The 51,460-nt window shown below is 69.7% G+C and carries 49 protein-coding genes and 1 pseudogene (1 of these 50 only partly in view); 20 read left to right on the top strand and 30 right to left on the bottom strand.

Annotated features, from left to right (window positions below):
• Positions 1-249: 249 nt before the first annotated feature.
• From deoC to ACWD4G_RS26165, 3 genes are read left to right on the top strand one after another with little or no spacing between them, the layout of a single operon-like run.
• The gene (deoC, locus tag ACWD4G_RS26175; protein WP_451297422.1) at positions 250-1,203 is read left to right on the top strand and encodes a deoxyribose-phosphate aldolase; all 954 of its coding nucleotides are present in this window, start codon (positions 250-252) and stop codon (positions 1,201-1,203) included.
• Between the two features lie 3 nt (positions 1,204-1,206).
• Complete coding sequence (locus ACWD4G_RS26170; protein WP_451297394.1) at positions 1,207-2,637, top strand: aldehyde dehydrogenase family protein; 1,431 nt, start codon at positions 1,207-1,209, stop codon at positions 2,635-2,637.
• Positions 2,630-3,541, top strand: coding sequence for an aldehyde dehydrogenase family protein (locus ACWD4G_RS26165; RefSeq protein ID WP_451297392.1), 912 nt, complete (start codon positions 2,630-2,632; stop codon positions 3,539-3,541). The genes ACWD4G_RS26170 and ACWD4G_RS26165 overlap by 8 nt, the downstream gene beginning before the upstream one ends.
• 73 nt (positions 3,542-3,614) lie before the next feature.
• On the opposite strand, the gene ACWD4G_RS26160 is transcribed toward ACWD4G_RS26165, so the two are convergent.
• Positions 3,615-4,028: a hypothetical protein gene (locus ACWD4G_RS26160; RefSeq protein ID WP_451297390.1), complete on the bottom strand. Its 414-nt coding sequence runs from the start codon at positions 4,026-4,028 to the stop codon at positions 3,615-3,617.
• A 165-nt stretch (positions 4,029-4,193) separates the two neighbouring features.
• Here ACWD4G_RS26160 and ACWD4G_RS26155 point away from each other — a divergent pair, with 165 nt between their 5' ends.
• Positions 4,194-4,844, top strand: a complete 651-nt coding sequence (locus tag ACWD4G_RS26155; RefSeq protein WP_451297388.1) for a uridine kinase family protein — start codon at positions 4,194-4,196, stop codon at positions 4,842-4,844.
• A 254-nt stretch (positions 4,845-5,098) separates the two neighbouring features.
• Here the strand turns inward: ACWD4G_RS26155 and ACWD4G_RS26150 are convergent, their stop codons facing one another.
• Positions 5,099-5,863, bottom strand: coding sequence for a SigE family RNA polymerase sigma factor (locus tag ACWD4G_RS26150; protein ID WP_451297386.1), 765 nt, complete (start codon positions 5,861-5,863; stop codon positions 5,099-5,101).
• Between the two features lie 276 nt (positions 5,864-6,139).
• On the opposite strand from ACWD4G_RS26150, the gene afsQ1 reads away from it, so the two are divergent.
• The 5 genes from afsQ1 to ACWD4G_RS26125 all read left to right on the top strand — a co-directional run bounded on the left by afsQ1 (position 6,140) and on the right by ACWD4G_RS26125 (position 10,722).
• Positions 6,140-6,817 carry a two-component system response regulator AfsQ1 gene (gene afsQ1 / locus ACWD4G_RS26145; RefSeq protein ID WP_009308989.1) on the top strand — a complete coding sequence of 226 codons (678 nt, stop codon included), beginning with the start codon at positions 6,140-6,142 and terminating at the stop codon, positions 6,815-6,817.
• Complete coding sequence (locus ACWD4G_RS26140) at positions 6,814-8,412, top strand: ATP-binding protein (protein ID WP_451297384.1); 1,599 nt, start codon at positions 6,814-6,816, stop codon at positions 8,410-8,412. Before afsQ1 ends, ACWD4G_RS26140 begins: the two co-directional genes overlap by 4 nt.
• 89 nt (positions 8,413-8,501) lie before the next feature.
• On the top strand, positions 8,502-9,101 hold the full coding sequence (locus ACWD4G_RS26135) for a hypothetical protein (RefSeq protein ID WP_451297420.1): 600 nt from the start codon (positions 8,502-8,504) through the stop codon (positions 9,099-9,101).
• Positions 9,102-9,833: 732 nt separating this feature from the next.
• Entirely contained in the window at positions 9,834-10,385 is a 552-nt protein-coding gene (locus tag ACWD4G_RS26130; RefSeq protein ID WP_451297382.1) for a VanZ family protein, read from the top strand.
• A gap of 136 nt (positions 10,386-10,521) precedes the next feature.
• Positions 10,522-10,722, top strand: coding sequence for a PspC domain-containing protein (locus ACWD4G_RS26125; protein WP_451297380.1), 201 nt, complete (start codon positions 10,522-10,524; stop codon positions 10,720-10,722).
• Positions 10,723-10,871: 149 nt separating this feature from the next.
• Here the strand turns inward: ACWD4G_RS26125 and ACWD4G_RS26120 are convergent, their stop codons facing one another.
• Entirely contained in the window at positions 10,872-11,270 is a 399-nt protein-coding gene (locus tag ACWD4G_RS26120; RefSeq protein ID WP_451297378.1) for an ATP-binding protein, read from the bottom strand.
• A gap of 132 nt (positions 11,271-11,402) precedes the next feature.
• Positions 11,403-12,566, bottom strand: coding sequence for an adenosine deaminase (locus ACWD4G_RS26115; RefSeq protein WP_451297376.1), 1,164 nt, complete (start codon positions 12,564-12,566; stop codon positions 11,403-11,405).
• A gap of 113 nt (positions 12,567-12,679) precedes the next feature.
• On the opposite strand from ACWD4G_RS26115, the gene ACWD4G_RS26110 reads away from it, so the two are divergent.
• Positions 12,680-13,450 (top strand): alpha/beta hydrolase, encoded by a 771-nt coding sequence (locus ACWD4G_RS26110; RefSeq protein ID WP_451297374.1) that lies wholly within the window; start codon positions 12,680-12,682, stop codon positions 13,448-13,450.
• 70 nt (positions 13,451-13,520) lie between these two features.
• Here ACWD4G_RS26110 and ACWD4G_RS26105 read toward each other — a convergent pair whose 3' ends face one another.
• Positions 13,521-14,561 carry a LysR family transcriptional regulator gene (locus tag ACWD4G_RS26105; protein ID WP_451297372.1) on the bottom strand — a complete coding sequence of 347 codons (1,041 nt, stop codon included), beginning with the start codon at positions 14,559-14,561 and terminating at the stop codon, positions 13,521-13,523.
• A 63-nt stretch (positions 14,562-14,624) separates the two neighbouring features.
• Here ACWD4G_RS26105 and ACWD4G_RS26100 point away from each other — a divergent pair, with 63 nt between their 5' ends.
• Positions 14,625-15,926, top strand: a complete 1,302-nt coding sequence (locus ACWD4G_RS26100; protein ID WP_451297370.1) for an MFS transporter — start codon at positions 14,625-14,627, stop codon at positions 15,924-15,926.
• A 33-nt stretch (positions 15,927-15,959) separates the two neighbouring features.
• Here the strand turns inward: ACWD4G_RS26100 and ACWD4G_RS26095 are convergent, their stop codons facing one another.
• The gene (locus ACWD4G_RS26095) at positions 15,960-16,517 is read right to left on the bottom strand and encodes a TetR/AcrR family transcriptional regulator (protein WP_451297368.1); all 558 of its coding nucleotides are present in this window, start codon (positions 16,515-16,517) and stop codon (positions 15,960-15,962) included.
• A gap of 122 nt (positions 16,518-16,639) precedes the next feature.
• Between ACWD4G_RS26095 and ACWD4G_RS26090 the strand changes: the two genes are divergently transcribed.
• Together ACWD4G_RS26090 and ACWD4G_RS26085 are read left to right on the top strand one after the other, a co-directional pair.
• On the top strand, positions 16,640-17,833 hold the full coding sequence (locus ACWD4G_RS26090; protein ID WP_451297366.1) for an FAD-dependent monooxygenase: 1,194 nt from the start codon (positions 16,640-16,642) through the stop codon (positions 17,831-17,833).
• Positions 17,834-17,968: 135 nt separating this feature from the next.
• Positions 17,969-18,979 carry a sigma-70 family RNA polymerase sigma factor gene (locus ACWD4G_RS26085; protein ID WP_451297364.1) on the top strand — a complete coding sequence of 337 codons (1,011 nt, stop codon included), beginning with the start codon at positions 17,969-17,971 and terminating at the stop codon, positions 18,977-18,979.
• On the opposite strand, the gene ACWD4G_RS26080 is transcribed toward ACWD4G_RS26085, so the two are convergent.
• The 18 genes and pseudogenes from ACWD4G_RS26080 to ACWD4G_RS25995 form a co-directional block, all read right to left on the bottom strand.
• Positions 18,872-19,258, bottom strand: coding sequence for an STAS domain-containing protein (locus tag ACWD4G_RS26080; protein ID WP_451297362.1), 387 nt, complete (start codon positions 19,256-19,258; stop codon positions 18,872-18,874). The genes ACWD4G_RS26085 and ACWD4G_RS26080 overlap by 108 nt on opposite strands.
• Positions 19,259-19,451: 193 nt before the next feature.
• Positions 19,452-20,735, bottom strand: a complete 1,284-nt coding sequence (locus tag ACWD4G_RS26075) for a thymidine phosphorylase (RefSeq protein ID WP_451297360.1) — start codon at positions 20,733-20,735, stop codon at positions 19,452-19,454.
• Positions 20,736-20,840: 105 nt separating this feature from the next.
• A complete protein-coding gene (locus tag ACWD4G_RS26070) occupies positions 20,841-21,239 on the bottom strand; it encodes a cytidine deaminase (protein WP_451297358.1) in 399 nt (132 codons plus the stop codon).
• Positions 21,236-22,510, bottom strand: coding sequence for an ABC transporter permease (locus ACWD4G_RS26065; protein WP_451297356.1), 1,275 nt, complete (start codon positions 22,508-22,510; stop codon positions 21,236-21,238). Before ACWD4G_RS26065 ends, ACWD4G_RS26070 begins: the two co-directional genes overlap by 4 nt.
• Complete coding sequence (locus ACWD4G_RS26060; protein ID WP_451297354.1) at positions 22,507-23,643, bottom strand: ABC transporter permease; 1,137 nt, start codon at positions 23,641-23,643, stop codon at positions 22,507-22,509. The genes ACWD4G_RS26065 and ACWD4G_RS26060 overlap by 4 nt, the downstream gene beginning before the upstream one ends.
• A complete protein-coding gene (locus ACWD4G_RS26055) occupies positions 23,643-25,247 on the bottom strand; it encodes an ABC transporter ATP-binding protein (RefSeq protein ID WP_451297352.1) in 1,605 nt (534 codons plus the stop codon). The genes ACWD4G_RS26060 and ACWD4G_RS26055 overlap by 1 nt, the downstream gene beginning before the upstream one ends.
• 328 nt (positions 25,248-25,575) lie before the next feature.
• A complete protein-coding gene (locus ACWD4G_RS26050) occupies positions 25,576-26,631 on the bottom strand; it encodes a BMP family lipoprotein (protein ID WP_451297350.1) in 1,056 nt (351 codons plus the stop codon).
• A 358-nt stretch (positions 26,632-26,989) separates the two neighbouring features.
• Positions 26,990-28,048: a BMP family lipoprotein gene (locus ACWD4G_RS26045; protein WP_451297348.1), complete on the bottom strand. Its 1,059-nt coding sequence runs from the start codon at positions 28,046-28,048 to the stop codon at positions 26,990-26,992.
• Between the two features lie 368 nt (positions 28,049-28,416).
• Entirely contained in the window at positions 28,417-29,685 is a 1,269-nt protein-coding gene (locus ACWD4G_RS26040; protein WP_451297346.1) for an amidohydrolase, read from the bottom strand.
• A 658-nt stretch (positions 29,686-30,343) separates the two neighbouring features.
• Entirely contained in the window at positions 30,344-31,057 is a 714-nt protein-coding gene (locus tag ACWD4G_RS26035) for a contact-dependent growth inhibition system immunity protein (RefSeq protein ID WP_451297344.1), read from the bottom strand.
• A gap of 111 nt (positions 31,058-31,168) precedes the next feature.
• Entirely contained in the window at positions 31,169-31,486 is a 318-nt protein-coding gene (locus ACWD4G_RS26030) for an RNase A-like domain-containing protein (RefSeq protein ID WP_451297342.1), read from the bottom strand.
• A 2-nt stretch (positions 31,487-31,488) separates the two neighbouring features.
• Positions 31,489-32,052, bottom strand: coding sequence for a Fic family protein (locus tag ACWD4G_RS26025; protein ID WP_451297340.1), 564 nt, complete (start codon positions 32,050-32,052; stop codon positions 31,489-31,491).
• An 811-nt stretch (positions 32,053-32,863) separates the two neighbouring features.
• Positions 32,864-33,073: pseudogene (locus ACWD4G_RS26020) on the bottom strand (RNase A-like domain-containing protein); the annotation flags it as partial.
• Between the two features lie 28 nt (positions 33,074-33,101).
• On the bottom strand, positions 33,102-33,704 hold the full coding sequence (locus tag ACWD4G_RS26015) for a hypothetical protein (RefSeq protein WP_451297338.1): 603 nt from the start codon (positions 33,702-33,704) through the stop codon (positions 33,102-33,104).
• Between the two features lie 27 nt (positions 33,705-33,731).
• A complete protein-coding gene (locus ACWD4G_RS26010; protein ID WP_451297336.1) occupies positions 33,732-35,489 on the bottom strand; it encodes an RNase A-like domain-containing protein in 1,758 nt (585 codons plus the stop codon).
• On the bottom strand, positions 35,489-35,803 hold the full coding sequence (locus ACWD4G_RS26005) for a WXG100 family type VII secretion target (RefSeq protein ID WP_451297334.1): 315 nt from the start codon (positions 35,801-35,803) through the stop codon (positions 35,489-35,491). The genes ACWD4G_RS26010 and ACWD4G_RS26005 overlap by 1 nt, the downstream gene beginning before the upstream one ends.
• 36 nt (positions 35,804-35,839) lie before the next feature.
• On the bottom strand, positions 35,840-36,271 hold the full coding sequence (locus ACWD4G_RS26000; RefSeq protein WP_451297332.1) for a WXG100 family type VII secretion target: 432 nt from the start codon (positions 36,269-36,271) through the stop codon (positions 35,840-35,842).
• 163 nt (positions 36,272-36,434) lie between these two features.
• A complete protein-coding gene (locus ACWD4G_RS25995; protein WP_451297330.1) occupies positions 36,435-36,857 on the bottom strand; it encodes an ATP-binding protein in 423 nt (140 codons plus the stop codon).
• Positions 36,858-37,082: 225 nt separating this feature from the next.
• On the opposite strand from ACWD4G_RS25995, the gene ACWD4G_RS25990 reads away from it, so the two are divergent.
• Both ACWD4G_RS25990 and ACWD4G_RS25985 read left to right on the top strand, forming a co-directional pair.
• Positions 37,083-37,937 carry a helix-turn-helix domain-containing protein gene (locus ACWD4G_RS25990; RefSeq protein ID WP_451297328.1) on the top strand — a complete coding sequence of 285 codons (855 nt, stop codon included), beginning with the start codon at positions 37,083-37,085 and terminating at the stop codon, positions 37,935-37,937.
• A gap of 8 nt (positions 37,938-37,945) precedes the next feature.
• Positions 37,946-38,137 carry a DUF397 domain-containing protein gene (locus ACWD4G_RS25985; protein ID WP_451297326.1) on the top strand — a complete coding sequence of 64 codons (192 nt, stop codon included), beginning with the start codon at positions 37,946-37,948 and terminating at the stop codon, positions 38,135-38,137.
• Positions 38,138-38,152: 15 nt separating this feature from the next.
• Here the strand turns inward: ACWD4G_RS25985 and ACWD4G_RS25980 are convergent, their stop codons facing one another.
• The 4 genes from ACWD4G_RS25980 to ACWD4G_RS25965 all read right to left on the bottom strand — a co-directional run bounded on the left by ACWD4G_RS25980 (position 38,153) and on the right by ACWD4G_RS25965 (position 43,298).
• Positions 38,153-39,265 (bottom strand): hypothetical protein, encoded by a 1,113-nt coding sequence (locus tag ACWD4G_RS25980; protein WP_451297324.1) that lies wholly within the window; start codon positions 39,263-39,265, stop codon positions 38,153-38,155.
• 330 nt (positions 39,266-39,595) lie between these two features.
• The gene (locus ACWD4G_RS25975) at positions 39,596-40,534 is read right to left on the bottom strand and encodes an N-acetylneuraminate synthase family protein (protein ID WP_451297322.1); all 939 of its coding nucleotides are present in this window, start codon (positions 40,532-40,534) and stop codon (positions 39,596-39,598) included.
• 14 nt (positions 40,535-40,548) lie between these two features.
• On the bottom strand, positions 40,549-41,877 hold the full coding sequence (locus tag ACWD4G_RS25970) for a cytidylyltransferase domain-containing protein (RefSeq protein ID WP_451297320.1): 1,329 nt from the start codon (positions 41,875-41,877) through the stop codon (positions 40,549-40,551).
• Positions 41,878-41,924: 47 nt separating this feature from the next.
• Entirely contained in the window at positions 41,925-43,298 is a 1,374-nt protein-coding gene (locus ACWD4G_RS25965) for a DUF6716 putative glycosyltransferase (protein WP_451297318.1), read from the bottom strand.
• A 171-nt stretch (positions 43,299-43,469) separates the two neighbouring features.
• On the opposite strand from ACWD4G_RS25965, the gene ACWD4G_RS25960 reads away from it, so the two are divergent.
• The 4 genes from ACWD4G_RS25960 to ACWD4G_RS25945 all read left to right on the top strand — a co-directional run bounded on the left by ACWD4G_RS25960 (position 43,470) and on the right by ACWD4G_RS25945 (position 48,119).
• On the top strand, positions 43,470-44,447 hold the full coding sequence (locus tag ACWD4G_RS25960; protein WP_451297418.1) for a glycosyltransferase family 2 protein: 978 nt from the start codon (positions 43,470-43,472) through the stop codon (positions 44,445-44,447).
• Complete coding sequence (locus tag ACWD4G_RS25955) at positions 44,444-45,778, top strand: alpha-2,8-polysialyltransferase family protein (RefSeq protein WP_451297316.1); 1,335 nt, start codon at positions 44,444-44,446, stop codon at positions 45,776-45,778. Before ACWD4G_RS25960 ends, ACWD4G_RS25955 begins: the two co-directional genes overlap by 4 nt.
• 64 nt (positions 45,779-45,842) lie before the next feature.
• Positions 45,843-47,015: an acyltransferase family protein gene (locus tag ACWD4G_RS25950; protein ID WP_451297416.1), complete on the top strand. Its 1,173-nt coding sequence runs from the start codon at positions 45,843-45,845 to the stop codon at positions 47,013-47,015.
• Positions 47,016-47,156: 141 nt separating this feature from the next.
• On the top strand, positions 47,157-48,119 hold the full coding sequence (locus tag ACWD4G_RS25945; protein WP_451297314.1) for a class I SAM-dependent methyltransferase: 963 nt from the start codon (positions 47,157-47,159) through the stop codon (positions 48,117-48,119).
• 329 nt (positions 48,120-48,448) lie between these two features.
• On the opposite strand, the gene ACWD4G_RS25940 is transcribed toward ACWD4G_RS25945, so the two are convergent.
• Positions 48,449-49,135 (bottom strand): TetR/AcrR family transcriptional regulator C-terminal domain-containing protein, encoded by a 687-nt coding sequence (locus ACWD4G_RS25940; RefSeq protein ID WP_451297312.1) that lies wholly within the window; start codon positions 49,133-49,135, stop codon positions 48,449-48,451.
• Between the two features lie 72 nt (positions 49,136-49,207).
• Between ACWD4G_RS25940 and ACWD4G_RS25935 the strand changes: the two genes are divergently transcribed.
• Complete coding sequence (locus tag ACWD4G_RS25935; RefSeq protein ID WP_451297310.1) at positions 49,208-51,004, top strand: FAD-dependent monooxygenase; 1,797 nt, start codon at positions 49,208-49,210, stop codon at positions 51,002-51,004.
• 52 nt (positions 51,005-51,056) lie between these two features.
• Here ACWD4G_RS25935 and ACWD4G_RS25930 read toward each other — a convergent pair whose 3' ends face one another.
• A protein-coding gene (locus tag ACWD4G_RS25930; RefSeq protein WP_451297308.1) for a Uma2 family endonuclease crosses the window boundary here: on the bottom strand, positions 51,057-51,460 show its 3' portion. It continues 172 nt past the right edge of the window; only the last 404 of its 576 coding nucleotides appear in the window; its start codon lies beyond the right edge, outside the window — the gene reads right to left on this strand; its stop codon occupies positions 51,057-51,059.

Here is a 51,460-nt window from a genome sequence, read left to right as displayed (position 1 = left end):
GTCCGTCGCGTACAGCCGGCTCAGCAAAGTTCACGCCATCCAACCCCCGAGCAGTACGTCCGCCTGCGACGGACTGACACACCGGCCCGGCCCCGCCCCACCCACGCACCCCACGCGCCCCACGCGCCCCACGCGCCCCCACCCTCATTGCGCCCCACCCCCATCGCGCCCCCACCCCCATCGCGCCCCCACAACGAACCCTCGGGGCTGTACAGCCGCTACGCGCGTAGATATGCTCGTCTGGTGACCATGTCCACAGCTGCACCCCACGCCCTAGCCGACGTCACCACGTCGGACAGCACACTCCGCCGCTTCCTCCACGGACTGCCCGGCGTAGACGCGGTCGGCCTGGAGGCGCGCGCCGCCTCCCTCGGCACCCGTTCCATCAAGACGACCGCCAAGGCGTACGCCATCGACCTGGCCATCTCCATGGTCGACCTGACGACCCTGGAAGGCGCGGACACCCCCGGCAAGGTCCGCTCCCTCGGCACCAAGGCGGTCCACCCCGACCCCACCGACCGCACCACACCCCCCACCGCCGCGGTCTGCGTCTACCCGGACATGGTGGCCGTCGCGAAGGAGGCCGTGGCCGGCTCCTCGGTCAAGGTCGCCTCGGTCGCCACCGCCTTCCCGGCCGGCCGCGCCCCCCTCGCCGTCAAGCTCACCGACGTCCGCGAGGCCGTATCCGCCGGCGCCGACGAGATCGACATGGTCATCGACCGGGGCGCGTTCCTCGCCGGGAACTACATGAAGGTGTACGACGAGATCGTCGCCGTCAAAGAGGCCTGCGGAGCAAGCGCCCGCCTCAAGGTCATCTTCGAGACCGGCGAACTCTCCACCTACGACAACATCCGCCGAGCCAGCTGGCTCGGCATGCTCGCGGGCGCGGACTTCATCAAGACGTCGACCGGCAAGGTGGCGGTCAACGCCACCCCGGCGAACACCCTCCTCATGCTGGAAGCCGTACGGGACTTCCGCGCCCAGACCGGCGTCCAGGTGGGCGTGAAGCCGGCCGGCGGCATCCGTACCTCCAAGGACGCCATCAAGTTCCTCGTGCTGGTCAATGAGACGGCGGGCGAGGACTGGCTGGACAACCACTGGTTCCGCTTCGGCGCGTCCTCGCTCCTCAACGACCTGCTGATGCAGCGCCAGAAGCTGGCCACCGGCCGCTACTCCGGCCCCGACTACGTTACGGTGGACTGACCCATGGCATTCGAGTACGCTCCCGCGCCCGAATCGCGCGCGATCGTCGACATCGCCCCGTCGTACGGCCTGTTCATCGACGGGGAGTTCGTCGAAAGCTCGGGTGGGGATCTCAACAAAACGGTCTCCCCCTCCACCGAGGAAGTGCTCTCCGAGTACACCCAGGCCACCGCGGAGGACGTCGACCGGGCGGTCAAGGCCGCGCGGAAGGCGTTCGAGAAGTGGTCGGCGCTCCCCGGCTCGGAGCGCGCGAAGTACCTCTTCCGCATCGCCCGCATCATCCAGGAGCGCAGCCGCGAACTGGCCGTCCTCGAAACCCTCGACAACGGCAAGCCGATCAAGGAGACGCGGGACGCGGACCTGCCCCTCGTGGCAGCCCACTTCTTCTACTACGCGGGCTGGGCCGACAAACTCGACCACGCCGGCTACGGCGCGAACCCCCGCCCCCTCGGCGTCGCGGGCCAGGTCATCCCCTGGAACTTCCCCCTCCTGATGCTGGCGTGGAAGATCGCCCCGGCCCTGGCGACGGGCAACACGGTGGTCCTGAAGCCCGCCGAGACCACCCCCCTCTCGGCCCTGTTCTTCGCGGACATCTGCCGTCAGGCGGGCCTCCCGAAGGGCGTCGTCAACATCGTGACCGGGGATGGCCGTACCGGCGCCGCCCTCGTGGCCCACCCGGACATCAACAAGGTGGCGTTCACAGGCTCAACAGCCGTGGGCAAGCAGATCGCCAAGACAGTGGCCGGCACCCGCAAGAAGCTCACCCTGGAACTGGGCGGCAAGGGCGCGAACATCGTCTTCGACGACGCCCCCATCGACCAGGCGGTCGAGGGCATCGTCAACGGCATCTTCTTCAACCAGGGCCAGGTCTGCTGCGCCGGCAGCCGCCTCCTCGTCCAGGAATCGATCGCGGACGAACTCCTCGCCTCCCTCAAGCGCCGCCTGTCCACCCTCCGCCTCGGTGACCCGCTGGACAAGAACACGGACATCGGCGCGATCAACTCGGAGGAGCAGCTCTCCCGTATCACCGCGCTGGTGGAGCAGGGCGAGGCGGAGGGCGCCGAGCGCTGGTCGCCGTCCTGCGAACTGCCGACCTCCGGCTACTGGTTCGCTCCGACGCTCTTCACCAACGTCACCCAGGCCCACACCGTGGCCCGCGACGAGATCTTCGGCCCTGTCCTGTCCGTCCTCACCTTCCGCACCCCGGACGAGGCGGTGGCGAAGGCCAACAACACCCCGTACGGCCTGTCGGCGGGCATCTGGACCGAGAAGGGCTCCCGCATCCTCGCCGTGGCGAACAAGCTGCGCGCGGGCGTCGTCTGGTCCAACACGTTCAACAAGTTCGACCCGACCTCGCCGTTCGGCGGCTACAAGGAGTCGGGCTTCGGCCGCGAGGGCGGCCGCCACGGCCTGGAGGCGTACCTCGATGTCTGACCGACTCAATGTGCTGAAGACCTACAAGCTGTACGTCGGCGGGAAGTTCCCGCGTTCCGAAAGCGGCCGGGTGTACGAAGTGAGCACGCAGACATCAGCCGCTGACGCGGCGGGGAAGGGCAACTGGCTGGCCAACGCCCCCCTCTCCTCCCGCAAGGACGCCCGTGACGCGGTGGTCGCCGCCCGCAAGGCGTTCGGCGGCTGGGCGGGGGCGACGGCGTACAACCGGGGCCAGATCCTGTACCGCGTGGCGGAGATGCTGGAGGGCCGCCGCGACCAGTTCGTACGCGAGGTCGCGGACGCCGAGGGCCTGTCGAAGTCGAAGGCGGCGGCGCTGGTGGACGCCACGATCGACCGCTGGGTCTGGTACGCGGGCTGGACCGACAAGATCGCCCAGGTGGTCGGCGGCGGAAACCCGGTGGCGGGCCCGTTCTTCAACCTCTCCTCCCCCGAGCCGACGGGCGTGGTGGCGGTCCTGGCCCCCCAGAAGTCGTCGTTCCTGGGCCTGGTGAGCGTCCTCGCCCCGGTGATCGCGACCGGCAATACGACCGTCGTGGTCGCCTCCGAGAGGTCCCCCCTCCCGGCCCTCTCCCTCGGCGAGGTCCTGGCCACCTCCGACGTCCCCGGCGGCGTGGTCAACATCCTCTCCGGCCGCACCTCGGAGATCGCGACACCTCTCGCCGCGCACCAGGACGTCAACGCGATCGACCTGGCCGGCGCTGACGACGTACTGGCGAAGGAACTCGAAGTCGCCGCGGCCGACAACCTCAAACGAGTCCTCCGCCCCCAGCCTGTGGACGACTGGACGGCCACCCCCGGTATCGACCGCATGACGGCGTTCCTGGAGACCAAGACGGTCTGGCACCCCACGGGTTCACTGGGCGCGTCGGGTTCGGCGTACTGAGCGACCGTCGAAGCAGGGGCCCACGTCTCATATCTGTCCGGGAGACGCGCGGCCCCCTTCTTCCGGAGCGCGCTCAGCGCAACGCGCCCACCAGCGGCCCCACCAGCGGAATGCTGCCGATCGACGGCGCCTGGGCCACCGGCCCCGTCAGGGCGGTCGACTTGACGGCCTGGAAGTCGGCCAACTGTGTGCCCACCCCGTTGTCGAGGGGGTCGACGCCGGTGCCCGCCAGGGGGTTCGGCTTGAGGTTGGCGATCGGGCCGGTGATGTACTGGACGCTGCCGGTGACGCCTTGGAGGCCGGCCTCGGGGTCCACGTTGCCGAGGGTGGTGGGGCGGGTCCGCATCACGTCGAGGACGGGGGCGGTGTCCTCGGCGGCCGCGGCCGTACCGCCGCCCGCGCCCACGCCGAGCGCGACGCCGGCGGTGGTGACGGCCAGCAACACGCGCCGGACGGTGGGGTTCTGGGGGGCCGAGTGTCGAGCCATCAACGTTGCACCTTCTGCTGCCGGAATTGTTCTACTGCCGGAATTGTCGCCATCCACTACGGAAAGCAACCATAGAGACACATACGGTAGTTGAGATGTGATGTGCGCACCAAGGACGACCCGCCGTCTCGGCGGGAGCGCCGCGATGCCCCACACTGGACTCTCGTGAGTTCGCATCCCTCGATACCGACCCGGGTCGTCCTGCTGACCGGGCCCTCCGGCTCAGGCAAGTCCCTTCTCGCCGCCCGCTCCGGCCTGCCGGTGCTGCGGCTCGACGACTTCTACAAAGAGGGCGACGACCCGACGCTGCCGCTGGTGGAGGGCAGTTCGGACATCGACTGGGACCACCCGCTGTCCTGGGACGCGGAGGTCGCCGTCACGGCGATCGAGGAGCTGTGCCGCACGGGCCGTACGACCGTGCCGACGTACGACATCTCGCTGAGCGCCCGGACAGGCTCGGAGGCGATGACCATCGGGACGGGCATCGAGCGGACTCCGGTGTTCATCGCGGAGGGCATCTTCGCGGCCGAGATCGTGGACCGCTGCCGTGAACTGGGATTGCTGGCGGACGCGCTCTGTCTGACCCGGGGGCCGGCGAAGACGTTCCGCCGGCGTTTCCTGCGCGATCTGCGGGAGGGCCGCAAGTCGGTGGCGTTCCTGCTGCGGCGCGGCTGGCGGCTGATGCGGCTGGAGCGCTCGATCGTGGCCCGTCAGGCGGAGTTGGGCGCCCACCCCTGCGACAAGGACGAGGCCCTGGGCCGGCTGGCCGCGGCCGCCGCGGGCCGGGCACAGGTGAGACCGGCCTCGCCTCTATGAATATGAACATGAATAAACGGGACTGGATGGTTTCCAAAAAGCGGGACTGGACGGGCCGCTGAAAAAGCGGGACTGGATGGACCCCCCGGCCCTCCAGTCCCGCTTCCCCCGTGTTCCCCCGTCGTGACCCCGTGTCCCCCGTGGTCGCGCCGGTTCCCCCCGTGTTCCCCCGTTGTCCCCCGGTTTCCCCAGTCCCCCTGGGTTCCCCTTATTTTCCCCCCGCTTTTCCCCTTTTCCCCGTTCCCCCCAGACCTTCAGGCGACAAGCTCCCCGAAGGACTCCTCCTCGTCACGGCCGAAGCTGAGGACCTCGTCCTCACGCAGCCGGCGCAGCGAGCGCCAGATGCTGGACTTCACCGTGCCGACACTGATGTCGAGGATCTCCGCGATCTCCGGGTCCGTGCGGCCCTCGTAGTAGCGCAGGACCAGCATGGTGCGCTGGAGTTCGGGGAGGCGGGCGAGCGCCTGCCACAGGACGGCGCGCAGTTCGGTGCCGCGCATCGCGTCCGTGTCACCGGCGGTCTCCGGCAGTTCCTCGGTCGGGTACTCGTTCAGCTTGCGGCGGCGCCACGCGCTGATGTGCAGGTTGGTCATGGTGCGGCGGAGGTAGCCCCCGACCGCGGCCTTGTCGCTGATCCGGTCCCACGCCTTGTACGTCGAGAAGAGGGCGCTCTGGAGGAGGTCCTCGGCCTCGAAGCGGTCACCGGTGAGGTGGTATGCGGTGGCGTACAGGGAGGCACGACGCTCCTGGACGTAGGCGGTGAACTCCACCTCCGACACAGAACGGCGTTCCCCCGTGTCCTCCCCGTACGCTGCCGCGACCCCCGTTCCCCCGTGGGTCACCCCCGTGGTGCTTCCCCCCACATGCGCGTCAACCACCGTCATGTACGTGGTGTGCTGACGCCCGGTGCCGCGAGCGCACCCCCGCCCGCTCACGGCACCGGACTTCTCCGCGCTCCGGATGACGTCGTGGAGACGCGTGACAACTGCGCTAGTGCTGGTGCTGTGCAGCGTGTTCATCTCGCGCCCCCCGTCGTGGAGTTCCGGTCTCCGCCCCGCCCCCTCGTGCTTGTCGGGCGGCGCTTCCTTGCCTGTGCCGAGAACTCTGCCGGGCCACCTTCACGGCCGTATCCGCCGACTGTCACAGACCTGTCACAGGGGTGGGTCATGATCAACCGACAGCTCGATCACAGAGAAGAGTCGTACGGCTACGCGTTGCCCACGATCATGTGCGCATCATGGGTGGGAGCGCTCCAACGGTCGATTCGGCGCCATGCCATGGGCCAGAATGAGCCCGTGCCTTCCCTGTTGCTGATCGAGGACGACGACGCCATCCGCACGGCCCTGGAGCTCTCACTGACGCGCCAGGGGCACCGTGTCGCCACCGCCGCGAGCGGCGAGGATGGTCTCAAGCTGCTGCGCGAACAGCGGCCGGATCTGATCGTTTTGGATGTGATGCTGCCCGGCATCGACGGCTTCGAGGTGTGTCGACGCATCCGGCGCACCGACCAGCTGCCGATCATCCTGCTGACGGCGCGTAGCGACGACATCGACGTGGTGGTCGGGCTGGAGTCCGGCGCGGACGACTACGTGGTCAAGCCGGTGCAGGGGCGGGTGCTGGACGCCCGTATCCGTGCCGTGCTGCGGCGTGGTGAGCGCGAGGCCAATGACGCGGCGACGTTCGGCAATCTGGTGATCGACCGCGCGGCGATGACCGTGACGAAGAACGGCGAGGATCTGCAACTGACGCCGACCGAGCTGCGGCTGCTGCTCGAACTGAGCCGGCGGCCCGGACAGGCGCTGTCCCGGCAGCAGTTGCTGCGGCTGGTCTGGGAGCACGACTACCTGGGCGACTCCCGGCTGGTGGACGCGTGCGTGCAGCGACTGCGCGCCAAGGTCGAGGACGTGCCGTCGTCACCGACCCTGATCCGTACGGTGCGTGGTGTGGGCTACCGGCTGGATGTTCCTCAGTGACGAAGGCCCGAGGGGGGAACCGCGGCTGGTCCGCGGCTCGAAGGAAAGTTCAGTCCCGTATTCGTTTCACCAGTCTGCGGCTGCGGCTCGTGGTCGTGTTCGGGCTGGTGGCGCTCACGGCCGCCGCGTCGGCGTCGGGGATCGCGTACTGGCTCAACCGTGAGGCCGTGCTGACGCGCGCGCAGAACGCGGCGCTGGAGGACTTCGAGCGGGAGATGCAGAGCCATGTGAGCACGCTGCGCCCGAATCCGACGCAGGACGAACTGCGGGGTGCGGCGCGGCGGATGGCCGACGACGGGCAGCGGTTCAGTGTGCTGCTCATCGCCGAGGACCCCGAGGGGCGGTCGGTGTCGGGTTCGTCGACGGCCAACGCGCTGGACGGGTTCACGCTGGACGACATACCGGCATCGCTGCGGAAGGCCGTCGACAAGCGGCAGAAGCTGACCACGGGCAACCAGCACGCGTACCACCTGTACTGGCAGCGGGTCATCGAGGGCGACAGGCCGTATCTGGTGGGTGGCGCCAGGATGATCGGCGACGGTCCGACCGGCTATATGCGCAAGTCGCTTGAGCCGGAGGCGAAGGACCTCAATTCGCTGGCCTGGTCGCTGGGGATCGCCACGGCCCTGTCGCTGATCGGTTCGGCGCTGCTCGCGCAGGCCGCGGCGACGACCGTGCTGAAGCCGGTGCAGCGCCTCGGTGTCGCCGCGCGGCGGCTCGGCGAGGGCAAGCTCGACACCCGGCTGCGGGTGTCCGGCACGGACGAACTGGCCGATCTGTCACGGACGTTCAACGACGCGGCGGAGGCGCTGGAGAAGAAGGTCGACGACATGAGCGCCCGCGAGGAGGCGTCCCGGCGGTTCGTCGCCGACATGTCGCATGAGCTGCGTACGCCGCTGACCGCGATCACCGCCGTCACGGAGGTGCTGGAGGAGGAGCTGGACGCCGACACCGGCAGCCTCGATCCGATGATCGAGCCGGCGGTACGGCTGGTCGTCAGCGAGACCCGGCGCCTCAACGACCTGGTCGAGAACCTGATGGAGGTCACCCGCTTCGACGCGGGCACCGCCCGTCTCGTCCTCGACGACGTGGACATCGCCGACCAGATCACCGCCTGCATCGACGCCCGCGCCTGGCTGGACGCGGTGGAGCTGGACGCCGAGCGCGGCATCATGGCCAACCTCGACCCGCGCCGCCTGGACGTGATCCTCGCCAACCTCATCGGCAACGCCCTCAAGCACGGCGGTTCGCCGGTACGGGTCGCCGTGCGGGTGGAGGGCGAGGATGTGCTGGTCGTGGTGCGGGACCACGGCCCCGGCATCCCCGAGGACGTCCTCCCGCATGTCTTCGACCGCTTCTACAAGGCGAGCGCCTCCCGGCCGCGCTCCGAGGGCAGCGGCCTCGGCCTGTCCATCGCGCTGGAGAACGCGCACATCCACGGCGGTGAGATCACCGCCGCCAACTCCCCCGAGGGCGGCGCGGTGTTCACCCTGCGTCTGCCCCGGGACGCCTCCCCACTGATCGAACCCCCACGGTCGGCCGACGACGAGACGGGCGACGGCGGCACGGAGGGCACCGAGGGGGACGGGCAGTGATGACGAGCGACGTGGAGGTATCGACCGCCCCGCCGCGCGAAGTACTACGGGTACGGCCCCTAGGGGTACGGCGTCCAGCGGTACGGCGGCTGCGTACGGTGGCGGCCCTCGGGGTTCTGGCCGGGGTGCTCTCCGGGTGCGGTATCCGGGCCACCCAGGTGCCGACGGACTTCGGGCCCGCGCCCTCGATGGTGCCGTGCGAGGTGTCGATGCCGGAGGCTCCGGTGCAGGCCTCACCGCCCGGTACGCCGGTCGAGGTGTTCCTGCTGTGCTCGGGGGCGCTGGTACGGGTCAACCGTTCGATCGAGGTGGCCGAGAGCGGCGACGAGCAGCGGCGGCGGGTCATGGTCGCCCAGGGCCTGCTGGACACCCTGGCCGGGGAGCCGTCGACCGTCGAGGACGACGCCGGCTACCAGACCGCCGTGCCGCCCGGCCTGACCGTGGCGGGCCCCCGACCCGGCGACCCCGCCGACACCCTCCGGCTCTCCACGGCCCCGGACGCGCTGCCCACGTACGCCCTCGCCCAGATCGTCTGCACCTTCGCCGACTCGGCGGCGGCCGGCGACAACGGCTCGGTCGTCCTCGGCAGCACCAGCGCCGACGCCCTACGCCGCTACGAGTGCACCCCCGACATCCAGTCGGACCCGGGCACCGGGACACCACCATCGACGGAGGTCGCTTCATCCTGAGGCGGCTGCCGGCATCCGCCGGGAAACCATGACGGGCTGGACGCTTTCCTGAGCCGGGGCGTGGGGGCTGCCGCCGGGGCCGGGGGCGCGCGGGCCGAGCGGGGCTCGGGACCACCTCGGACGACCGGGCATCGCACCCTCCCGAGCCAGGGCTCCGGGGGGCCGTCGGGCCGCCAGGCACACGTCCACCACACGAAAACCCCGCCAAGCGCCCGCCCGGAAACCACGGCGGGGCTGGACGCCTTCCTGAGCCGGGGCATGGGCCTGCCACCGGGCCCGGGGGCGCCCGGCGGGGCCGAGCGGGGCTCGGGGCCACCTCGGTACGACCGGGCATCGCATCCACCCGAGCCAGGGCTCCGGGGGGCCGTCGGGCCCGCGTCCACCGCACGAAAACCCCGCCGGGCGCTCCCGCCCGGGAACCGTTGCAGGGCTGGGCGCCTTCCTGAGCCGGGGCGTGGGGCTGCCGTCGAGCCCCGGGGGCGCGCGGGCCGAGCGGGGCTCGGAGCCGCCTCGGGCGACCGGGCGTCCCATCCTCCCGAGCCAGGGCTCCGGGGGCATCGTCGGGCCGCGAGGCGCGCGTCCACCGTGCCAGAGCCCCTGGGCGCGCCTTCGGGCGTCGTCGGCGTGTGTGCCCGAGGCCGGCGCGCTGGGGCGTCGGAGGCGGGTGTGGGTGTTACGGGATTCGGATAAAGCGGCGGAACCGATCGTGCCGGGGGCGGCGTCTTGGGGGGCGTGCAGCGTCAAGGTACGTGCGGCCACAGTGCCGGGGTCCGGGTTCGTGCGGCGGGGGGTGTCCTCCTCGTCGCACATCTCGTGCTCGTTGCCTGGATCACGCTGCGTCCGCTCGATGTCACCTATGTGAGCGCCTCCAACCTCCGCCCCTTCGCCGGCATCAGAGCGGATCTGGCGCTGGGCTGGCCGGAGGCGGCGCGACGGCTCGGCGAGGCGCTGGCCCTGCTGGCGCCGCTCGGTGTGCTGCTGCCGATGGCCCACGGCAGACTGGCGGTGTCGCCGGTCGCCTCACTGGCCCGCACGATGGCGGTTGGGGCGCTGCTGTCGCTGGCGATAGAGCTGCTGCAGACCGGGGTGCCCGGTCAGGTCGTCGACATCGACTCGATCCTGCTGAACACGCTCGGCGTGGCGCTGGCCCATGTCACCGTCGTACCCGCCGTCAGGGGCGCGCTGCGCCGCAGGGCCGCCACCCGCGTGCCGTCGGAGCCTCGCCGGGGGGAGCCCTCTCAGGGTCGTACCCCGACGATTCCCAGGGTCGGAATGGCTCCGTAGAGGGACGCTTCGTCCGCTTCGTCACCGTAGCGTCGATGGTGTGGAAAGGAGCGGTGGCCGCCAAGAGGCCCCGCCCCGCCGTCGGCCCGTGGAATCGGTCCGCGGGCGGCGCCCCACACCGACGAAGGAGCCCCTCATGAGCCGCCTTGCCCGCCCTGCTGAAGGCCGGATGATCGGCGGAGTGTGCGCAGCGCTGGCACGGCGCTTCGGCACCTCCGCGACCACGATGCGCGTGATCTTCCTGCTGTCGTGTCTGCTTCCCGGCCCCCAGTTCCTGCTCTACATAGCCCTGTGGATCGTGCTCCCCTCCGAGGACAAGGCCCGCACGGCGTGGTGACCCACCGGGTGACACCCACCCGGTGACCGGCACACCGAAGGGGCGCACCCACGGAGGGTGCGCCCCTTGTCGCGTACGTACGGCGGCGGTGCGGAGCTTCCCGTGCGTACGCGGGGAATGCGGGACGCGGGCACCCGGCCGGGCGGCGCTCAGGCGCCCGCGCCACCGCCGAGCGGCAGACCGTTCACACCGAGGCCGTTGGTGCCGAGTCCTTGGGTGGTGGGGAGGGCCGTCTGGCCGACGGGGAGGCCGCCGAGGAGTTTACCGACGGGAGAGGTGGGGCCCTCGGCGAGGACGCTCGCGGTGGCGGGCTGCGCGGCCTCAAGACCGGCGCCGAGCGCCCGCTGGCCCTGGGTGACGGCACCGGTGGCACTCGGCAGCGCCTGCGAGACCTTCTCCACGGGCAGCGACTGGGTGACGGTGCCCAGGGCCTGGGAGGCATCCGGGGCAGGTGCGCTCGGGGCGGCGTTGGCGGCGCCCGCGCCCGCGGCGGCGATGGCGGCACCGAGGGCGGCGACACCGAGGGTCTTGGCAGCAGACTGCTTCATGGGGAATGCGTCCTTGGATGCGTTCGACGAGTGGTGAGCGGTGTCGAAACGTAAACACCAAAGTCCCGCCGTACGCAAACATCGAAAAGTGGCCGCGTCGCGGTTGACGCCACCTTTTCCCCAAGGCGCGTTTCAGCCCTCTTCGTTGAGAGAACCGCTGGTGGAAGCCGTTTGACGGAACAGCCATTCGGATTTCAACTCGGCATATCCGGGCTTGATCACGTCATTGATCATGGCCAGTCGTTCATCGAAAGGAATGAATGCTGACTTCATAGCATTGACCGAGAACCACTGAATGTCGTCGAGCGTGTAACCGAAGGCGTCGACCAGACACTCGAATTCACGGCTCATGGTGGTACCGGACATCAATCGATTGTCGGTATTGACGGTGGCGCGGAAATGCAGTCGCCGCAGCAGCCCGATGGGATGCTCGGCATACGAACGGGCCGCACCGGTCTGGAGGTTGGAACTGGGGCACAGCTCCAGCGGGACGCGCTTGTCGCGGACGTAGGAGGCGAGGCGGCCGAGCTTCACGGAGCCGTCCTGGTGGACCTGGATGTCGTCGATGATGCGCACCCCGTGGCCGAGCCGGTCGGCGCCGCACCACTGCAACGCCTGCCAGATGGACGGCAGTCCGAAGGCCTCACCGGCATGGATGGTGAAGTGGTTGTTCTCGCGCTTGAGGTACTCGAAGGCGTCCAGGTGCCGGGTGGGCGGGAACCCGGCCTCGGCACCGGCGATGTCGAATCCGACGACGCCCAGGTCGCGGTAGCGGTTGGCGAGTTCGGCGATCTCCAGGGAGCGGGCCGCGTGCCGCATCGCGGTGAGCAGGGCGCCGACACGGATACGGTGACCGGCCTCCTTGGCGCGCCGCTCGCCCTCGCGGAAGCCCGCGTTGACGGCCTCGACGACCTCTTCGAGGCCGAGGCCGCCGTCGAGGTGCTGTTCGGGGGCGTAGCGGATCTCGGCGTAGACGACACCGTCCGCGGCGAGGTCCTCGGCGCACTCGGCGGCGACCCGGAACAGCGCGTCCCGGGTCTGCATCACGCCGACGGTGTGGGAGAAGGTCTCCAAGTACCGCTCCAGGGACCCGGAGTCGGCGGCCTCGCGGAACCACATGCCGAGCCGGTCGGGGTCGGTCTCCGGGAGGCCCGCGTAGCCGCTGTCGCGGGCGAGTTCGACGATCGTTCCGGGGCGGAGGCCGCCGTCGAGGTGGTCGTGCAACAGAACCTTGGGCGCCCGGCGGATCTGGTCCGAGTCCGGGGTGCCTCCGGTCCGCTCAGTCTGGTTCGTCATTTTCGCACGATAACTCCTACGCGCGTAGAGCGCCTGTCGGGTGGGGCCGTCGATACCCAATGGTGACCAGGCGTAGGGGTGGCGTACACCATGACTTCTGACACTGTTCTGTCATGGCGCAGCAAGCAATGCCGGTCCGTACGCCCCGACTTGGGCGGACGGTCGGCCCGGAGCCGGGGGCTGTCAGCGGTGTGGTTCTGCTGCTGCCCGACGGCGACGAGGCATCCACCCGCAGACCCTCCCCCATGCTGGCCGCGGCCTCCGTACGCGCCCTCGGCCGCCGGCTCGCGCGGGCGGGGCGCGGGGAGGGTCTGGCCATCCATGTCGTCCACTACCGCTGTCGCGGATGGAACGGCACGGAGGCGAGGCTGGCGCGGGATGCCGAGTGGGCCGCGGACGAGGTGGTCCGGCGGTACGGCGACGTACCGGTGTGCCTGGTCGGCCTCCACATGGGCGGGCGGGCCGCGCTCCACGCCGGGGGGCACGACGCCGTCAACTCCGTGCTCGCCATCGCTCCTTGGCTGCCGGAGGAGGATGTGGCCACTCCTCCCGAGCCGGTGAAGCAGTTGTCCGGGCGGCGGGTGTTGATCGTGCACGGCACGAATGACGAGCGGGTCGATCCCGAGTTGTCGTTCCGGTTCGCGGAGCGGGCGAAGAAGACGAATCCCGGCATCTGCCGGTTCGAGGTGCATGCGGATCGGCATGGGCTGCAGCAGTACCGGGACGAGGTGTATGCGTTGGCCTCGGATTTTGTGATGGGGGTGTTGTTCGGGAGGGGGTTCGCTCGGCCCGTCGAGGATGCGCTTGCGGCTCCGCCGCCTTTGGGATTGCGGATGCCGCTTGCCTCCGGCTTTGGGCGGGAGCGATCTCGTCTGCGTGGTTGAGGTTGTATCGCGACTGCGGGTGCGTTGTGGTTGCTCGCGCAGTTCCCCGCGCCCCTGGGTTGGCTGCCGCTCAACTTGCCAGCAAGTTCCCTCTTCTCGACAACAGGAACTTCTTGAACGACGCCACCGGAGGTGTGTCCGGGTGGCCGTCCAGCCAGGCCACGCCGATTTCTCTTACCGCTCTCGGAGCCGTGACCGTCAGCTCCACCACGCCCGGTCTGGGCACGGCCGGTGGGGGCAGGAGGGCCACGCCCAGGCCCGCCGCGACCAAACCCCTCAGCGTCTCCGCCTCCTCCCCCTCGAAGGCGATGCGCGGCTTGAAGCCGGCCTCCTTGCAGAGGTCGTCGGTGATGCGGCGCATGCCGTAGCCGGGTTCCAGGGTGACGAAGGTTTCGTCGGCGGCCTCCGTGAGACGGACTCGTTTGCGGGAGGCGAGGCGATGGTCGGCGGGGACGACCAGGCGGAGTTTCTGTTCGTCGAGGCGGCGGGCGACCAGGTCGGGGGCGTCGGGGATCGGGGAGGTGAGACAGAGGTCCAACTCGCCCGCGCGCAGGCGTTCGATCATGGCCTCGCCGTAGTTCTGGACGAGGCTGAAGCGGACGCGCGGGTGCTCGGCGCGGAATGCCTGGAGGAGGGCCGGGACTGTTTCGGCGCCCATGGTGTGGAGGAAGCCGAAGGCGACCTTGCCGGTGGCCGGGTCGGCGTCGGCGCGGACCTCGTCGGCGGCGCGTTCGAGGTCGGCGAGGGCGCGTTCGACGGAGGCGTGGAACGTACGGCCGGCCGGAGTGAGGGAGACCGTGCGGCCCCGGCGGGCGAACAGGTCGACGCCCAGGTCCTGTTCGAGGCGGACCATCGCCCTGGAGAGCGTCGACTGCGGGACCTGCATCTCCTGGGCGGCCCGGGTGACGTGCTCGGTGCGGGCGACCCCGGCGAAGTAGGCGAGGCGCGGGGCCAGGCTCAGGACGATGTCCTCGATGCCCTCGGCGTCATGGGGCGCATGGTTGGCGTGGTCGGCACGAGTGGCATGGGTGGCATGGGTGGCATGGCCATCGACTTGTTTTGTGTCACTGGGCTGTGACAGCCGCCGCTCTGACCTCAGTTGATGCATCACGGGAACGATTATGGGGGTTCCATGCATTGGACGGATGAACGGTGGCGTACGTAGTTTCGAGGCATGCCTTCCGCCAGTACCGGGGCGTCCACCACCGTGGGCGCCGTCTCAGCCTCCTCCACCCACTCCAGCGCGTCCCGCCGTTCGCACGCCGTCGACTCCCGGATGACCCCGGGTGGGCCCGGCTACCGGCGGATGAGCCTCGCGCTCTTCCTCGCGGGTATCGCGACCTTCGCCCTCCTCTACTCCACCCAGGCGCTGCTGCCGCTGATCTCGGGCGGCTTCGGGAGCACGGCGAGCGCGGCGAGCTGGACGGTGTCGGCGGCCACCGGTGCGCTGGCGCTGTTCGTACTGCCGATGAGCGCGCTGTCGGAGCGGTTCGGGCGGCGCACGGTGATGACGGTGTCGCTGGCGGTCGCGGTCGGCGTCGGTCTGCTGATCCCCTTCGCGCCGTCGCTGGGCGCGCTGGTGGTGCTGCGGGCGGTGCAGGGTGCGGCGCTGGCCGGGGTGCCCGCGTCGGCGACCGCCTATCTCGCCGAGGAGGTGCGGCCCAAGGCCCTGGTCACCGCCATCGGTCTCTTCGTCGCCGGCAACAGCGTCGGCGGTATGAGCGGGCGGATCGTCACCGGATGGGTCGCGCAGGAGTGGGGCTGGCGGGTCGCGCTCGGGGTGCTCGGGCTGATCGCGGTGGGATGCGCGGTGGCCTTCCGGCTGCTGCTGCCCGCGCCGAAGCACTTCGCGAGCGGGTCGCTGCGGCCGGCGGTACTGGTCCGCACGGTCCGCACCCACCTCGCCGACCCGCTGCTGCGCCGCCTGTACGCCATCGGCGCCCTGTTCATGACGGTCTTCGGCGGCGTCTACACCGTCATCGGCTACCGCCTCACCGAGGCCCCCTTCTCCCTCCCGCAGGGCGTCATCGGCTCGATCTTCCTCGTCTATCTGGTCGGTACGGTGTCGGCCTCGACCGCCGGGAAGCTGGTGGGACGCCTGGGCCGGCGCGGCGCGCTGTATCTGGCGGGCGGTACGACCACCACCGGTCTGCTGGTCTCCCTCTCCGACTCCCTGCCCCTGGTGCTGCTGGGCCTCGTCCTCATCACCTCCGGGTTCTTCGCGGGCCACGCGGTCGCGTCGTCCGCCGTCAGCCACACGGCCAAGGAGGGCCGGGCCCAGGCCTCGGCCCTGTACCAGTCCGCCTACTACGTCGGCTCCAGCGCGGGCAGCACGCTCGGCGCGGTGGCCTTCCACGCCGGGGGCTGGCTCGGCACGGTCGCCATGGGACTGCTCGCGGTGCTGGGAGTCGTGGCGATCACGGTGGTCGGCTCGCGCGCGGCTCGGGCGGAACGGCGGTTGGCGGCGGCGTACTGAGCCCCACGGCTCAACACCTCAACGCCTCACCGTTCACGACAGGGCCGCCGCCACCAGCCTCCGGATCTCCCCCTCGGGGACGCCGCCGCCGTTGACCAGGCGGTCGAAGACCAGGCCGTCCACGCAGGTCAGCAGGGTGATCGTGCGCTCCTCGGGGTCTTCGACGCCTTGGGCCGTCAGGAAGTCCTGGACGATCTGGCGGCCCGCGTTGCGGCGGGGGACGAGGATCTCCCGGAGTTCGGGGTGGTGCACGCTCTCGATGGCGCAGGTGTAGCGGGCGAGGGAGCGTCGGCGGCCCTCTCCGGTGAGGCGCAGCTCGATGAGGGCGGCGATACCGGCGGTCAGTTCGTCGGCGTTGCCCGGCATCGGTGTGCGGTCGCCGATCTCCTGGAGTTCCGCCTGGTCGAGTGCGATCAGATGCCGGACCAGTGCGGTGAGCAGCGCCCGGCGGGTGCGGAAGTACGCGGAGGTGGTGCCGGACGGCAGGTCCGCGGCCCGGTCCACCGCGCGGTGGGTCAGACCTCGGATGCCGGTCTCGGCGAGCACCGTGAGGGCGGCGTCGGCGAGGTGGGTGCGTCGATCGGTGGGCACCCCCCATTTCTACACCTGTAGAGGATCGGAGGAGATCGGAGTAGCCTGAGCGGGCCTGAGGCTTCTACATCTGTAGAAGACCGTGGCGTGGTGAGTGGCGTGGCAACCGGAGGGGGCCGGACATGGGTGGCGGCGCGGTGGTGGTCGGCGGCGGCATCGGCGGGCTGGCCGCGGCGATCGGGCTGCGGGCGGCCGGCTGGGAGGTGACGGTCGTCGAGCGGGCGGCCGTCCTGGACGACGCGGGCGCGGGCATCTCCCTGCACGCCAACGGGCTGCGCGCCCTGGACGTCCTGGGTGTCGGGGAGGCGGTACGGGCCGCCGCGCGGCCGCAGTACACCGGGGGTACGCGTACGCCGGGCGGCGGTTGGCTGGCCCGGATGGACGGGGCGGTGCTGGAACGCGAGCTGGGCTCCCCGATCGTCGGCATTCCGCGAGCCGTGCTGCACCGCCTGCTGCGCGAGGCGCTGCCGTCGGAGTGTCTGGTCGTCGGACGGGAGGTGACGTCCGTCGATGTCTCCGTCCCCGGGCGGGTACGGGTGCCTCTCGAAGACGGTGTGCTGGAGGCGGATCTCGTCGTGGCCGCCGACGGGGTGGGCAGCCGGCTGCGGACACTGCTGTTTCCCGGCCACCCCGGACCCGTGTACAGCGGGTCGACGGTGCTGCGGGCCATCACCGAGCGGCCGGTCGTCGCATCGCGTACCGACTTCGAGCTGACGTGGGGGAAGGGCGCCGAGTTCGGGCACATCGCGTTCTCCGACGGGCGGGCCGAGTGGCACGCGGTGTTCAACTCGCCGCCAGGAGTGCGGTACGCGGACGGCCTCGCCGAGACGCGGCGCCGCTTCGGGGGCTGGCACGAGCCGATCCCGGCGCTGCTGGACGCGACCCGCCCGGCGGCCGTACTGCACCACGACATCCATGAGCTGGTCACACCTCTGCCCGCGTTCGTGGTGGGCCGGGTCGCGTTCCTGGGCGATGCCGCTCATGCCATGACCCCGCATCTCGGGCAGGGTGCCTGCCAGGCGCTGGAGGACGCGGCCGTCCTGGCCGCCGCGCTCGCCGGCGAGACGGTTGTCGAGTCCGCGCTGAGCCGTTACGACGCCGAACGCCGGCCCCGGAGCCAGGCGGTCGCGCGGGCGGCGCGTCAGGCGGGCCGGATGGGGCAGCGGCTGGCCCATCCCGTCGCCGTGGCCGCACGCAACGCGGGCCTCCGGCTCGCCCCGTCCGGCCTGTCCGTGCGAGCCGTTCTGCGTCACGCGGACTGGACACCGCCGGGCCCTGGCCCCCTCCCACCGGAGCGCCGACGGAACGCCACCTGAGCGCTGCGACCCTTCTGACCTGGGCGTTTGTTCGCTGCAGGGGCCATTGTCAGTGGGCTGGGGTAGCTTGCGAACTGTTGGTGCGGGTGCGCGATGCGGCGTGCGACGCGGACGAGCCACAGGGGTGGGTTGGCGATGAGTGAAGGCGCGGCTACGGCTACGGCGGACCTGGATGTCCGGCTGGAGGAGTACCGGGTCGAGCTGACCGGGTACTGCTACCGGATGCTCGGCTCGTCCTTCGAGGCGGAGGACGCGGTGCAGGACACGATGATCCGCGCCTGGCGGAGCTACGAGAAGTTCGAGGGCCGGTCCTCGCTGCGCTCGTGGCTGTACCGGATCGCGACGAATGTGTGCCTGGACATGCTGACCGCGGGGAACAAGCGGGCGCGTCCGATGGATCTCAGCGAGTCCACGCCCCTCGCCCGGGCCGCCCTCGCACCCCGCCCCGACAACACCTGGCTGGAGCCGGTCCCGGACGCCCGGGTGCTGCCGACGACCGCTGACCCTGCGGAGGCGGCCGTGGCCAAGGAGAGCGTGCGGCTGGCGTTCGTCGCGGCGCTGCAGAAGCTGCCCTCCAAGCAGCGGGCGGTGCTCATCCTGCGTGAGGTGCTGGCATGGAAGGCCAGCGAGGTCGCCGAGCTGCTGGACACCTCGGTGGCGTCGGTGAACAGCGCGTTGCAGCGGGCCCGCGCGACCCTCGGGGAGAGCGACGGGCGCGCGGCGCGGGCCGATGTCTCCGATCCGCTGGACGAGGAGCAGCAGAAGCTCCTGGAGCGCTATGTCGCCGCGTTCGAGGGGTACGACATGGCGGCGCTGACGGCTCTGCTGCACGAGGACGCGGTGATGACGATGCCGCCGTTCGACCTGTGGCTGACCGGCACGGGCGACATCACCGGGTTCATGACCACGCTGGGCGCCGCCTGCGCGGGGTCGCGTCTGGTGCCGGTCGCGGTGAACGGACTGCCGGGGTTCGCGCAGTACAAGCCGGACCCGGAGGAGGGTGGTTTCACCGCCTGGGCCGTGCAGGTGCTGGAGATATCAGAGGGCCGGATCGCCGGGTTCCACTGCTTCCTCGACACCGCCCGCTGGTTCCCGCTCTTCGGTCTCCCCCTCCACATCGAGGGCAAGCCCGACGAGGCCCAGTAGCGCCCGCAGCGCCGGGTCGGGGTCCCGCAGCCGTATCCGGCCCCCGGCCCGCCGCGCGGTGAGCTGCATCCGGGCCAGCGCGTCGATGGTGCCGAGGCCCGGCGGTCCGACCCCGCCGACATCGCACACCACCGCCCCGGCCTCGGTCGCGGCCAGCAGCCTCCGCACGTCGTCACACAGCCGCCCCACGTCATCCCGGGTGACGGGGCCGGCCAGCACGAGTACAGCGGGTGTCATGGCGTCCACGATCGGTAGACCGGGGGGAGGGGCGTAACTCATCGGTACCGGCCCGGCCGGCCCTCGGCCGCGGGGGCCAGGTGCCGGCTGGAACCGACGAGCCCTCGGCCGGACCCGAAAGGGGTGTGCCATGAGCGGCCTCCGGGCACGGGCGCGGGCCTGGCCGCAGGCGCGGGCCTGGGCACGGGCGCGGCCCCGGGCACGGGCGCGGGCGCGGCGCGCGCACGGGCGCGGGTCAGGCGATCCGCTCCAGCACCACCGGTGAAGCCGTGAACTCCGTGCCCGGGGCCGCGATGTCGTACGAGCCGGCCACCGCCTCCAGGGCGTAGTCGAAGCGCTCGGGGGTGTCCGTGTGCAGGGTCAGCAGGGGCCGGCCCTCGGTGACCGGGTCGCCGGGCTTGGCGTGCATCTCGATGCCCGCGCCCGCCTGGACCGCGTCCTCCTTGCGGGCGCGTCCGGCGCCGAGTCGCCAGGCGGCGACGCCGATGTCGTACGCGTCGAGGCGGGTCAGGACGCCGGAGGCGGGCGCCTTCACCACGTGCTGTTCGCGAGCCGTCGGGAGCGGCGCGTCCGGGTCGCCGCCCTGGGCCGCGATCATGCGGCGCCAGGCGTCCATCGCGGAGCCGTCGGCGAGGGCCTTCGCCGGGTCGGCGTCCTTCACCCCGGCCGCGTCGAGCATCTCGCGGGCCAGGGCGAGGGTCAGCTCCACGACGTCCGCCGGGCCCCCGCCCGCCAGGACCTCCACCGATTCGCGGACCTCAAGGGCGTTGCCGGCGGTCAGGCCGAGCGGGGTCGACATGTCGGTCAGGAGGGCGACCGTCCTCACACCGTGGTCCGTGCCCAGGCCCACCATCGTCGAGGCCAGTTCACGGGCGTCCTCCAGCGTCTTCATGAAGGCGCCGCTGCCGACCTTCACATCCAGGACCAGGGAGCCCGTACCCTCGGCGATCTTCTTCGACATGATCGAGGAGGCGATCAGGGGGATCGCCTCGACCGTTCCCGTGACGTCTCGCAGCGCGTAGAGCTTCCTGTCGGCCGGGGCCAGGCCGTCGCCCGCCGCGCAGATCACGGCGCCGACGCTGTCCAGCACGGCCAGCATCTCCTCGTTGGAGAGCAGGGCCCGCCAGCCGGGGATCGACTCCAGCTTGTCCAGGGTGCCGCCGGTGTGGCCGAGGCCCCGGCCCGACAGCTGGGGCACCGCCGCGCCGCAGGCCGCCACCAGCGGCGCCAGGGGCAGCGTGATCTTGTCGCCGACCCCGCCCGTGGAGTGCTTGTCGGCGGTCGGGAGGGAGAGCGACGAGAAGTCCATGCGCTCGCCGGAGGCGATCATCGCGGCCGTCCAGCGGGCGATCTCGCGGCGGTCCATGCCGTTGAGGAGGATCGCCATGTTGAGGGCGGCCATCTGGTAGTCGGCGACCTCGCCACGGGTGTAGGCGTCGATCACCCAGTCGATCTGCTCGTCGCTGAGTTCGCCGCGGTCCCGCTTGGTGCGGATGACGGAGATGGCGTCCATGGCCATGGCTGTCCTTTCAGGATTCCGATCGGGGTTCTTCGACAACGGTCCGACGGTGATCGGAAAGTGCGCGGCCCCCCTGAGCGCCAACTCAGAGGGGCCGCACGGGGGTTACTTGGTGAGATGGCCCGGCCCGAAGGCCTGGGGCAGCATCTCCGAGAGGGGGACGATCCCCGCCGGGGTCTCCAGCAGGAGATCGGGGCCGCCGAACTCGTACAGCAGTTGGCGGCAGCGGCCGCACGGCACGAGGATCTCGCCCTTGCCGTCGACGCAGGTGAAGTGCGTCAACCGGCCGCCGCCCGTGCGCTGCAGCTCCGAGACCAGTCCGCACTCGGCACACAGACCGAGACCGTACGAGGCGTTCTCGACGTTGCAGCCGGAGACCGTACGGCCGTCGTCGACGAGCGCGGCCACACCGACCGGGTAGTCCGAATAAGGGGCGTACGCGTGGGACATGGCGTCCCGGGCCACCGCCCGCAGCTCGTCCCAGTCGACGGCGGCGACGGTCACTTGCCCTGTCCCTTCCGGTACGGCAGGCCGTCCGCCTTCGGCATCCGCAGGCGTTGGGCGGAGAGCGCGAGGACGATCAGGGTGATGACGTACGGGGTGGCGGCGACGACCTGGTTCGGGACCTCGTTGGTGACGGAGTACCAGGTGAGGACGAGGGCGCCGATGACGAAGGTGATCGCGGCGGCGACGTACTTCCTGCGGACCGCCTGCCAGACGGCACCGATGATCAGCAGCAGCGCACCCAGCAACAGCAGCGCGTGGACGTTCTCGGAGCCGCCGCGCAGGTTGAGGCTGTCGGTGTAGCCGAAGAGGCCGGCGCCGATGGCGAGGCCGCCCGGCATCCAGTTGCCGAAGATCATCGCGGCGAGGCCGATATAGCCGCGACCGCTGGTCTGGCCCTCCAGATAGAAGGGGTTGGCGACGATGGAGAGGAAGGCGCCGCCGAGGCCGGCCAGTCCACCGGAGATGATCACGGCGAGGTACTTGTACTTGTAGACGTTGACGCCGAGGGACTCGGCGGCCACCGGGTTCTCACCGCAGGAGCGCAGCCGCAGCCCGAAGGCGGTGCGCCACAGAATCCACCAGGTGCCGGGGATCAGCGCGACGGCGACCAGGGTCAGCCAGGACACATTGGTGACCAGGCCGCCGAGCAGACCGGCGATGTCCGAGATGAAGAACCAGCCCTTCTCGTTGAGGGTCTGGAGCGCGTCGGAGAGGCCGGGCACCGTGAAGTCGCCGAGGGAGTCGACCGGCGGGGACTGCTTGGCTGAGCCGCCCTGGTGGCCCTCGAAGGCGAGGGGGGCGAGATAGCGGGTGGCGCCGAGGGCGAGGATGTTGATGGCCACACCGGAGACGATGTGGTTGACGTTGAAGGTGACGGTGACGAAGGCGTGCAGCAGACCGCCGACGCAGCCGCCGATGATGCCGACGAGGACGCCGGTCCACGGCCCCCACTGGAAGCCGGCCCAGGCGCCGAACCAGGTGCCGAGGATCATCATGCCTTCGAGGCCGATGTTGACCACGCCCGCCCGCTCGGCCCACAGTCCGCCGAGACCGGCGAGGCCGATGGGGACGGCCAGTTCCAGGGCGGTGGACATCTGGCTGACGTTGGTGATGCCGTCGGCGCCGGTGATGATGCGGACGATCGAGGTGAGTGCCAGGACGCCGGCGATGACCAGCAGCAGCACGGGCAGCGACAGCTTGCGGCCGGTCGGGGCGGCCGGCTGCAACGAGGGCTGGTTGACGTCGGTCGCGGTGGTGCTCGTGGTCATCGGCCAGCCACCTCCTTCGTGTTGTTGTTGTCGCCGGAGGTGTCCGCGCCGAGTACATGCCCGGCGGCGAGTTCCGCGCCGACCCGGCGCTGCTGGCGGCGCAGGCCCCACTCGCGGACGGTCTCGTAGGAGACGACGACCGAGAGCACGATCAGGCCCTGCATGATGACCGCGATCTCCTTGTCGTAGCCGTGGAAGTCCAGCTCGGGCGAGGCCTTGTCGAGCCAGGCCCACAGCAGGGCGGCGAAGGCGATGCCGACGGGGCTGTTACGGCCGAGCAGGGCGATGCCGATACCGAGGAAGCCGATGCCGGTGGGGAAGTTGAGGCTGTAGGTGTGGGTGTCGCCGAGCAGGATCGGCAGACCGGCGAGGCCCGCGACACCGCCGGAGATCAGCATGGCGGTGAGGATCATCCGCTTGGGGTCGACACCGCTGGCCGCGGCGGCGGTCTCCGAGGCGCCGGAGGCACGCAGGTCGAAGCCGAAGCGGGTGCGGTTGATGACGATCCAGTAGCCGATGCCGAGGGCCACCGCGAGCAGGACCAGCCCGTAGATCTCGCCGGCCTTGCCCATGTCGATACCGGGCACCCAGCCGGACTCGGCCATCTCACCGGTGGTGTTGTTGTTGCCGACCTTCACACCGGCGACGTTCGGCAGCCAGAGATAGCCGATGACGGAGGTGGCGATCGCGTTCAGCATGATCGAGGCGACGACCTCGCTGACCCCCCGGGTGACCTTGAGGACACCGACGATGCCGGCCCAGAAGGCACCCGTGAAGATCGCGGTGAGCATCAGCAGCGGGATCTGGAGCGCGGCCGGCAGATCCATGTGCGCGCCGACGATCGCGGTGATCATCGCGCCGAGGAGGTACTGGCCGTCGACACCGATGTTGAACAGGTTCATCCGGAAGCCGATGGCCACCGCGAGGGCCGCGATGTAGTACAGCGAGGCCTGGTTGATGATCCGGACCTGGATGTCGGAGAACGAGGCCTGCTCGAACATGATCGAGAACGGCTCGACCGGGTTCTTGCCGGAGGCCAGCAGCACGATCGCCGTCAGGACGAAGGCCACGGCCAGCGCGAGGACCGGTCCGGCGACCGCGAGGAGCACCCGCTCCTTGTCGAACTTCTTCATCAGTTGGCCTCGTCTTCCGGAGACTCGCCGGCCTCGGGGGCCTTGCGCAGGTCGGGAGTCTCGGGGGTAACTTCCCGCGTCTCGGGGGTCTCTTCGTGTTCGAGGTGACCGGTGGCGGCGCCGGTCATGGCCGAGCCCAGCTCCTCCGGGGTGATGGTGGCCGGATCGGCGTCGGCGACCAGCTTGCCGTTGTAGATCACCCGGAGGGTGTCGGACAGACCGATCAGCTCGTCGAGGTCGGCGGAGATCAGCAGGACGGCGAGGCCCTCGCGGCGGGCCTCGCGGATCTGGTCCCAGATCTGGGCCTGCGCCCCGACGTCCACACCACGGGTGGGGTGGGCGGCGATCAGGAAGCGCGGCTTGTGGCTCATCTCGCGGCCGACGATCAGCTTCTGCTGGTTGCCGCCGGAGAGGGAGGCGGCGGTGACGTCGATGCCGGGCGTGCGGACGTCGTACTCCTCGACGATCCGGCGCGTGTCCTCCTGAGCGGCCTTCGGGTCCAGCCAGAAGCCCTTGGCGTTGGGCCGCTCGGTCACATGGCCGAGGATACGGTTCTCCCAGAGGGGGGCCTCCAGCAGCAGACCGTGCCGGTGGCGGTCCTCGGGGATGTAACCGACGCCCTGCTCACGGCGCTTGCGGGTGTGCCAGGCGGTGATCTCGTCGTCGGCCAGCCTGATGGTGCCGGAGTCGGCGTGCTTCAACCCGATGAGCGCGTCGACCAGTTCGGTCTGGCCGTTGCCCTCGACACCGGCGAGACCCAGGACCTCGCCCGCGTGGATGGTGAAGCTGATGTCGTCGAGGAGGGCCTTGCCGCCGACGGTCTCCAGGCGGAGCTTGTCGACGGTCAGTATGGGACGGTCGGTGACCGTCGACTCCGCCGTCTCCGGCGTGGGCAGCTCGCTGCCGACCATCAGCTCGGCGAGCTGGCGCGGGGTGGTCTCGGACGGGACGGCCGTACCGACGGTCGTCCCGCGCCGGATGACGGTGATCTCGTCGGCGACCGACAGCACCTCGCCCAGCTTGTGCGAGATGAAGATGACCGCGAGGCCCTGTGCCTTGAGTTCGCGCAGGTTGGCGAAGAGGGAGTCGACCTCCTGGGGAACGAGCACGGCGGTCGGCTCGTCCAGGATCAGGGTGCGGGCGCCCCGGTAGAGGACCTTGAGGATCTCCACGCGCTGCCGCTCGGCGACGCCCAGTTCCTCGACCAGGACGTCGGGGCGCACCCCGAAGCCGTACCGGTCGGAGATCTCCTTGATCTTGCGGCGGGCCTTGGCGCCGATGCCGTAGAGCTTCTCGCTGCCGAGGACCACGTTCTCCAGGACCGTGAGGTTGTCGGCGAGCATGAAGTGCTGGTGGACCATGCCGATGCCGCGCACGATGGCGTCGGCCGGGGAGGAGAAGGAGACCTGCTCGCCGTCGACCGCGATGGTGCCCTCGTCCGGCTTCTGCATGCCGTAGAGGATCTTCATCAGCGTCGACTTGCCGGCGCCGTTCTCCCCGACGAGGGCGTGGACGGTGCCTTTGCGGACGGTGAGATGGATGTCGTGGTTGGCGACGACACCCGGGAATCGCTTGGTGATCCCGGCGAGTTCGACGGCGGTCACCGATTCGTTGACCGCCGCGTCGGCCGGAGGGCTGCTGGACGCGTTGATGGCGCACTCTCCTGGGAAAGGGGGTCGTCTACGCGCGTAGCGCCCCTACGGCATCGAAAGCGGGCGGCGACGTACCTAGACAACGGGGTACAGGGAGCGCTGCTCCCGCGGGAGCGATGTTCCCCGTACCCCGTTGAGCGCACGTAACCCCGCGGTTACCGGTGACACCGAGGGGTGGACCGCTCATGTCCGCCCTCCAGGAGGAGTGGACCTGACCCGTCCTCGCTCCCCCGGCGCCACCTGGCTGCTCGTGGTACAGCCGGCTCGTTCGCTGACCGGCTCAGCTGGTCTTGACCTTGATCTCGCCGCTGATGATCTTCTCCTTGGCCGTGGCGATGGCCTCCTGGAGCTCGGTGTTGCCCTTGAAGGTGGGGTTGGAGTCGGCGAGACCGACCTCGCCGGACTTCAGATCGCCCCTGACGATACCGGTCGCGGGCTGACCGTCCTCGACCGACTTCGCCAGGTTGTACACCGCCTTGGCAACGTCCTTCGTCGCCGAGGTCAGGATGGAATCCTTGTACTTCGCGAGGGCTTCCTGCTGGTACTGGTCGGAGTCGACGCCGATCGCCCAGACCTTGTTCGCGGCGGCGGCCTCGATCACTCCCTGACCGGACAGACCGGCCGCCGCGTACACGACGTCGGCCTTCTTCTCGATCTGGCCCTCGGCGGCCGACTTGCCCTTGTCCGGGCTGGAGAAGCCGCCCTCCTCCGCCGTCTGCGTCAGGTACTGGGTGAGCACCTCGGCCTTGGGGTTGGTGTCCTTGACGCCCTGCTCGAAGCCGGCCTGGAACTTGTGGATGAGCGGGATGTCCACACCGCCGACGAAGCCGACGACGTCGCTCTCGGTGGACTTCGCCGCCGCCACACCGGCCAGGTACGACGCCTGCTCCTCGGAGAAGACCAGGTCCGCGACGTTGTCCAGCTGGACGGTCGAGTCGTCGACGATGCCGAAGGTGACGTCCGGGAACTGCTCGGCGGCGGCCTTCACGGCGGTGGCGTACGCGTAGCCGACGCCGACGACCGGGTTGTAGCCCTGCTTGGCCAGCGAGACCAGGCGCTGCTCCTTGTCGGCGTCCGTCTCGCCCTCGGTGGGCTCGATGTCCTGGGTCTCGTACCCGAACTCCTTCTTCGCCTGCTCCAGGCCCGCGTACGCCGCGTCGTTGAAGGACTGGTCGCCCTTGCCGCCGACGTCGTACGCGATGGCGAGGCCCTTGTCGCCGCCCTTGGAGTCGGCGGACGTGGAGGCCTCGGTGGAGGTGCCGCCGCAGGCGGTCAGGACGAGGGCGAGGGAGGCGGTCGCTGCGCCTGCGACCGCGAGACGGGAAACCCGGCGCATGTTTTGGTGCTCCTAGTCGTTCTAGCGCCGGGGGGTACTGCACGGTGGTGCTTCACAGGTGCGGCGCTGGCTTTCGCCGAGGGTAACGCGCGTAGACCCTCCGGGAAAGGCGGGGGGACCACGTTGTTATGGGGCCGTGTCGCAAAGGGGGCCGGGGGTGGTGTGGGGGGTTGTCGGTCGAGTGTCGGCTGCGGGTGTGTTGTGGCTGGTCGCGCAGTTCCCCGCGCCCCCAAAAGACTCGGCGGTGGCCTTCAGCGGCGCTCACTAGTGACCCGCGTACATAAGTGACCCACAAAAGCGAAGGTGGGCGGGTGCACATGCCGCACCCGCCCACCTCACCTCACTCAAAGATGTCCGACTACTCGGTCTTCACCTTGATCGTGCCGGCGATGATCTCTTCCTTGGCCTTGTCGACCGCGGCGGAGAGGCCCTCGATCTTGGCGTACTCCGGGTTGGAGTCGGCGAGGCCGACGCCGTCGACCTTGAGGTCGAAGGTCTGGACGCCGGTGAGGGGCTTGCCGTCCTCGACGGACTTGGCGAGGGCGTAGACCGCGCCGCCGACGTCCTTCAGGGCGGAGGTGAGGATGTAGTCCTTGTAGGAGGCGAGGGCCTCCTGGTTGTACTGGTCGGAGTCGACGCCGATCGCCCAGACCTTGGCCTTGGCCGCGGCCTCGATCACACCCTGGCCGGAGAGGCCGGCCGCCTGGTAGACGACGTCGGCGTTCTTCTCGATCTGGCCCTCGGCGGCGGCCTTGCCCTTGTCGGGGCTGGAGAAGCCGCCCTCCTCGGCCGTCTGCGTCAGGTACTGCGAGATGACCTTGACCTTGCCGCCGCTGGTGTCCTCGACACCCTGCTTGTAACCGGCCTCGAACTTGTGGATGAGCGGGATGTCCACACCGCCCACGAAGCCCACGGTGTTGGTCTTGGTGGCCTTGGCCGCGGCGACACCGGCGAGGTACGAGGCCTCCTGCTCGGCGAAGACGAGGGACGCCACGTTGTCGCCCTCGACGACCGAGTCGACGATGCCGAAGGTGGTGTCCGGGTAGTCCTTGGCCACGGCCTCCATCGCGGGGCCGTAGGCGAAGCCGACGCCGATGACGGGGTTGTAGCCCTGCTTGGCCAGGGAGGCCAGGCGCTGCTCCTTGTCCGCGTCGGTCTCGCCCTCGGTGGGCTCGATGTCGGCGGTCTCGTAGCCGAACTCCTTCTTCGCCTTCTCCAGGCCCGCGTACGCCGCGTCGTTGAAGGACTGGTCGCCCTTGCCGCCGATGTCGTACGCGATGGCGAGACCCTTGGTGCCCTGGCTCTCGCCGTCGCCGCTGCTACCGCTCTCGCTGCTGGTTCCACCACAGGCCGTCGCGGCGAGTGCCAGCGACGCGACCCCCACCGCGACGCGGGTCAGTTTGGAAATCCGACGCATCTTGAAGTTCCCCATCTCTCCACAGCCCCGCAGCCGGGTGCTCAGTTCGGCGCACATTAACGCGCGTAGACACTCCTGGGAACGGGGTTTCGACTGGCCGTTATCCATTCGTGCCGATGCCGGTTACGTCCTCGTGAACCATGGGATCGAAAGGGGCGGATCGGGGCATGCCCCGAGGGCGCCGCCCCTCGCGTTCCGAGTACTCGGGGTGACTTCTGCGTCTGGTGCGCGCGCCGTACGAGGGGCGTACGACACGCGCACCAGGCTGCCGCGAGGGCGAGGGGCCCGCAACCGGAAGGGGTCTCGATGGGGCGACGATCGGGTACCGAGCCGCTTACCGGCCCGCCCGCCCGTGCGTAGCGGGGTGCTTACGGGGTGCTGGTGACCGCCGCGTCGAGGAGCTGCATCCGGGCGTCGAGGAGGGCGGCGGCGGTGAACAGTTCGACGCCGACCGTGATGGCGTGCTCGTCGGCGTCGAAGTCGCCCTGGTGGAGGTCGCGGACGGTGAGATCGCCGGGGCGGCGTACGCCGAGGCGGGCCATGGCGCCGGGGACGTGCTCCAGGTACCAGGAGAAGTCCTCGCCGCCGAGGCTCTGCTCGGTGTCCTCGATGGACCTGACGCCGCGACGGGCGGCCATGGCGTCGTGCAGCAGTTCGGTGACGACGGGGTCGTTGACGACCGGGGGGACTCCGCGAATGTAGTTGATCTCGGACTTGGCGCGGTGCAGGGTCGCGATCTCGGCGACGGCCTCGTGGACGAGGTCGGGCGCCTGCCGCCAGGCGTTGATGTCGAGGCAGCGCACGGTGCCGGAGAGCTCGGCGTGCTGCGGGATGACATTGGGCGCGTGGCCCGACTCGACCCGGCCCCAGGTCACGGAGAGTCCGCTGCGGGCGTCGACCCGGCGGGCGACGACCGCGGGCACGTCGGTGACGACGCGGGCGGCGGCCGTGACCAGGTCGGTGGTCAGGTGGGGGCGCGCGGTGTGGCCGCCGGGGCCGTCGAGGGAGATCTCCAGCCGGTCGCAGGCGGAGGTGATGGGCCCGTGGCGCAGCCCGATCCGTCCGGCGTCGACGCGCGGGTCGCAGTGCACGGCGATGATCCGCCCGACGCCCTTGAGCGCGCCGGTCTTGATCACATCGGCGGCGCCGCCGGGCAGGACCTCCTCGGCGGGCTGGAAGATCAGCCGTACGGGCCTGGGCAGCTCTCCCCGCTCGTGCAGTGCGGCGAGGACGAGGCCGGTGCCGAGGATGACGGTGGTGTGCACGTCGTGGCCGCAGGCGTGGGCGCGGTCCGGGACGGTGGAGCGGTAGTCGCAGTCCACCTTGGTGTCCGGGATGGGGAGCGCGTCGATGTCGGCGCGGATGGCGAGAACCGGTCGGTCGGCGCCGTCGCCGTCGAAGTCGCCGATGTCACAGATGAGCCCGGTTCCGGTGTCGAGTACTCGCGGCCGTAGCCCCGCCTTCTCCAGGCGGGCCTTGATCGCGGCGGTCGTACGGAACTCCTGGTTGCCGAGCTCCGGGTGCATGTGCAAGTCGCGGCGGAACGCGACGAGTTCGGCACGCAGGGCTTCGGGCAGGGTGCCGGGGAGGGCGGCTTCGGCTTCCCCGGGCAGATCGGCCTCGGACTCTCGGGACATCAGTTGGTTCACCCTCTGAAGGGTAGGGCGATCGGGCGGCCGACGATCCCTCGATCAACAAAAAATCAGCCCGTCCGGGGAAGTTTTCCGGCCGCACAACGCATACGTATTGGCAGGGATGGGTATACCCGACCACCTTTCGGGGGCGGGTGCACCGCAGGGACGGGACGCGATCGCCGGCGCTGTCGCGATGACCGGGGCGGCCCCTCAGGGAACGCCGGGGTTGCCCGCGAATCCCATCGTCTAAACGTCCAGGGTGTCCCGGACGATTCCCACACTCCACGGATACCACGTCCACGCCATCCGGCCGCCCCGGAACCGTCACCGTCGGGGCACTCTTCGGCTACGGCTTGTGTTCGACATGACACCGTCGGGCAGTGTTGAGCCGGTGGGGGCGGCGACCGCCGGACGGGTGAACGGACCTCGGCAGGGCTCGCTCGCGGCACGGGCGAAGCCCCTGGTCGATGGCCGGACCCCGGTGGCCGGGCGTGGCGACCCCGCCCCTGACCTGCCTCGACTGCGAGGCCCCAGTGGGGCGGGGGCGGGCGGGGGTGGATCGGCCGGCGCGACCGGAGAGCGACCGGATCACGGTGGCGCGGGACGTCAGATCCGGCCGCCCGGGATTCACCTGCCCCGGATCACCCACCGGTGACGAAGGTCACCCGCCGACGCCGCCGTCCCCAGGGCTCGGCGGCCCGTGGTCGGCAAGGGGCGGGCGCGGGCTCGCGAGCCGGTCGGCGACGAGGGCGAGCCAGCCGCTCGGCGAGTACGGAGCCGGCGGGTCGACCTCCATGCCGAGTTCGGCGACGGCGAGCGCGTAGTCGGCCTCGTCGAGATCGAGGGCGAGCAGCTCATGGAGCTCGCCGGCGAGACGGGCGACGAGGTGCGGATCAGTAGCGCCGCGATAGTCCGCCACGGCCGCTTCGTGGTCGTCGAACTCGTCCGGCATGTCCTGCGAGAACCAGCCGCCGAGGAACTGGGCCGTCTCGGGGAAGCGGGCATGCCACTCCCAGTGGGTGACGGGGCTGGCCGGAGGCGGTACGACACCCTCCTCCACGCTCCGCCTGATGTGCTCGGCGAGGCAGTACAGCCACAGCTGGATGTCCGCCTCGGGCAGCCCGACATCCGGGATGGCGTAGAACTCGCCCAGCCGCAGCCGCAACCTCCCCGGCGGCCTGTCGGCGTACTCGCGCAACTGCCGCTCGGCGACGGCGAGCGCCCACGGTCGGGTGTGCCAGGTGTGCCGCAGATAGGCGGTCAGGGCCTGGCTGGGTTCGTCCGGGGTGTCGTCGGCCGACTGCCCGGCGTAGGCACGGATCACCTGATCGAGCTCGCCGTAACGGCGGTCGTGTTCGAGGGGGCTCAGGGGCACGGGGTGGGCCTTACCGGTAGGTCGTGGGCGAGGGGTCGGCTTACGGGTGGGCGGGGAACGGCTCGCAGGGGCCGGGGGAGGCCGGCTTACAGGTAGACGGGGAGGTCAGGCTCACAGATAGACGGGGAACGTGGCGTGGACGACGAAGCCGTGCGGGCTCCCCGCGTCCCGTCTGAGAATCACCCGCGCCGCCCGCACATCCACCGGCTCCCTCCCGGCCAGCATCATCGCCTGCAACAACACCCTGCCCACCGGCTCCTCCCGCGAGGGCCAGGACGCCTCGACAGTCAGCCTGGGGCGCGTGGACTGGGCCAGCCACCGGTGGATGAGCTGTTCGTTGGCTGTGACGACCTGCTGGGTGGCCCATTGGGCGGTTTCCCGGTCGGGGTAGGTGGAGGTCCTGGTACGTACAGGGGGTGTCTCGGGCACGACTACCACCTCGCGGGGGATCTGATGAAGGAATGCTGAACACGGCCGATGCGATCCGATGCCGGAAGTCCGCGCGGTGGTACTCCCCGACCACGGTGTGCCGCCGCCGTGGCCAGGACGTGGATCAGGCGGGCCAGTGAACGGGCGCCCACCGGATCATCCGCGTACCTCCGTACCTGCACGGGTCCGACCTCGTCCAGGAAGACGTCCTCGCGCGCCAGCACGAACGCCATCGCGAGCAGCGCGGCGCGCCCGTTCCCGTCGTCGAAAGGGTGGAAGAAACACACGTCCAGATAAGCGCGGGCTGCTCGGGCCGGCAGAGGGACTCGCGTACCGACGGCGGTGGCCTGGGCCAGGCACCGGTCGAACTCCTCGGAGGTTCCGGCATGCAGGCCATACCGCTCACGTCCCCCTTTGGCGAAGGCGGGGAGACTTCGGAACGCGATCTCCGGGCGCCCGAGCACCTGCTGCTGCCACCCGGCCATGAGATCGAAGCCCAGCAGTCGTTGGGCCGCGGCATCCTCCCGGGCCGAGCGCCAGGCCGCGCGCAGCCGATCTCCACGCACCGTCCCACCTGAGCCGCCACGAGCACTCGCGGCTACTTCGATGGCGTCACATCTGCCCCGGACAGGACCAGTCAGGTCCTCGGACGCCTGCTCCCACACGATCCGCGCACGCACCCCGAGCCAGGTCTGGAGATCGTCACGCACCGTGCTCCCCGACTGTCCGCCGGGCACGGGCGACCGCTTCCTCGTCGGGGGCGATCCAGCTGTCGAATGTCGAGTCCACCACCTCGACCGCCAGGTCCTCCGCGTCATTTGACGACATACCGGTCGACTCCAGGTACCACATCAGCGCTTGCGCGCATGCACCGCGCCATGTCTCACCGGCCCCGGTCTTCTCGACGACCAGCGTCACGAGAGGCGCCAGAGCACGCTCGCGCAGTCGGCGCAGTTCCTCTTCGTCGGCGCCCGGCTCCGGAGCGAACCGTCCGAAGACAGCGGCGAGTTCCTCCAGCCACGCGCGCCACTGCAGCAGGGCGCTGGTGTACCGCCGCGCCTGCTGCTCCAGGTCCGCGGCTCCATGCCCATCGGCCGGAAGGTCTCTGATGACGGCACCGGAGTTCGGATACGCATCCGTCGCCGAGCACCAGCCGAACGCCCACGGGCCGTAGTGCTCGGCAAGGCCACGCGCGATCGAATTCGTCGACCACAGTCCTCGGGGTCGCCCCGACTCCGGATCAGGTGAGGACACCACGGCGCGCACCACATCGAGTGCCCCGTCCGGGGTGAACGGATGAGTGGTCGGATCGATGTCCTGCCACGTCATCGACGCGGGATACCAATCGGAACTGATGATTACTCCTGAATCGCCCTGCATCATCGCCTGCAACAACACCCGCCCCACCGGCTCCTCCCGCGAGGGCCAGGACGCCTCGACAGTCAGCCGGGCGCGCGTGGACCGGGCCAGCCAGCGGTGGATGAGCTGCTCATTGACGGTGGCTGCCTGCTGGGTGGCCCATTGGGCGGCCTCGCGGTGGGGGTAGGTGGCGGAACGCGTGCGTACGACGGCAGGCCCGGATTCCATGGCATCTAGGTTGTTCATCAAAGTCCCGTCAGGTTGCGTCAAAGGACCAGAAAAGACCGACTTCGTTCTCGGACACTGCGATAAGGCCCACGTCCCAGTCGTGTTCACTGACGGGGTCACAGCCAGTGATCGATTGGTAGAAATCCGGTGGGTCACTTGCTCCGTACCACCCGTTCGTGAAGAACTGAGCGGGTGACGAGAATCGAGCCAGAAGTACCCGCGCCTTTTCTTCGAGCCCGGAGCGTCGATCTGCGAAATCAACTTCCTTGGTGACATCCAACCAATTGACCGAAATGGCAACCAGGAGTTTCTCCGCTGAGGAGCGGGAAATCTCACGCACGGTGGGCCGCCAATCAGCTTCCGGCGGCACGAACGGCGCGAGACGGTCAGGCCTCCACTCCTCGTCGCCCTCTTCGTAGAATTCCAACGACTTCCATGAGCGTGGATCTGCCGCCTCCCTGCGCAGGAGAGCGGCAGCGTCCCGCGTCCAGTCCTCGTTGTGACGGGGTCCCACGACGACGATCGAATATCGCCGCTGGTACATGGTCAGGGCGTCCGCCCAGGCTTCGGCGTCTGGCACCGGCATCAGCTCTTCCAAATGGGTGACTCGGTTGGTCTCGTGGGGAATCATTGGGAATCCAGCATATTTCCGCATCCGTCACTTCGGCATGGACGTGACCACGACGAAAGGCGGATCCAGGCTGGCGTCGTACCTGAGGCGGGTCTGAACTCCGTATGCATCGGTCACTGCGGTCGGCTGACCATTGACCACTACCGAGGTACGACCGGTCACTTCACGGGGAGCCAACCGATTGTTCGGGTCCGGGTTGACCGAACTGACCTCGAAGATGGGCGACGACGGTGTGGGTGGTGGACCTGTGTTCAGCCAGGCGTCGATGTCGGCGCTCTTCTGCCGGATGCAGAACTGGGTGTACTTCTGTGCCGAGGCCAGGTCGGGGAAGCTGGAAGCGGCCGGGATCGTAGGCACGCCAGAGCTGTTGGCTTGATCACGCAGACGCTGCAGCAGTTGGTCATCGGTTTTGCCCACATGTTTGTCAATGGTGTGACCGCCACCGAGGTCCTCAGCCATCGCCAAGTCGATCGTGTATTTAAACGGGATCGGGTTCTCCCCGTTCAGAAGCCTGTGTTCCTTCTTGAACTCGTTCAGCGCTCGGCCACCGAATGCCTCGGCCCTGGCCTCTTCGGCAACGAACTTGGGCGCGCTCCTGATAGCCTCGTCCAACTCCCACTCCAGGCTGCGGAGTGTAGTGGCACCATCGTTGAACTTCTGTTGGTAGAGTTCGACAGCCCTGTCCGCAGCTTCCCGGTCCATATGTTTGCGGAAGGTCATCACCAGAGTGCCGAACATGGCGGTGCTGGCAAGTCCGAGCAGTTCCGTCACATCGATGTCGGTCGTCAGGTCCTTCATCATCGCCCTGGCCGCGTCCTTGGCCAGATTTGTGGTGGTCTCTCGGCAGGTGTGCGCGACCTGGGCAAGGTCGTCACAGGTCTTCTGAACGGTGTCGGCTGTTTTGTGCAGCACCTCGAGGATCGGCCGACGCTGGTCGGGCGCCACGTTCCCCGAGGTCTTCCAACTCCGGCCGCCCTGATGCGGAGGGACGATATCGCCCTGTGCGTCACGGCTGCGTCCCCAAGCCGTGGTGCCCCAGATCGACTGGCAGAACGACTTCATCGCGCTCTGCCACTCGTTGTTCCCGTTCGGGTCCGTGATGTAGCCGATGGCTGAGGTGAACCCGTCCCCGGCTTTCAGAGACGCACTCGCCGCCGCTCTCCACGCAGTGGCCATGCCCTTCAGGTCGTCCTCGCGGGCGCCCGGGGTGATCTCATGGGTCTTCCCGAGGTTGAGTCCATGCTCGATGGCCGGCCGGATCACGTCCGCGAGAAAGTCCGGGATCTCGCCGAGTGCTCCCGAGATCGCCCATGAGTCGGCGTCCTCGCCCGTCCCGGTCCACTTGATGTCGTTGATCTTGCCGTACGCGGGAGCTTTCTCTATGACCACAGGAGGATTACGTCGGGGGAACGGCCCTTGCATTCGACGTGCGGCCCAGTCCGCCGCCTGATAGTTGTTCGCCGTCGTTGTCAGGCCGACCGCGACGCCACCGACGCTCTCCACGCTGGCCGCCCACGCCTTGAGGAACTTCTCGGCGATCTGCCCATAGGCGCTGGCGAAGGAATCCGGTCCCCATCCCGTGCCGGCCGACTGACTGTATTGGTTGAGGGTGCTGACCAGACCCCCGGCCGCTTTGTCATAGTCGAACTGGCCGTCTCGGACCACCGCCGACGTGTAGTACAGATGGGGAGGCTGCACGTCGAACCCACCACCGGCGTCGGGCGCCGCTGGTCTCAACCGGTCGCGTTCCTTCGCGCGTTCGGTGTCGCTGGGTCGGTCCACCATCAGCCGGCTCCCCACCCCCGCAGCACCGCCTGGTGCGCCGCCGCATAGTTGGTGTGGCCGGTGGTCACGTACTCGTGCAGCCACTTCTGGGCAGCCTGGAGGTCCTGTGCCGAGCGGTCCCACTCGTCCAGCTTGTCGATGAAGACCTCGCGGGTCTCGCCCTCCCAGGACGTCACGACCGGGACAACGCGGTCGTAGAGGTCGTCCAGCTTGCCGTTGAGTTTCTTGAGAATGTCCTCCAGGTCGCCGGCAAGGTCACGGAGGGTGGAGAAGGAGACGGCTATGTGATCGTCGTCAGCGGAACCAGTCGGCATGATTTCCCCGTGGTATGAGTTTGTGGACAGCAGGTGTCAGAACGAATCGAGGCTGCTGCGCGGCTGGGTCGGTGGAGCGACTGCCGCCCCGTCCGTGTTCGGCGTGGACAGCTTGTCGACCTCGCTGTCGATGTCCACCTGGATACGCTGAATCCGCTGGAGCACATCGAGTTCCTGCTGGTCGAAGCCGTCGCGGCTCAGCCGTACCGCTTGTTCCAAGTGACGCATCACTTCGCGGATGCGTACGGCGTCCTCGGCCGCAGCACGGTGGAACGCGCGGTACGCGGTCGCCGCCGGGCCGCGCCAGCCCGCCTCGATGCGGTCGACGATCCCGTCCATGCGCTTGATCTGCTTGTCCAGGTGGTCCTGCATGTCGTCGAGGTCATCGGCGAGCTTGGTGAGCTTGTCGCTGGAGACACGCAGGCGGCGCCTTGTGTCCTGACCACTTGGTATGCCGGTATCCCCCATGCCGCGCCTTCCCCGTTCTGCCGTCTCGTCGGCGTCACGCGAGCAACTCGATTCCGCGAACCCATACTTGGCACACGCATCCTACGAGTCGGGCCTGTACTGGCCTCCCTCAGGGCATCTCGGGTACAGGCGGAAGCCGTCCTGGCCCGCAAACGGCCGTGGCCTATGTGGCCAACTGACACCACACGTACTTGCCCCGGTCGCCGTGCCGGGATAGCGGCTGCCACCCCCAAAGGTCGGCGCAGGCACGGACAAGGGCGAGGCCACGCCCGTCCTCCAACTCGGTCGACCGTTCCACCGGCTTTGGCGGCTCCGGCGGTTCGGGGTCGGCGTCCCACGCCCCGATCCACAGCACGCCCGCCGACCAGCACACCCGCAGGGCAGCGGGCCCCTTCGTGTGGCGTACGGCGTTGGAGACCAGCTCCGTGGCGAGCAGTTCGGCGACGTCGACGAGGTTGATCAGACCGTGCATGGTGAGGATCAGGCGGAGGGTGCGGCGGCTGACGGTGACGGCTCGCAGGTCGTTCGGGATGGAGAGGGAGTACTCCCAGGGCTCGGACTCGGCCTTGAGCGCGGTTTTGGGCATGTGTCAACTCCGGTTCGCTGGTGTGGGGTTGCGGTCGGCGGACGGTGACAGCGCCCAGCCGTCATGACAGGACGGAGTGATGCGCTTCCAGGAACCCCGACGTTCCGCAAAGTGTGCGTCGCATCACTGACGGTAGACCTAGATTTCTAGGTCAAGCAAGCAAGTCGCGTAATCTGTCCCCCGAACGAGTCGCGCTTACAAGCGCGTTGAATCGAGGAGCGACACATGGCGGGACTGAGGCGCGAACCAACAGCGCGCCAGATGCGCCTGGGCGTCGAGCTGCGCAGACTCCGTGACGCGGCAGGCCTCACGGGCCGTGAGGCGGCGACCCTGCTCGGCGTGAGCTCCGCCCAGATCAATCAGATCGAGTCCGCCCTCACTGGCGTAAGCGAGAAACGGCTGCGCCGACTGGCATCCAACTACGCTTGCTCGGACCCGGAGTTGATCGACACCCTTGTAGAAATGGCGACCGATCGGACGCGCGGCTGGTGGGAGGAGTACCGGGGACATCTGCCCACGTCGTTCCTGGACTTGTCCGAGCTGGAACACCACGCCACCTTCCGATGGGACGTGGACCTGCTCCACGTGTCAGGCCTTCTGCAGACCGAGGACTACGCGCGGGCGCTCTTCTCGACCCGGATTCCGGAACTCCCCGAGAACGAACTTGAGTTGCGCGTCCAGCATCGCATGCGACGGCGCCTGATCATCGAAGGGGCCACGCCGGTCCCGTACGAGGCGTTGATCCATGAGGCGGCTCTGCGGATCAGAGTCGGCGGCCGGGCCGCCGCACAGGCTCAGCTCGCCCGCATCCTGGAACTTTCCGAAGCGGAACACATCACCGTCCGTGTCATCCCCTTCGCCCTGGAACGCTTCGACGACACAGGCAGCGCCATGATTTACGCGGGCGGCAGCATCTCGAAGCTGGACACCGTGGTACGCGACGGCCCCCACGGTACGACGTTCATCGACTCCGAGGCCCAGCTCGGCGTCTTTCGAACGCTCTTCCGTAGAGTAGAAGCCGCGTCACTCGGTCCCGAACCGTCGCGTGAACTGATCCACAAGCTTGCCAAAGAGCTGTGAGGCACACGGTGAACACTCCCGACAACTGGCGGAAGTCGACCTACTCCGGCGGTGGCGACGGCAACGCCTGCGTGGAAATCTCGGAACGCCGCACCCACATAGCCATCCGCGACTCCAAAGCCCCAGCCAGGGCACCCCTCACCATCCCGAACGAAACGTTCGGTCCCTTCATCGAAGCTCTGAAGGCGAAAGAGCTGTGAGGCACCCCATGGACATCACACCGCCGTAACCGACGACAGCCGGTGTACGTCCCGCGCCGTCCCCGTCACTCCGGAGAGGAAGCCCTGGGCCCGGGGGGATGCCTTGTCGGTGAGCCAGGTGGGGTCGATGTCGCAGACGGCTACGCGTACGTCTGTGCCGGCCAGGGCCAGGGGGAGGGTGTGGACGACGGTGGACGGGAAGCTGAGGATCGTGCTGCCGATGGGGCCCCGGCGGGCGATCAGTTCCAGGGGGAGTTCGGGGCGGACGATCTCCAGGCCCGTCTCCGCGGCCAGGGCGTGGAGTTTCTCGCTGCTCTCGCGGCGGTGGGCGAAGTAGCGGGTGGCACCGTGGGCCTTGGCCAGGGTCCGGACCGCCTCCAGGTAGCGGTCGCCGTCGACCACGCCGGTCTCCACGAGCGAGGTGCCCACCAGGTCGGCGCCCTTGGTGATGCGGGGCGGGCCGAAGCGGCGGGTCCAGGCGAAGTCGTTGGCCGTGACGGTGACGCCCTCGGGGATCTCGTCGATCGGCATGGAGGAGAAGACCTCCACGCGTCTGCCCTCGGTGGGGGTCAGCCGTTTGCGGGCCTTCGCGGAGACCGGGGCGAAGACCAGGTCCCGGGGTCCGGGGCGGCCGCCCTTGCGGTGCCAGCGGACCAGGCGTTCGCCGCGGGCCAGTTGGGATACGAACTCCATGGTGGCGGTGCCGTCGTCGACGACGACGAGGTCCTCGGCGCGGGTGATGGTGAGCAGAAGCTGGACATAGCGGGAGAAGGGGTCGCCCATCACCACGCGGTCGGCCCGGCGCAGCAGCGGGGCCAGACCGGTGATGGTCTGGAACGGGGCCGTCGTACCGCCCCGTGCCTCCTCCCAGCGCACCTCGTACCCCTCGTCCCGCGCCAGCTCCGACATACGGCGCAACTGGCCCCGGGTCATGGGGTCGTTGGGCGACAGGACGACGAGGGTGAGCCCCGCGTGGGCCGTACCCGTGCCGGAGCCGCCGGGCGGCGCGGCGCCCTCCTGGGTGCCGAGGGCGTGGGCGTGCGCCCACTCCAGCACGTTCAGGAGCTGGACCGGGCTCTCGACGAAGGCGAGAGTGCGGGGGCCGGCGGTTCTGGCGCGGGGGATCATCGACGTGTGTCCGTCGCTTCCGTGAGTACGGATCTTGGGGGGGTTAACGCCGCAGACCGGGCACCGCCGCTGGGGCGGGGTACCCGGTGCTGTGGTTGGGCGGGGGTGGGTTTCGCTTACCGGCGCTTGCAGGGTGCCGCTCTCTTTGGGATGGGTGCCGCCCCAGCGGCATGATTGCCCGCAGCTACGACGACTGCCGGGTGGGCGCCGTCCCAGCGGCACGACAGACCGCAGCTATGACGGCTGCGACTGCCCGCAGCCAGGGCAGTGGGTGGGCAGCCGCCCCCAGCGGTGCGGCGGCCCACAACTGCCCATGGCTCTGCCGGACGGTCAGACGTTGACCGGCTCGCCCGCCGCCGCCGCGATCTCCGCCTCGGCGACGACGCCGGTGACGCGGCGCAGCTTCTTCATGGGGCCCAGCTCGGAGTCGTAGACCTTCTTGACACCGTCGCCGAGGGAGGCCGAGATGGTGCGGATGTCGCGGACGAGGCGGACGAGGCCCTGCGGCTCGACGGAGGCGGCCTGGTCGGAGCCCCACATCGCGCGGTCGAGGGTGATGTGGCGCTCGACGAAGGTGGCACCCAACGCCACGGCCGCCAGCGTGGTCTGCAGGCCCGTCTCGTGGCCGGAGTAGCCGATCGGGACGTTGGGGTACTCGGCCTGCAGGGTGTTGATGACGCGGAGGTTGAGCTCCTCGGCCTTCGCCGGGTACGTCGACGTGGCGTGGCACATCAGGATGTTGTCGGAGCCGAGGACCTCCACCGCGTGGCGGATCTGCTTCGGCGTCGACATGCCGGTGGAGAGGATGACCGCGCGGCCGGTGGCGCGCAGCGCCTTGAGCAGCTCGTCGTCGGTCAGGGACGCGGACGCGACCTTGTGGGCGGGGACGTCGAACTTCTCCAGGAAGGCGACGGCCTCGGTGTCCCACGGGGAGGCGAACCAGTCGATGTTCTTGCTCTTGCAGTACTCGTCGATCTGGCGGTACTCGTCCTCACCGAACTCCACACGGTGGCGGTAGTCGATGTAGGTCATGCGGCCCCAGGGGGTGTCGCGCTCGATGTCCCACTGGTCGCGGGGGGTGCAGATCTCGGGGGTGCGCTTCTGGAACTTGACGGCGTCACAGCCGGCCTCGGCGGCCACGTCGATCAGCTTGAAGGCGTTCTCCAGCTCGCCGTTGTGGTTGATGCCGATCTCGCCGCAGATGTAGACGGGCTTGCCCGGGCCGACCTCGCGGGAACCGAACGAACGCAGACGGGAGTTGGTGCTCATGGTGAGACGTTTCCTTAACTGTCGAGGGGGTCGAGAGAGTCGAGAGACGGACCGAGGAGCCAGCCGGCGATCTCTCGGATCGCGCCTTCACCACCGGGGACGGTGGTGATCGCGCGCGCGGCGCCACGCACGATGTCGTGGGCGCTTCCGACCGCCACGGGCCAGCCCACGAGGGCGAAGCACGGGAGGTCGTTGACGTCGTTGCCGACGTAGAGCACGCGCTCGGGCGCGATGCCCTGTTCCTCGCACCACTGCTTCAGTGCGAGGTCCTTCCGGTCGATGCCGTGGAGGACCGGGATCTGCAGCTTCCGGGCCCGCGCGGCGACGACCGGGTTCTTTTCCGAGGAGAGGATGAGCATCGTGAAGCCGCTCTTGCGGAGGGCCGCGATGCCGAGTCCGTCGCCGCGGTGCACGGTGACGAACTCCTTTCCGTCGGCATCGATCAGCACCCGGTCATCGGTCTGGGTGCCGTCGAAGTCGAGGACGACCGCGTCGATGTCGGCGGCGGTCGGGAGGGCGCCCGGGCGGTTCGCGTCGAAGAGCGGCGCGAGGGCCTGGGCGCGGGCGAGGTCGTGCGGGTCGTCGATCTCCAGGACCCGGGCGGGGTCGGTGCGGACGAGTTCCGTACGGCCGAAGAAGCGGTGCTTGTGCTTGCGCAGTCCTGCCGCGTCCATGGCGTAGGCGGCGCCGGTCTCCAGCAGGTCCTGCGGGCGGTCCTGGCGGCGGGGGCGGAAGGACTTGTCGTGGTTGACCCCGTAGCCGCCCTCGGTGTCTGCCTCCGTGGTGGTGTCGCCGTCCACGGCTCCCGCGTGGGCGGCTTCGACGACCGGGGCCTCGTCGGCGGTGTCCCGCCAGATGAACCCGTGGAACGGGGCCACGGTCAGGGCCGTGTCGGCGCCGTGTTCGACGATGGCGCGGGCCACGCCGTCGATGTCCTCGCGGAGGATGAACGGGCTGGTGCACTGCACGAGCAGGACCACGTCGGCCGGGACGCCGTGCTTGGCCTCGTCGGCGTCCAGGGCGTGCAGGACGGCGGCCTCGGAGGTGGCGGTGTCCCCGGCGATGGCGGCGGGGCGCAGCACGACCTCGGCGCCGGACTCCCGGGCGGCGGCGGCGATGGCGTGGTCGTCGGTGGAGACGATCACATGGGTCACCAGGTCGGCGGCCAGGCACTCACGGACCGCGCGGGCCACCAGCGGGACCCCGCCGACGGGCGCGAGGTTCTTCGCGGGGACGCCCTTGGAGCCGCCGCGCGCGGGGATCACGGCGACGACACGGCGTACGGGCGCCCCGTGGCCCGTCGTCGCGGCGGAGGTTGCTGGGCCCGCTTCCGGGTGGGACATGGCTGGTGCTCCTTGCGGTGCTTGCGTGGCGGTGGTGGAGCGGCGGCTCACAGCTCCCCCATCCGCCGGATGACGGGCGCCACCCGCTGCACCCCGTGCCGGTAGGCGCCGCGCGCCGCCCGGCGCACGATCTGCCGTACGGGCCCGGCCTGCCGGTCGGCGGCGGGTGCCCCGGGCAGCGGGCTGCCGTCCGGGCCGAGGTGGTGACGGGCGAGGATGCCGGGAAGATAGCCCGGCGCGGTGACGGTCGTGTAGTACGGCGTCAGCGGCGGCAGATCGGTGGCGAGCAGTTTGGCGATGCGGTCGCGGGCGGCGTCGAAGGCGGTGGCGTACGACCCGTCGGCGACGACGCCCTGCCGGGCCACCCACTCGGGGTCGGGCTGCGGCTCGTGCCCGGCGTCCAGCTGGTCCCAGGAGGCGAGACAGCCGGAGCCCACGAAGTGGTGGTTGCCGAGCGACTCACGGATGCCGAGGTCGGTGAGGACCACGGTGGGGATACGGCGGTGCAGGGACTCCAGGGCGGCCGTGGAGCTGATGGTGACCAGCAGGTCGGTGGTGTCGAGGACCGCGCCCATGTTCCCGTAGGCCAGCTCGAAGTTGGCCGGGGTGCCGCCGGGGATCTTCTCGGCGAGCTTCTGGTAGGGCAGTTCCTCGATGTGGGTGGTCTGCTCGCCGGGCTTGGAGCGCAGCTTCAGCAGGACCTTGCGCTCGGGGTGCAGTTTGGCGTGCTGGACGGCGCGGTTCAGCAGGTAGGTCCGGTCGCGGCGGTTGTCCGGCACGGAGGGCTGCACGGCGAAGACCACCGTGTAGGGGTCGTTCGCGACCTCGTACGGCTTGCCGCCGAGGAAGGGCAGGGCGACCTCGGTGACCGAGGAGGCGTCGGCGCCGACGCCCTCGTAGACGGCGCGGAAGCGGTCGGCGTCCTGGCGGGAGTTGGCGAGGACGAGGTCGGCGCCGTGGCGCAGCAGCAGTCCGTCGGCGAGCTTCTCGTAGACGACGCCGACATAGCCGGTGACGATCACCGGCCGCCGCGTGCGCACGCCCCAGGCGTTCCTCAGTCCGTGCAGCATGGCCTGGACTCCGCCGCCGACGAGGGAGAGCACCACCACGTCGTACGAGTCGGCCGCCTCCTCGGCGCCCATGACCCGCAGGAACTCGACGGCCGTCACCTCGCGCAGCGAGTCCGCCCGTACGCCGACCTCGTCGAGCTGGCGGGCCGTCGGGGTGGCCCGGCCGCGCAGAAGGAAGCCGTCGAGACGGATCGCCGACTCGCCCGCGCGGTCGGGGGCGATGCGCTTCGCGGTGAGCGCGCCCCACTTCCACCGGGTGTCGGAGTCCGCGAGGACGGCGACCCTCAAGGGTCTCGTCGAGGCTGATGACGTACTTGCTGGCACGCCGAAGACGCTAGGAACCGATTCCATTGATCCGCCCAACCTGAAGGCAACAAAGGGTTAACACCACATCGCCGAATGGCGAATCAGGTCACGAACGGCACGAAAAACCCCCCGGTTTACAGGACCGCCACGTGTCGTTCACGTAACATCAAGAGGGCGGTCAAGCTGAATGCCGGACGACAGCCTAACCTGACCGGTGTGGTCAAGCTCTCCGTCATCGTGCCGTTCTACAACGTGCAGCAATACGCGCCCGACACTCTGAAGAGCCTCAGCGCCAACGCGCGCGAGGACTTCGAGTTCATTCTCGTCGACGACTGTTCCCGCGATGAGACACCGGATATCCTCGCGCGCGCGGAGCGCGAGCTACCAGGGGCGGTGTACGTCAGACACGAGCAGAACGGCGGGCTGGCGACCGCCCGCAACACCGGTATCGACAAGGCCCGCGGCGAGTACCTGACGTTCCTCGACGGGGACGACTGGCTCGCCCCCGGCTACTACCAGCAGCTCGTCGGCGCCATGGAGAAACTGGGCTGTGATTTTCTCCGCACCGACCACGTCCAGTGCACAGGGCGGTCACGCTCCGTGCACCGGGTCCCCAATGGCCGGCGGAACGTGGTGATGGACCCGCGCGACGCGATTCTGCCCGCCGACCGTTCCACTTCCGTCGACTACGCCTTCGCGTGGGCCGGTATCTACCACCGCCGATTGGTCGACAAAGGTGTGCTGCATTTCACACACGGGCTGCGCACGGCGGAGGACCGGCCCTGGATCTGGAAGTTGCACCGCGAAGCCGAGTCCTTCGCGACGGTGAACCTGCTGGGTGTCTTCTACCGGCGCGGTGTGGCGTCGTCGCTGACCCAGATCGGCGACGTCCGGCAACTCGACTTCATCCGGGCCTTCGACCAGGTCATCGCCGAAACCGCGGCGGACCGGGATGCGGACAAACTGCTCCCCAAGGCCGTACGTACATATTGCGCGATTATTTCCCACCATTTGGGCTCCATCGAAAGGTTCGAACCAGCGGTGGCACGGAAACTGAAGTCGATGAGCGCGCAGGCGCTGCGGCGGATGCCGCAGGACGTGCTCGACGAGGCCCTCGACTCCATGGACGTCCAGCGCGCCACCCGGCTGCGCCGGCTCCGCCGCCGGGTCGCCACGACGGGAGCCGCCGCGTGACCACGCAGATCTTCATGGCGTCCACGCTGTACGGCACGGCCACCCTGGCCGCCGCGCTGGACACCGAGTGCTTCCGCCCCGCCTCCCGCCGCATCCTGCTGATCTCCAACAACGCGGCGACCCCGGAGACGGCCACCGGTCTGGACGAGATGCCCGGCTTCGAGCGGCTGCGCTCCCGCTTCGACGACGTGATCTCCTGGAACGAGACGATCAGCCCGTTCCACCCCGGCGGCTGGTCCCCCCGCCAGGACGACGTGGTCCTCTGGGAGCGGTATCTGCGTCTGCTGTGGAACCTCGGCGACGACGACGTGGAACTGGCCGTGGAGTCCATCCAGGTCCACCCGGCGCTCGGCTTCACCCAGATCTTCACCGGCGCCCCCGTCACCGTCTACGCCGACGGTCTGATGAGCTACGGCCCCACCCGCAACAAGATCGACCCGCTGGTCGGCACCCGTATCGACCGGTTGTTGCACCTGGACCTGGTCCCGGGCCTGAAGCCCCTGCTCCTCACCGAGTTCGGCGTCGAGGCGGAGATCGTCCCCACGGACGCCTTCGTGAAGGTCCTCGCGGAACTGATCGACACCGGCGACTCGCTCCCCTCCATTGAGGAGCCCGCCCTCCTGCTCGGCCAGTACCTCTCCGCCCTCAACATCCTCACCGCCGAGGAGGAGGAGGACCTCCATGTACGGATGCTGAAGGGCGCCGTCGCCCTCGGTCACACCCGGGTGGTGTTCAAGCCGCACCCCAGCGCCCCCGCCCGCTGGTCGAGGGACCTGGAGAAGGAGGCGGAGCGGCTCGGCGCCGAGCTGACGGTCCTCGACACCCCGGTCCTCGCCGAGGTCCTCTACCAGCGGATGCGTCCCGCCCTCGTGGTCGGCTGCTTCTCCACGGCCCTGCTCACCGCCTCCGCGCTCTACGGCCTCCCCGTCGCCCGCGTCGGCACCGGCACCCTGCTGGAGCGGCTGGCGCCGTACGAGAACAGCAACCGGGTGCCCGTCACCGTCGTGGACGCGCTGCTGCCGGAGCTGAGCGACAAGAAGGCGGTCGCCTCGCAGAAGCCGGGAATGAGTGTCGCCGACCTCAACCGCCTCGTGCGGGCCGTGGGATTCGCGATGCAGGCCAAGATCTACCCGTCGCTGCGTGGGGAGACCGAGGCGTACCTCACGAAGAACCTCAGCACCCATACGCTGCGGTACTTCAAGCGGCGCCGGCTGACTTCGCTGGGGTTGCCCGGTGGGATTCCGGTGCAGCTCGCGTTCATTCCGCGCAATGCCACGGTGCGAAGAGTTGCCCGTCGGGCACGGTCCATCAAGCGGGCGACCTTGGGGTGAGCCCCGGGTGACTTATCAGAGTTCGACCCTTTCGCCGGAAAACGTTGACAGGTCGGAATCTTGGCTGCGGCGCCGTCGTGGCTGGTCGCTCCCACGGGGCGGAGCCGCACATGACACAGCCCCGCGCCCCTTTAGGGGCGCTCCACCCGGGCGGCGGCTATACGCACTCGACGGGCTGCGGCTGCTCGCGGCGCTCTCCGTCGCGGCCTACCACTACGGAGGGCGCGACGGGGAGATCGGGCGGGCCTGGGGAGCTTCGCCCTCCGTCCAGTTCCCCACCGCCCACAGCTGGTTCGCGTACGGGTGGGCCGGGGTACAAGCCTTCTTCGTCATCAGCGGGTTTGTGATCTGTGCCAGCGGCTGGGGGCGTTCCCTCCAGTCCTTCCTCGCCTCTCGCGCGGCGCGGTTGTTGCCGGCTTACTGGGCGGCGGTGATTCTGGTCGCCGCCGTCTTCGCGTTTCCGGGGATCGCGTTCGCGGCGGTCTCGCCGAGCGAGTTCCTGGTCAATCTGACCATGTTGCAGATGCCGTTGGGCGCGGACCGGGTGCTCGGTGTCTGCTGGACGCTGTGGGCGGAGGTCCGCTTCTATCTGCTGTTCGCGCTGTGCGTGGTCGTGCCCGGGGTCACCCGTAGACGGGTGATCTGGTTCTGCGGCGGCTGGACCCTCGCGGCGGCCCTGGCGCAGGCGTCGAAGGAGCCGCTGCTCCAGCTGGTGCTGATGCCTCAGTACGCGTCGCTGTTCATCGGCGGTATGGGCCTCTACCTGGTACATCGCGACCGCCGGGACACCGCCGCCTGGCTGATCGTGGCGTTCAGTCTGCTGCTGAGCCAGTACTACACGGTCCGGGAGATCTGGCACGCCCCGAACGCGGCGTTCTTCTCGTACCGCCCCGAGTCGGCCATCGTCCTCGCGGTCACCGTCGGATTCGTGGCGGTCGGCGCGGTGGCGCTGGGCTGGCTGGACCGGGTGAACTGGCGCTGGCTGACGACGGCCGGTGCCCTCACGTACCCCTTCTACCTGGTCCACGAGCATCTGGGCTGGCCGGTGGTCGAGGCACTGCACCAGGGCCTGGGCCTTTCCTCGTCCGTCACCGTCGCGCTGACGGTGACACTGATGCTGATGCTCGCGTGGGCGCTGCACCACGGGGTGGAACGCCCCTTGGGGCCCATCCTGCGCAGATCGCTGGAGGGGCGCCGCGAGCCGCGGCCGGAGCGTCAGCACTCGGTAACAAATTAACCAACTGTTCATCTGTTCCCAGGATTTGAGGGTCCGGTTCAGGACAGGCTCGGCAACATCCTTGACCGGGCCATAGCCGTCTCATAGGTTCCAGGCCCGTTCGCCTTTCGCCTCGTCGATCCAAGAGAGTCTTCTTTCCTCATGACCTCTGAGCAAGGCACGATCCGGCTACCCCGTGAGCTCGATGACGTCCCCGGGTGGTTCCCGGTGCTCGACCAACTCCTCTTCGACTGGTTCCTGAACCGCCAGGAAGCCGCGGGCGAGAGAGGCGACCTGCTGGAAGTCGGCGTGTACATGGGCAAGAGCGCCATCTTCCTCGGCCGGCATCTCCAGGAGGGCGAGGCCTACACGGTCTGCGACCTCTTCGAGAGCGACGCGCCGGACGACGCCAATCAGGCGGAGGCGACCAAGTCGTACCGGAGCACGCTGACACGGCAGGCGTTCGAGTCGAACTACCTCTCGTTCCACGACGAGTTGCCCCGGGTCCTCCAGGGCCCCAGCTCGATCGTCCCCGACGAGGTCAAGCCGCGCTCCTGCCGCTTCGTGCACATCGACGCCTCGCACCTGTACGAGCATGTGTACGGCGACATCACCGCCGCCAACGACGCGCTGCTCCCCGGCGGACTGGTCGTCCTGGACGACTTCCGCTCGGAGCACACGCCGGGCGTCTCGATCGCCACGTGGGAGGCGGTCCTCAACCGGGGCCTCAACCCGATCTGCATCAGCACGCAGAAGCTGTACGGCACGTGGGGCGACGCGGAGCCGATCCAGGACGCCCTCCTGGAGATGATCGAGCAGCGGGACGACTGCCACGTCAGCAACCAGCAGGCGGCCGGCCACCGCATCATCCGCCTCAAGTCCAAGGGCATGAAGGCACCGGAGTTCCCGAAGTCCCGCCACTGGACCCCACCGGAACCGAAGCCGGAGCCCGCCCCGAAGCCGACCCCGCCCCCGGAACCGGTGGCCCCCAAGCCCAAGCCCCAGCCCCGCCCCGCGAAACCCCCGAGGAGCGCGGCCCGCCGCCTGGCAGTGGACCTCCTCCCGCCGGTGGTCACAAGGGCGATCGTGAAGGCAAAGGCGAACAAGCGAGCAAAGACCAGCTGACCCAGCAGACCGCCTGCCCTGTGCCCCTCCCGAGCGGGAGGGGCACAGGCCGTCGTGGGGGCGGTGGCGGGGGCGGGCGCAGCCCGCCAAAGGGGCGCGGGGCTGTATCAATGTGCGGCTCCGCCGCGTGGGCGCGACCAGCCACACACAACCCGCCGCCGACTACGGCGCCGGGGGGCGGGCGCAGCCCGAAATACGGGGCGCAGCCCGAATTGCGGGGCGCAGCCCGCAAAGGGGCGCGAGGCTGTATCAATGTGCGGCTCCGCCGCGTGGGCGCGACCAGCCACGAACGACCCGCAGCCGCAGACCAACCGCAACCACCCGAGCTCTCACCCGCCCTCACCCCTCCGCAGGGTCACCTCGATCCCCGCCAACACCGCCTCCAACCCCGCCTCGAACCCCCGCTCCCGATCCTGGAACATCTCCCGCCCAGCCTCCGCGGCCAGCGGAAACGCCGCGAGCCTCTCCGCCCGCGCATCCAGGTCGTACCCCCCTTCGCCCCCCGCGCCGGCGGCACCGCCGCCCATCGCCTGCTCCTCGATCACATACCCGATCGTGTAGCTGTACGCCGTGAACCAGGCCCGCGCCGCCCCCGCCGCACTGAACCCGGCGGCCGTCAGCAAGCGCAGATTCGCCTCCATCGGCTCCGCGTACGACAGATCCGTGAAGTGCGTACCGCTGTACACCTTCGCCCCGTCCCGGTACCGCAGCAGATGCGCCCGCAACCCCCGCATCCGCTCCCGGAATGCCTCCCGCCAGTCGTACTCCCCGTCGCCGTCCCGCCCGGCAGGGCCCCGCGCCCAGTCCACCGCCATGCGCCGGATCATCTCGGTGGCCATCTCGTCGAGCAGTTCCTGCTTGTTCTTGAAGTGCCAGTAGAGGGCCGGCGCCTGAACCCCCAGCTCCTTGGCGATCACACGCAGACTCAGGCCCTCCAGCCCGACCTCGTTGAGCAGCCGCAGGGCGGTCTCGGCGACCAGCTTCTTGTCCAGTTTGGGGGAGTTCCGGGAAACCACGTTGACAGTTTAACGGCGTTAAGCGCATTCTCGTGAGCGAGGCCAACTTAACGACGTTAAGGAGCGCACGACATGCACAGCACCCCACACGGCACTCCACCCAGGACCCCGCACACCACCGACGTACTGATCGTGGGCGCCGGCCCCACCGGCCTCGCGCTGGCCGTCGATCTGGCCCGGCGCGGCATACCGGCCCTGGTCGTCGAACGGGCGACCGGTCTGTTCCCGGGCTCACGCGGCAAGGGCCTCCAGCCCCGCAGTCTGGAGGTCCTGGACGACCTCGGCGTACGGGACGAGATCCGCGCCCACGGCGGCCCGGCCCCGGTCGGGATGGTCTGGGCCGGAGGCCGCCGTCAGGGTGAGCGCCGGATGTTCGACGAGACGGAGCCGACGGAGGCGGAGCCGTATCAGGGACCGTGGCTGATCCCCCAGTGGCGCACCCAGGAGATCCTGCTGACGCGACTGCGCGCACTCGGCGGAGATGTCTCCTTCAACCGCGAACTGACCGGCCTCACCCAGGACCCCGACGGAGTGACGGCGGCCTTCGCGACCGGGCCCGACATCCGCGCCCGCTACGCGGTCGCCGCCGACGGAGGCCGCTCCACGACCCGCCGCCTCCTCGGCATCCCCATGACGGGCGAAACCCTGGACCCGAGCCCCACCCTGATCGCCGACGTACGCATCCCGGCACTGGACCGCGACAACTGGCATATGTTCCCGCCCGCTGAAGCCCTGCCGGGAAGGCCGGCCGAGGGGGCGGCGGCCGTCAGCCCGGCGCGAGCCCCAGCAAACGGCCCGGACGACGGGCCGACAGGCCCGGCAGGCACGGCAGGCACAGCAGGCACGGCAGGCCGGACTGACGGCACAGTCGGCGGTTCGGCGGAGCCGACGAACGGCGCGGCCAGCGGACCGGCAGAGCCGACGAACGGCGCCGGCGGCGCACCGGCAGAATCCGCGAACGGCGCCGGCGGCCGGCCGGGGCAAGCGCCGGCAAGCGTTGCGGCCGCAGAAGCGGCACAGGATGCGCGGGCCACCCCCAAGAGCCCGGCCGGGTTCGGTGGATTCATGGCCATCTGTCCGCTTCCCGGTACCGAGGACTTTCAGCTCGCCGCCCACTTCCCGGGGCCCGACACCGTCGTGGACCTGTCCCTGGACGGCGTCCGGGAGGTCGTCGCGGCCCGCTCCCACCTCGCCGCCGACGACGTGACCGAGGTGCGCTGGGCCTCGGACTTCCGGCCCCGGATGGCGTTGGCGGACCGTTTCCGGGAGGGGCGCGTGTTCCTGGCCGGGGACGCGGCGCATGTGCACTCGCCCGCCGGGGGCCAGGGCCTCAACACCAGCGTGCAGGACGCCTACAACCTGGGCTGGAAGCTGGGCGCGGTACTCCACGGCGACGCGGACCCGACCCTGCTGGACACCTACGAGGAGGAACGCCGCCCCGTGGCCGCCGCCATGCTCGGCCTGTCCACCCGGGTCCACCGGGGCGAGCAACGCCGAGGCCGGGCCACCCAGCAACTGGACCTGGGCTACCGAGAAGCCTCCCTCTCCGCCGAGACCCGCGCGGCCCTCCCCCCGGACGCCCTCCACGCGGGGGACCGCGCCCCCGACGGCCACCGGGGCGGCGTACACCTCTTCGACGCGTTCCGGGGCCCGCACTGGACGCTGCTGACGGTCGGGCCGGACGCCCCACCCCTGCCGCGGCTCGCCGGCATACCCACGGTCCACATCCCGCCCTACGAGGCCTACGGCCCCGGCGTCTTCCTCATCCGCCCCGACGGCTACATCGGCTGGGCGGGCGCCACAGCGGACGGCCTCACCGAGTACGCGAAGGGAGTCGGCCTCATCACGCGCTCACCGGCGACAGCTTGACCGCCTACGCGGCGAAGCCCAGTAACCCAGTAACAGGGCGCCCGCCAGCGGCTCAGCCGTCGAGGAGGGTGTCCACGGAGACCTCCGGGCCGACGCCGACCGATTTCGGGATCGGCACGCTCTGGCCTCGCTTGAAGCGGGTCGGGTCGGGGTACTTGCCGTCCCTCGGTTCCTGAAAGAGCAGGACCTCGTCGTGTTTGCGGTCGGCGACGAGGTAGACGGGGACGCCGGCCTGGGCGTAGCACTCGACCTTGGGCCCGAGGTCGTCGGACCAGTTCGAGGACGTCACCTCCACGACCATGCGGAAGACATTGGGTGCGTAGTAGTTCTTCGTGACGTGCGCGTCGCGGAAGTCGGGGTCGACCACGGAAAAATCGGGGATCGCGAAGTCCTCGGGCAGCGTGGGCAGCCAGAGACCGATGCCCTGGACATACTCGTACCCCGCTTCTACAAGCC

Source organism: Streptomyces sp. NPDC002643 (assembly GCF_053592555.1).
Note: the sequence above shows the minus strand (reverse complement) of the source record. Positions and strands in the feature narration are given on the sequence as shown.

Coding starts and splice junctions, on each gene's coding strand:
- deoC (WP_451297422.1), top strand. CDS start 250: ATGTCCACAGCTGCACCCCACGCCCTAGCCGACGTCACCACGTCGGAC.
- ACWD4G_RS26170 (WP_451297394.1), top strand. CDS start 1,207: ATGGCATTCGAGTACGCTCCCGCGCCCGAATCGCGCGCGATCGTCGAC.
- ACWD4G_RS26165 (WP_451297392.1), top strand. CDS start 2,630: ATGTCTGACCGACTCAATGTGCTGAAGACCTACAAGCTGTACGTCGGC.
- ACWD4G_RS26160 (WP_451297390.1), bottom strand. CDS start 4,028: ATGGCTCGACACTCGGCCCCCCAGAACCCCACCGTCCGGCGCGTGTTG.
- ACWD4G_RS26150 (WP_451297386.1), bottom strand. CDS start 5,863: ATGAACACGCTGCACAGCACCAGCACTAGCGCAGTTGTCACGCGTCTC.
- ACWD4G_RS26125 (WP_451297380.1), top strand. CDS start 10,522: ATGAGCCGCCTTGCCCGCCCTGCTGAAGGCCGGATGATCGGCGGAGTG.
- ACWD4G_RS26120 (WP_451297378.1), bottom strand. CDS start 11,270: ATGAAGCAGTCTGCTGCCAAGACCCTCGGTGTCGCCGCCCTCGGTGCC.
- ACWD4G_RS26115 (WP_451297376.1), bottom strand. CDS start 12,566: ATGACGAACCAGACTGAGCGGACCGGAGGCACCCCGGACTCGGACCAG.
- ACWD4G_RS26110 (WP_451297374.1), top strand. CDS start 12,680: ATGGCGCAGCAAGCAATGCCGGTCCGTACGCCCCGACTTGGGCGGACG.
- ACWD4G_RS26100 (WP_451297370.1), top strand. CDS start 14,625: ATGCCTTCCGCCAGTACCGGGGCGTCCACCACCGTGGGCGCCGTCTCA.
- ACWD4G_RS26090 (WP_451297366.1), top strand. CDS start 16,640: ATGGGTGGCGGCGCGGTGGTGGTCGGCGGCGGCATCGGCGGGCTGGCC.
- ACWD4G_RS26085 (WP_451297364.1), top strand. CDS start 17,969: ATGAGTGAAGGCGCGGCTACGGCTACGGCGGACCTGGATGTCCGGCTG.
- ACWD4G_RS26080 (WP_451297362.1), bottom strand. CDS start 19,258: ATGAGTTACGCCCCTCCCCCCGGTCTACCGATCGTGGACGCCATGACA.
- ACWD4G_RS26075 (WP_451297360.1), bottom strand. CDS start 20,735: ATGGCCATGGACGCCATCTCCGTCATCCGCACCAAGCGGGACCGCGGC.
- ACWD4G_RS26065 (WP_451297356.1), bottom strand. CDS start 22,510: ATGACCACGAGCACCACCGCGACCGACGTCAACCAGCCCTCGTTGCAG.
- ACWD4G_RS26060 (WP_451297354.1), bottom strand. CDS start 23,643: ATGAAGAAGTTCGACAAGGAGCGGGTGCTCCTCGCGGTCGCCGGACCG.
- ACWD4G_RS26050 (WP_451297350.1), bottom strand. CDS start 26,631: ATGCGCCGGGTTTCCCGTCTCGCGGTCGCAGGCGCAGCGACCGCCTCC.
- ACWD4G_RS26045 (WP_451297348.1), bottom strand. CDS start 28,048: ATGCGTCGGATTTCCAAACTGACCCGCGTCGCGGTGGGGGTCGCGTCG.
- ACWD4G_RS26040 (WP_451297346.1), bottom strand. CDS start 29,685: ATGTCCCGAGAGTCCGAGGCCGATCTGCCCGGGGAAGCCGAAGCCGCC.
- ACWD4G_RS26015 (WP_451297338.1), bottom strand. CDS start 33,704: ATGATTCCCCACGAGACCAACCGAGTCACCCATTTGGAAGAGCTGATG.
- ACWD4G_RS26010 (WP_451297336.1), bottom strand. CDS start 35,489: ATGGTGGACCGACCCAGCGACACCGAACGCGCGAAGGAACGCGACCGG.
- ACWD4G_RS26005 (WP_451297334.1), bottom strand. CDS start 35,803: ATGCCGACTGGTTCCGCTGACGACGATCACATAGCCGTCTCCTTCTCC.
- ACWD4G_RS26000 (WP_451297332.1), bottom strand. CDS start 36,271: ATGGGGGATACCGGCATACCAAGTGGTCAGGACACAAGGCGCCGCCTG.
- ACWD4G_RS25995 (WP_451297330.1), bottom strand. CDS start 36,857: ATGCCCAAAACCGCGCTCAAGGCCGAGTCCGAGCCCTGGGAGTACTCC.
- ACWD4G_RS25990 (WP_451297328.1), top strand. CDS start 37,083: ATGGCGGGACTGAGGCGCGAACCAACAGCGCGCCAGATGCGCCTGGGC.
- ACWD4G_RS25980 (WP_451297324.1), bottom strand. CDS start 39,265: ATGATCCCCCGCGCCAGAACCGCCGGCCCCCGCACTCTCGCCTTCGTC.
- ACWD4G_RS25975 (WP_451297322.1), bottom strand. CDS start 40,534: ATGAGCACCAACTCCCGTCTGCGTTCGTTCGGTTCCCGCGAGGTCGGC.
- ACWD4G_RS25970 (WP_451297320.1), bottom strand. CDS start 41,877: ATGTCCCACCCGGAAGCGGGCCCAGCAACCTCCGCCGCGACGACGGGC.
- ACWD4G_RS25965 (WP_451297318.1), bottom strand. CDS start 43,298: ATGGAATCGGTTCCTAGCGTCTTCGGCGTGCCAGCAAGTACGTCATCA.
- ACWD4G_RS25945 (WP_451297314.1), top strand. CDS start 47,157: ATGACCTCTGAGCAAGGCACGATCCGGCTACCCCGTGAGCTCGATGAC.
- ACWD4G_RS25935 (WP_451297310.1), top strand. CDS start 49,208: ATGCACAGCACCCCACACGGCACTCCACCCAGGACCCCGCACACCACC.